This window comes from Flavobacterium fluvii (genome assembly GCF_900129545.1).
Classification (GTDB): Bacteria; Bacteroidota; Bacteroidia; order Flavobacteriales; family Flavobacteriaceae; genus Flavobacterium; species Flavobacterium fluvii.
Window position 1 is genome coordinate 1,326,440 of record NZ_FQWB01000001.1, and the last position, 54,820, is coordinate 1,381,259.

General features: G+C 35.9%; 50 protein-coding genes, 1 tRNA gene and 1 pseudogene (1 of these 52 only partly in view). 24 read left to right on the forward strand and 28 right to left on the reverse strand.

Features of this window, described 5'->3' with window-relative positions; genetic code table 11:
* The 11 genes from BUC16_RS05450 to BUC16_RS05500 form a co-directional block, all read right to left on the reverse strand.
* Positions 1 to 3,528, reverse strand: the 5' portion of a protein-coding gene (locus BUC16_RS05450) for an SdiA-regulated domain-containing protein (RefSeq protein WP_073368511.1). The gene continues 342 nt to the left of window position 1, outside the view; 3,528 of the gene's 3,870 nt are visible here — the first part of the coding sequence; the start codon lies at positions 3,526 to 3,528; its stop codon lies beyond the left edge, outside the window.
* A 244-nt stretch (positions 3,529 to 3,772) separates the two neighbouring features.
* Positions 3,773 to 4,438, reverse strand: coding sequence for a ribulose-phosphate 3-epimerase (gene rpe, locus BUC16_RS05455; protein WP_073368513.1), 666 nt, complete (start codon positions 4,436 to 4,438; stop codon positions 3,773 to 3,775).
* Between the two features lie 225 nt (positions 4,439 to 4,663).
* On the reverse strand, positions 4,664 to 5,527 hold the full coding sequence (locus BUC16_RS05460) for a sigma-70 family RNA polymerase sigma factor (protein WP_073368514.1): 864 nt from the start codon (positions 5,525 to 5,527) through the stop codon (positions 4,664 to 4,666).
* Positions 5,528 to 5,687: 160 nt separating this feature from the next.
* The gene (locus tag BUC16_RS05465; RefSeq protein ID WP_073368516.1) at positions 5,688 to 5,936 is read right to left on the reverse strand and encodes a hypothetical protein; all 249 of its coding nucleotides are present in this window, start codon (positions 5,934 to 5,936) and stop codon (positions 5,688 to 5,690) included.
* A gap of 171 nt (positions 5,937 to 6,107) precedes the next feature.
* Positions 6,108 to 6,854: a LytR/AlgR family response regulator transcription factor gene (locus tag BUC16_RS05470; protein WP_073368517.1), complete on the reverse strand. Its 747-nt coding sequence runs from the start codon at positions 6,852 to 6,854 to the stop codon at positions 6,108 to 6,110.
* Positions 6,847 to 8,388, reverse strand: coding sequence for a tetratricopeptide repeat-containing sensor histidine kinase (locus BUC16_RS05475; RefSeq protein ID WP_084546106.1), 1,542 nt, complete (start codon positions 8,386 to 8,388; stop codon positions 6,847 to 6,849). Before BUC16_RS05475 ends, BUC16_RS05470 begins: the two co-directional genes overlap by 8 nt.
* A gap of 248 nt (positions 8,389 to 8,636) precedes the next feature.
* On the reverse strand, positions 8,637 to 9,035 hold the full coding sequence (locus BUC16_RS05480) for a hypothetical protein (RefSeq protein WP_073368520.1): 399 nt from the start codon (positions 9,033 to 9,035) through the stop codon (positions 8,637 to 8,639).
* Between the two features lie 184 nt (positions 9,036 to 9,219).
* A complete protein-coding gene (locus BUC16_RS05485; RefSeq protein WP_073368522.1) occupies positions 9,220 to 11,355 on the reverse strand; it encodes a polyribonucleotide nucleotidyltransferase in 2,136 nt (711 codons plus the stop codon).
* A 223-nt stretch (positions 11,356 to 11,578) separates the two neighbouring features.
* Positions 11,579 to 11,848, reverse strand: coding sequence for a 30S ribosomal protein S15 (gene rpsO / locus BUC16_RS05490; RefSeq protein WP_073368524.1), 270 nt, complete (start codon positions 11,846 to 11,848; stop codon positions 11,579 to 11,581).
* Positions 11,849 to 11,991: 143 nt separating this feature from the next.
* Positions 11,992 to 12,957 (reverse strand): energy transducer TonB, encoded by a 966-nt coding sequence (locus tag BUC16_RS05495; protein ID WP_073368526.1) that lies wholly within the window; start codon positions 12,955 to 12,957, stop codon positions 11,992 to 11,994.
* A 36-nt stretch (positions 12,958 to 12,993) separates the two neighbouring features.
* Positions 12,994 to 13,449: an XrtF-associated fRMsr-like GAF protein gene (locus BUC16_RS05500; protein WP_073368527.1), complete on the reverse strand. Its 456-nt coding sequence runs from the start codon at positions 13,447 to 13,449 to the stop codon at positions 12,994 to 12,996.
* Between the two features lie 72 nt (positions 13,450 to 13,521).
* Between BUC16_RS05500 and xrtF the strand changes: the two genes are divergently transcribed.
* The 8 genes from xrtF to BUC16_RS05540 all read left to right on the forward strand — a co-directional run bounded on the left by xrtF (position 13,522) and on the right by BUC16_RS05540 (position 20,674).
* Positions 13,522 to 14,079 carry an exosortase family protein XrtF gene (xrtF, locus tag BUC16_RS05505; RefSeq protein WP_073368529.1) on the forward strand — a complete coding sequence of 186 codons (558 nt, stop codon included), beginning with the start codon at positions 13,522 to 13,524 and terminating at the stop codon, positions 14,077 to 14,079.
* Complete coding sequence (locus BUC16_RS05510) at positions 14,054 to 14,497, forward strand: exosortase F system-associated membrane protein (RefSeq protein WP_073368530.1); 444 nt, start codon at positions 14,054 to 14,056, stop codon at positions 14,495 to 14,497. The genes xrtF and BUC16_RS05510 overlap by 26 nt, the downstream gene beginning before the upstream one ends.
* Positions 14,498 to 14,554: 57 nt before the next feature.
* Complete coding sequence (locus BUC16_RS05515) at positions 14,555 to 15,385, forward strand: restriction endonuclease (protein ID WP_073368532.1); 831 nt, start codon at positions 14,555 to 14,557, stop codon at positions 15,383 to 15,385.
* A 103-nt stretch (positions 15,386 to 15,488) separates the two neighbouring features.
* Complete coding sequence (locus BUC16_RS05520) at positions 15,489 to 16,844, forward strand: MBL fold metallo-hydrolase (RefSeq protein WP_084546107.1); 1,356 nt, start codon at positions 15,489 to 15,491, stop codon at positions 16,842 to 16,844.
* 69 nt (positions 16,845 to 16,913) lie between these two features.
* Positions 16,914 to 17,327: an HYC_CC_PP family protein gene (locus tag BUC16_RS05525; RefSeq protein WP_073368533.1), complete on the forward strand. Its 414-nt coding sequence runs from the start codon at positions 16,914 to 16,916 to the stop codon at positions 17,325 to 17,327.
* 69 nt (positions 17,328 to 17,396) lie between these two features.
* Positions 17,397 to 19,424, forward strand: coding sequence for a TonB-dependent receptor plug domain-containing protein (locus BUC16_RS05530; protein ID WP_073368535.1), 2,028 nt, complete (start codon positions 17,397 to 17,399; stop codon positions 19,422 to 19,424).
* A gap of 57 nt (positions 19,425 to 19,481) precedes the next feature.
* Positions 19,482 to 19,835, forward strand: coding sequence for a heavy-metal-associated domain-containing protein (locus tag BUC16_RS05535; RefSeq protein WP_073368536.1), 354 nt, complete (start codon positions 19,482 to 19,484; stop codon positions 19,833 to 19,835).
* A 164-nt stretch (positions 19,836 to 19,999) separates the two neighbouring features.
* Entirely contained in the window at positions 20,000 to 20,674 is a 675-nt protein-coding gene (locus tag BUC16_RS05540) for a DedA family protein (protein ID WP_073368537.1), read from the forward strand.
* Between the two features lie 76 nt (positions 20,675 to 20,750).
* Here BUC16_RS05540 and BUC16_RS05545 read toward each other — a convergent pair whose 3' ends face one another.
* From BUC16_RS05545 to miaB, 11 genes are all read right to left on the reverse strand, one after another.
* Positions 20,751 to 23,105: a hypothetical protein gene (locus BUC16_RS05545; RefSeq protein ID WP_073368539.1), complete on the reverse strand. Its 2,355-nt coding sequence runs from the start codon at positions 23,103 to 23,105 to the stop codon at positions 20,751 to 20,753.
* Between the two features lie 109 nt (positions 23,106 to 23,214).
* Entirely contained in the window at positions 23,215 to 25,581 is a 2,367-nt protein-coding gene (locus BUC16_RS05550; protein WP_073368540.1) for a hypothetical protein, read from the reverse strand.
* Positions 25,582 to 25,762: 181 nt separating this feature from the next.
* Positions 25,763 to 27,391, reverse strand: a complete 1,629-nt coding sequence (groL, locus tag BUC16_RS05555) for a chaperonin GroEL (protein WP_073368542.1) — start codon at positions 27,389 to 27,391, stop codon at positions 25,763 to 25,765.
* Positions 27,392 to 27,430: 39 nt separating this feature from the next.
* Positions 27,431 to 27,706 (reverse strand): co-chaperone GroES, encoded by a 276-nt coding sequence (locus tag BUC16_RS05560; RefSeq protein WP_073368544.1) that lies wholly within the window; start codon positions 27,704 to 27,706, stop codon positions 27,431 to 27,433.
* Positions 27,707 to 27,845: 139 nt separating this feature from the next.
* Entirely contained in the window at positions 27,846 to 28,187 is a 342-nt protein-coding gene (gene secG / locus BUC16_RS05565) for a preprotein translocase subunit SecG (RefSeq protein WP_073368546.1), read from the reverse strand.
* Positions 28,188 to 28,190: 3 nt separating this feature from the next.
* A complete protein-coding gene (locus BUC16_RS05570; RefSeq protein ID WP_073368548.1) occupies positions 28,191 to 29,036 on the reverse strand; it encodes a tetratricopeptide repeat protein in 846 nt (281 codons plus the stop codon).
* A 64-nt stretch (positions 29,037 to 29,100) separates the two neighbouring features.
* A complete protein-coding gene (locus BUC16_RS05575; protein WP_073368768.1) occupies positions 29,101 to 29,604 on the reverse strand; it encodes an LptE family protein in 504 nt (167 codons plus the stop codon).
* Positions 29,605 to 29,718: 114 nt separating this feature from the next.
* The gene (locus BUC16_RS05580) at positions 29,719 to 30,975 is read right to left on the reverse strand and encodes a sigma 54-interacting transcriptional regulator (RefSeq protein WP_073368550.1); all 1,257 of its coding nucleotides are present in this window, start codon (positions 30,973 to 30,975) and stop codon (positions 29,719 to 29,721) included.
* A 9-nt stretch (positions 30,976 to 30,984) separates the two neighbouring features.
* The gene (locus BUC16_RS17715) at positions 30,985 to 31,131 is read right to left on the reverse strand and encodes a hypothetical protein (protein WP_170860851.1); all 147 of its coding nucleotides are present in this window, start codon (positions 31,129 to 31,131) and stop codon (positions 30,985 to 30,987) included.
* A gap of 94 nt (positions 31,132 to 31,225) precedes the next feature.
* On the reverse strand, positions 31,226 to 31,597 hold the full coding sequence (locus tag BUC16_RS05585) for a GxxExxY protein (protein WP_073368552.1): 372 nt from the start codon (positions 31,595 to 31,597) through the stop codon (positions 31,226 to 31,228).
* A 78-nt stretch (positions 31,598 to 31,675) separates the two neighbouring features.
* On the reverse strand, positions 31,676 to 33,121 hold the full coding sequence (gene miaB / locus BUC16_RS05590; RefSeq protein WP_073368554.1) for a tRNA (N6-isopentenyl adenosine(37)-C2)-methylthiotransferase MiaB: 1,446 nt from the start codon (positions 33,119 to 33,121) through the stop codon (positions 31,676 to 31,678).
* 332 nt (positions 33,122 to 33,453) lie between these two features.
* Here miaB and BUC16_RS05595 point away from each other — a divergent pair, with 332 nt between their 5' ends.
* The 8 genes from BUC16_RS05595 to BUC16_RS05630 all read left to right on the forward strand — a co-directional run bounded on the left by BUC16_RS05595 (position 33,454) and on the right by BUC16_RS05630 (position 44,085).
* On the forward strand, positions 33,454 to 34,074 hold the full coding sequence (locus BUC16_RS05595) for an outer membrane beta-barrel protein (RefSeq protein ID WP_084546099.1): 621 nt from the start codon (positions 33,454 to 33,456) through the stop codon (positions 34,072 to 34,074).
* 209 nt (positions 34,075 to 34,283) lie between these two features.
* Complete coding sequence (topA, locus tag BUC16_RS05600; RefSeq protein WP_073368557.1) at positions 34,284 to 36,803, forward strand: type I DNA topoisomerase; 2,520 nt, start codon at positions 34,284 to 34,286, stop codon at positions 36,801 to 36,803.
* 3 nt (positions 36,804 to 36,806) lie between these two features.
* Positions 36,807 to 37,958 carry a formimidoylglutamase gene (locus BUC16_RS05605; RefSeq protein WP_073368559.1) on the forward strand — a complete coding sequence of 384 codons (1,152 nt, stop codon included), beginning with the start codon at positions 36,807 to 36,809 and terminating at the stop codon, positions 37,956 to 37,958.
* A gap of 270 nt (positions 37,959 to 38,228) precedes the next feature.
* Positions 38,229 to 39,638, forward strand: a complete 1,410-nt coding sequence (porK, locus tag BUC16_RS05610) for a T9SS ring complex lipoprotein PorK/GldK (RefSeq protein WP_073368561.1) — start codon at positions 38,229 to 38,231, stop codon at positions 39,636 to 39,638.
* Positions 39,639 to 39,688: 50 nt separating this feature from the next.
* Positions 39,689 to 40,336 carry a type IX secretion system motor protein PorL/GldL gene (gene porL, locus BUC16_RS05615; RefSeq protein ID WP_073368563.1) on the forward strand — a complete coding sequence of 216 codons (648 nt, stop codon included), beginning with the start codon at positions 39,689 to 39,691 and terminating at the stop codon, positions 40,334 to 40,336.
* Positions 40,337 to 40,384: 48 nt separating this feature from the next.
* Positions 40,385 to 41,932 carry a type IX secretion system motor protein PorM/GldM gene (gene porM / locus BUC16_RS05620; protein WP_073368565.1) on the forward strand — a complete coding sequence of 516 codons (1,548 nt, stop codon included), beginning with the start codon at positions 40,385 to 40,387 and terminating at the stop codon, positions 41,930 to 41,932.
* Between the two features lie 44 nt (positions 41,933 to 41,976).
* A complete protein-coding gene (gene porN, locus BUC16_RS05625) occupies positions 41,977 to 42,939 on the forward strand; it encodes a type IX secretion system ring subunit PorN/GldN (RefSeq protein ID WP_073368567.1) in 963 nt (320 codons plus the stop codon).
* 99 nt (positions 42,940 to 43,038) lie between these two features.
* On the forward strand, positions 43,039 to 44,085 hold the full coding sequence (locus BUC16_RS05630; RefSeq protein WP_073368569.1) for an NAD(P)/FAD-dependent oxidoreductase: 1,047 nt from the start codon (positions 43,039 to 43,041) through the stop codon (positions 44,083 to 44,085).
* A gap of 1 nt (position 44,086) precedes the next feature.
* On the opposite strand, the gene BUC16_RS05635 is transcribed toward BUC16_RS05630, so the two are convergent.
* Positions 44,087 to 44,467: a DUF983 domain-containing protein gene (locus BUC16_RS05635; RefSeq protein ID WP_073368571.1), complete on the reverse strand. Its 381-nt coding sequence runs from the start codon at positions 44,465 to 44,467 to the stop codon at positions 44,087 to 44,089.
* 63 nt (positions 44,468 to 44,530) lie between these two features.
* Here BUC16_RS05635 and BUC16_RS05640 point away from each other — a divergent pair, with 63 nt between their 5' ends.
* Positions 44,531 to 46,444, forward strand: a complete 1,914-nt coding sequence (locus BUC16_RS05640) for an ABC-F family ATP-binding cassette domain-containing protein (protein WP_073368573.1) — start codon at positions 44,531 to 44,533, stop codon at positions 46,442 to 46,444.
* Here BUC16_RS05640 and BUC16_RS05645 read toward each other — a convergent pair.
* The gene (locus BUC16_RS05645; protein WP_073368575.1) at positions 46,439 to 47,407 is read right to left on the reverse strand and encodes an App1 family protein phosphatidate phosphatase; all 969 of its coding nucleotides are present in this window, start codon (positions 47,405 to 47,407) and stop codon (positions 46,439 to 46,441) included. The genes BUC16_RS05640 and BUC16_RS05645 overlap by 6 nt on opposite strands.
* A 65-nt stretch (positions 47,408 to 47,472) precedes the next feature.
* On the opposite strand from BUC16_RS05645, the gene BUC16_RS05650 reads away from it, so the two are divergent.
* The gene (locus tag BUC16_RS05650; protein ID WP_073368577.1) at positions 47,473 to 48,342 is read left to right on the forward strand and encodes a diacylglycerol/lipid kinase family protein; all 870 of its coding nucleotides are present in this window, start codon (positions 47,473 to 47,475) and stop codon (positions 48,340 to 48,342) included.
* Between the two features lie 12 nt (positions 48,343 to 48,354).
* Here the strand turns inward: BUC16_RS05650 and BUC16_RS05655 are convergent, their stop codons facing one another.
* Positions 48,355 to 49,503 (reverse strand): GNAT family N-acetyltransferase, encoded by a 1,149-nt coding sequence (locus BUC16_RS05655; RefSeq protein ID WP_073368579.1) that lies wholly within the window; start codon positions 49,501 to 49,503, stop codon positions 48,355 to 48,357.
* A gap of 57 nt (positions 49,504 to 49,560) precedes the next feature.
* Positions 49,561 to 50,049: a DUF1761 domain-containing protein gene (locus BUC16_RS05660; RefSeq protein WP_073368581.1), complete on the reverse strand. Its 489-nt coding sequence runs from the start codon at positions 50,047 to 50,049 to the stop codon at positions 49,561 to 49,563.
* A 220-nt stretch (positions 50,050 to 50,269) separates the two neighbouring features.
* Here BUC16_RS05660 and BUC16_RS05665 point away from each other — a divergent pair, with 220 nt between their 5' ends.
* Together BUC16_RS05665 and BUC16_RS05670 are read left to right on the forward strand one after the other, a co-directional pair.
* Positions 50,270 to 51,124 (forward strand): leucine-rich repeat domain-containing protein, encoded by an 855-nt coding sequence (locus tag BUC16_RS05665; RefSeq protein WP_073368770.1) that lies wholly within the window; start codon positions 50,270 to 50,272, stop codon positions 51,122 to 51,124.
* Positions 51,125 to 51,323: 199 nt separating this feature from the next.
* Positions 51,324 to 51,396 (forward strand) — tRNA-Met (locus BUC16_RS05670).
* Positions 51,397 to 51,719: 323 nt separating this feature from the next.
* Here the strand turns inward: BUC16_RS05670 and BUC16_RS05675 are convergent.
* Both BUC16_RS05675 and BUC16_RS17955 read right to left on the reverse strand, forming a co-directional pair.
* Positions 51,720 to 51,995 (reverse strand): hypothetical protein, encoded by a 276-nt coding sequence (locus BUC16_RS05675; RefSeq protein WP_073368583.1) that lies wholly within the window; start codon positions 51,993 to 51,995, stop codon positions 51,720 to 51,722.
* Positions 51,996 to 52,000: 5 nt separating this feature from the next.
* Positions 52,001 to 52,189 (reverse strand): WCX domain-containing protein, encoded by a 189-nt coding sequence (locus BUC16_RS17955; RefSeq protein ID WP_073368585.1) that lies wholly within the window; start codon positions 52,187 to 52,189, stop codon positions 52,001 to 52,003.
* 40 nt (positions 52,190 to 52,229) lie between these two features.
* Here BUC16_RS17955 and BUC16_RS17925 point away from each other — a divergent pair, with 40 nt between their 5' ends.
* The 4 genes and pseudogenes from BUC16_RS17925 (at position 52,230) to BUC16_RS05700 (ending at position 54,683) form a co-directional block, all read left to right on the forward strand.
* Positions 52,230 to 52,574 carry an SDR family oxidoreductase gene (locus BUC16_RS17925; protein WP_317614988.1) on the forward strand — a complete coding sequence of 115 codons (345 nt, stop codon included), beginning with the start codon at positions 52,230 to 52,232 and terminating at the stop codon, positions 52,572 to 52,574.
* 77 nt (positions 52,575 to 52,651) lie between these two features.
* Positions 52,652 to 52,819: pseudogene (locus tag BUC16_RS17930) on the forward strand (hypothetical protein); the annotation flags it as partial.
* 274 nt (positions 52,820 to 53,093) lie between these two features.
* Positions 53,094 to 53,969, forward strand: coding sequence for an AraC family transcriptional regulator (locus tag BUC16_RS05695; protein ID WP_073368589.1), 876 nt, complete (start codon positions 53,094 to 53,096; stop codon positions 53,967 to 53,969).
* 462 nt (positions 53,970 to 54,431) lie between these two features.
* Complete coding sequence (locus tag BUC16_RS05700) at positions 54,432 to 54,683, forward strand: L-rhamnose mutarotase (protein WP_317614989.1); 252 nt, start codon at positions 54,432 to 54,434, stop codon at positions 54,681 to 54,683.
* The last annotated feature ends 137 nt before the right edge of the window (positions 54,684 to 54,820 follow it).

Genomic DNA, 54,820 nt, shown 5'->3' on the forward strand with positions numbered 1-54,820 from the left:
AAAAGCACCGTTTACATCTGCAACGCTTAATTTTGTTTGTTGTGTTAAAATGGTTGTTATTCCTGCAGCATTATCAAAAGTTGTAAAAGTAACGCTTGGAGAAGCGCCAAACCATATTGAAGCTTGTGGTATATTGCTAGTTGCATTGTATAAATTTACTTGGTCTCCACCTGAACCCAAACCAATACCACTACCAGTATAGTTTCCAATTTTTAAAGTTGCTGGTGGAGTAGATCCAAACCAGTTACTTAAAAACAAAGCACTTTTAGTAGCCAGATCATTCGTCTCAATAAAGATTACAGATTCACCAGGATTGATGCTCGTAATTCCGTTTAAGGCCACGGCAGCGATAGGAGATTGTGAATCATCATCTACTTTCCAGCCCGTTATGTCAACGGCTACTGCTTTGGTATTGGTTACTTCAAACCAATCCGCTCCCACAGGGCTACTACCGCTAGACCAAGGTGCTACTTCGGAGATGAATAATTTTCCTACTGAACCTGGAGAGCCTATTTGATTAGCGTCTTTCGCAGCGGCAAAGGCGTCATTAACTCCAACTTGACTTAATGTTGCAATAGTAGTATTGCTCAAACCAACTGCATTATTAAAAGATAAATTTGTCGTAGATACTCCAAATACAACATTGGCCATTATATTTCCGCTTGCGTTAAATAAATTTAGTGCATCTCCACCAGTGCTTAAACCAATGCCACTACCGGTGTAAGTTCCTATTTGGAAACCAGCTGGAACATTAGTGTCAAACCAAGTCGATTTAAAATTGGCAGTAATAGTCGCAGCATCGGCAGTGGCTGCTTCTATAAAAATTGCCGATTCGCCTGGAGCAATACTAGTAATACCTGCTAAAGGTACTGCGGCTGTAAAAGTATTTGAATTATCATCCACTTTCCAACCCGTGATGTCAAGGGCAACAGTTCCATTATTCGTTACCTCAAACCAATCGGCACCCACTAGGCTGTTTCCACTAGACCAAGGTGCTACTTCTGAAATTGTTACAGTAGCTGTTGTAGTTGTTTCATTGGCAACATCAGTTACCGCTAAAACAAAGTTAACTGAAGCGTCAGGTGTAATCCCAACCGTAGTGTCATCTACATTGATGGTAACACTATAGCTGGTTTTAGTTTCGTAATCCAAAACCGTTCCTGCCTTGATATATAAACTAGAACCAATGATTTCAAAAAAGCTGGCATCTGCACCAGATAAAGTTAAGTTGTTCGTTCCTAATCCATCATCCGTTACAAGAATATCAGATACCTTAATGACTGATGAAGTGTTAGAATTTTCTAGAACAGTTGTCGTTGTATTGGCTAAAGCAATAGCTGTTGGTGCTAAATTTTGTAGGGAAGAAGGTGCATAAACCCAAAGTTGTGGATGATCAATATCGCCACCACCATTTTCGTTCACGATATACAATATGCCATCACGATCCATTGTAAGACCTTCATGCTGTTGAGATGGGGCATCTAAAGGATTTCCTGGGTCTGATACGATAGTTAATGTGTTGGCAATTGTACCATTACGGTCTGTGTTTACTACTTTGGCATTTTCTTGACTCAATACCAATAAATTGTTGTAAAATGGTTTTCCGCTCAATGCAGGTATATTAGATAATGCAAAAACATCGGCTACATCCGAAACGCCCAACAAAGCTGGGTCAAAAATATTAGTCGAGTTATCCGTTGTTGCAGAACCATTTGTAGCGGTTCCAGCATTAAAGTCTATGCCAGTTTGGAAAATTCCGATAGGTGATATTTCTTTTAAAACGATATAACTATTGGTTAATGGATCATAAGTCAGTCCTTCTGTTCCTGTGTTGTTGACGAATGTTCCTAATTTTACCGTTTTAGTATTGGCTCTTGTAAGGGTAGTTCCTGCGGCATAAGTAAATAAAACTACTTGTCTGTCACGTTCTTCAGTCATTACAAATTGACCGTTGCCAATATAAGTAATTCCTTCAGAGTCATAGAATTCAGTTCCTTGTGGACTGCTTCCTTGAGCTAATGTCATGGTGTCAATAAGTTTTCCTGTGTTTGATACCTGAAGAACAGAAGTGGTTCCGTCTCCAACAATAAAAAAAGTGTCGGTATCCCAATTGTAAGTTATTCCAGAAGCTTCCTGGCCCAACAAATTGTTGGTTGGAGCAATGGTTCTTTTTGGTTCAGGTAAATCATAACGACCTACTCTAACGTAATTAGAAAGATTAATGTCTAAAGGAGTTTCATTGTCAATAATTGTTATCGGCTGTGAAATAGTACTTCCTAATGCAATTCCAGAAGATGGATTGCTTAAAGTTAAAACTGCAGATTCTGTATTCTCTACCAATGCATCATCAGTAACGGTTAAGCTTACACTGCCCGTTGTTTGTCCGTTCAAAATAGTGATTGCATTATTGCTTAAAGTATAATCACCAGCTGTAATGTTTGTTCCGGCAATGCCCAAAGCGATAGTTTGGTTGCCATTAACTGCAAAATTTGAGGTAGCAGTTACTGTAATCACGGTTGATCGAGCTTCTTTACCAATGCTGTTGTTTATAGAAAGATTGACAGTTGGAGTAGTTGTGGTAAAAGTGGCAGATTGCGTTGCAGTGATTGCATTATTGCTTGCGTCTTCAACAGTATTTGCTAGTAAACCAACATAATACAATTGATTATTTGCCAGAGATGTTGTTGGAATGAGGGTGATTTTATTTAACGCAAAAACTGCGTCAAAAGGCACTAAAGCTCCTGAAGAATTGTTCAATCTTAATTCAACGATGGCATCAACATTCGTATTCGTGATAGCATCGTTATTTACTAAACGAACATTTTCATTGAAAGCTATGGAAGGTTGTATCGTTGAAAAAATCCCGGTGCCTGAAGTTGCTGGCGAAAAACTAGCCGTTGGAATAGTTGTGTCTACACCATTAAAAATATTTCCTTCCACAGTGAAATTGTCAAATCTATTGTTTCCAACAGCACCACCTGGACTTAATTGGAATTCCACTTTTAATTTAAAGTTTGGATTGTTGTCCGCTGCACTTATGCTGGAGAAATCTAGAGTAGCGAATGCAGGATCACCATTGTTTGGAATAACGTTGGCAAAAAAAGTATAGTTTATTCCGTCTGTAGAGAAGGACCAAACTTGAGTGCCTGCTCCAGAACCCGAACGACGCGTGGCAAATTTCACAATTACATCTTCATAACCCGATGTAGGAAGCGAAAAAACCAATGCACTCCCGATAGGATCATTGAATCGCAAGTGTGTTCCAGCTACATCTGAATTGCGAGCATTCAAATTTAATACGTCGAAATTTTGTCCAGTTCCACCAGCAAAGTCAATTGCGCTAATTCCAGAAATATTTGCCGCTAAAGAGGCTACTCCAGAAATATTGGTTATTGTTGGAGTTGTTATTGTAGCAACAGAAGCATTGTTGTTGAAATTCCAATAGTGCAACAAGGTCTGTGCATTCGAATGAGAATTAAAGAACAATAGCGCGGCTACCATCGTTTGTTTAAAGTAGAGTTTTTTCATTTGTCGTTTTTTTTGTGACTACAAATGTAAAATCGCAGTCAGAAATTAACTGCGGTTTAATAATATCAAAAGGTTAAAGATATTTGGAGGAAATCCTGTTTTTGATAACCTAAATAACATTAAATACACTTTAATTTTATTTTAAAACACGTTTTCCTAACATGGATGACGTCGTAAATAGTGTTTTAAACAAAAAAAATCCGAAGCTATAAACTTCGGATTTCAATTTAAATATATTTTAATTTTAGAAAGAAGTCAGCTTCTTCAAATCTGCAACAGTTACAGTTGGATTTTCCGCTTTGAAAACAAAACTTCCCGCCACAAGAACGTCGGCACCGGCTTCCACTAATTGTTTCGCGTTTTTATTGGTTACGCCACCGTCAATTTCTATAATTGTATTTGCTCTTTTACGATTGATTAAATCTTTCAGTTTTTCAACTTTAGAATAGGTGTTTTCAATAAACGATTGTCCTCCAAAACCGGGATTCACGCTCATAATCAAAACCATGTCGATGTCGTTGATAATGTCTTCCAGTAAATCAACATTGGTGTGTGGATTTAATGCCACTCCAGCTTTCATTCCTTCTGCCTTGATGGCTTGCAATGTTCTGTGAAGATGTGGGCAAGCTTCGTAATGTACACATAAAATATTGGCACCCAACTCGGCAAAAGTTTTAATGTATCGATCTGGATCTACAATCATTAAGTGGACATCGATTGTTTTCTTGGCGTGTTTTACTATCGCTTCCAATACCGGCATCCCGAAAGAAATATTGGGAACAAAAACTCCATCCATAATGTCAATATGAAACCAATCAGCTTCGGAATTGTTTATCATTTCGATGTCACGCTGCAAATTGGCAAAATCAGCGGCAAGAACTGAAGGTGCAATAATTGTATTTTTACTCATTGTTAGGTAGTGTTGTTTTTTTGCAAAGGTAATATAAAAAATAAAACTCCGGTACCCGAGACTGAAAGTCGAATTGAGCGTAGCTAAACCCGAGCGAAGCGAACAGACCGCGAGTTTTATTTCCTTAAAAAATAAAACTCCGGTAATCAGCCGGAGTTTCAATCATCAATCAAAAAACGAACAGTTAATCAGACCGTCGTTACTTGTCACCCTGAATTGTGAGGGTTAACCTAAGTAGGTTTTTAATATTTTACTTCTTGAAGTGTGTTTCAATCTTCGAATCGCTTTTTCTTTAATCTGACGTACACGTTCGCGAGTCAGGTCAAAAGTTTCGCCTATTTCTTCCAATGTCATTGGGTGTTGGTCACCAAGGCCAAAATACAAACGAACCACGTCGGCTTCTCTTGGAGTCAATGTTTCCAATGAACGCTCGATTTCTGTACGCAATGATTCTTGAATTAATTCTCTGTCCGGGTTTGGTGATTCGCCAGAACGCAATACATCGTAAAGGTTTGAATCTTCTCCTTCAACCAATGGTGCATCCATAGAAAGATGACGACCAGAGTTTTTCATGCTTTCTCTTACGTCGTTCACGGTCATGTCCAATTCTTTGGCAATTTCCTCTGCTGTTGGCGGTCTTTCGTTAGATTGCTCCAACAAAGCATACATTTTATTGATTTTGTTGATGGAACCAATTTTATTCAATGGCAAACGAACGATACGAGATTGTTCTGCCAAAGCTTGCAAAATAGATTGACGAATCCACCACACAGCATACGAAATGAATTTGAAACCACGAGTTTCATCAAAACGTTGTGCGGCTTTTATCAAACCTAAATTTCCTTCGTTAATCAAATCGGGAAGTGTTAAACCTTGATTTTGGTATTGCTTGGCCACAGAAACCACGAAACGTAAATTGGCTTTTGTTAATTTTTCTAAAGCTCTTTGATCACCAGCTTTTATCTTTTGCGCTAATTCTACCTCTTCATCTGCGGTGATAAGATCCACCTTCCCAATTTCCTGTAAATACTTGTCTAATGATGCAGTTTCACGATTCGTTACCTGCTTGGTGATTTTAAGTTGTCTCATGTTTTTGTCTCCTCAGTTTTTAAGTGTACAAATGATTATACGTATGGAGTTGCAAAAAAGTTACAATAGTTTCAAAAAAATAATACAAAAAAATCAGCTGTGAATCTTGTTGGTTGATTTACAGCTGATTTATGCTTTGTGGTGATTTGTTGTTTTTCTTTTATTTGAAGAGGTCTTTATCCAAATTTAGTATGTTGTCGAATATCTTGTTCAAGGATTTGATGTATATTGGAATTCCAATGGCAAGAAAAATATATTCTTTTCTGATTACGCTTATGTCTTCCAATATTATGTATAAACTGGGGATGATGAGCAATAATGACACAAACACTCCGATATAGGGATTTGTTATTGCTTTTTGGATAAGGGAGGTAGTTTTTAACATGTCTATGGGGTTGTTTGATACCATGATATTGAGTTGTTTTATTATGACTCAAAAGTAATCTGCTTTTTGCTTTTTGTGATTTTAATTGTCACGAAGGCAGTTTTTATTGACATGAAATTTAGAAGTTGGTCAGAAACAAAAAATCTTCTCGAGATGGAGAAGATTTAGTGAATTTTGGTTTGAATGTGATTTTGGTCAAGACAAAATATTCATTTTTTTTATAAAATCTTTATAAGTGTCGCTTAGGTTTATTTTGTGATTCCCTTTCAGAATGACAAGGTTGTCGGCAAGAATTATTTCTTCAATTTTGTCAGTGTTGACTATGGTATTGCGATGTGTTCTCGTGAATTTGTTTTTATCCAGTAAATCACTGATTTTTGTTAATGAAATCAGGATGACAAACTTTTCTTTTTCGGTTATTATATTGCAGTAGCGTTCTTCCACTTCTATGTAAAGAATGTCGCTTATCGCAACTTTTTTCAGGGCATTTTTCTTTTTTATAAATAAATAATCATTGCTGATGACGGTGTTTTGATCTTCGCTGAGAAAGACGTTGGTTTGTTCGTAGAATTTCTCGACGGCCATTTCCAGTGCGTAAAGAATTTCCAATTCGTTGAATGGTTTCATCAAAAAACTGAACGGTTTGGTGAGTTTTGCTCTTTCGAATATTTGACGGTCTTGTGAACTTGTCAAAAAAACGAATGGCTTTGAAGCGTTTGGAATAATATTGATGGTTTCCGCAAAGGTGATTCCATCCGGTTTTCCATCAAGAAACACGTCGATTACGATAATGTCAATAGCTTGCTCGTAAAAAAGTTTTAGGGCATCGGTATAACTTCTGGCAATGCCTACAATGTTGTATTTGTTTGCCAAAAGTACTTTGCTGAGCGCGTCACTTTGCTCCGGCGTGTCTTCTATTATCAGTACATTGATTTTATCCATTTTGTTGTGTTTTTGGAAACGTCAATATTATTTTGGTTCCTTTGTGGAGTTCGCTTTCTATTTGTATCGTGCATCCATTTTTCTTGACCATTTGTTTGCACAATTGCATTCCCAGACCTGTTCCAATGGTTTCGGACTTGCTTTTTTTGACTAATAATTCGTCTTCTTTCAATATTTCGTTTATGGTTTCTTCGTCCATTCCCAAGCCTGTGTCTTCCAAGACGAGTTGACAAAAATCAGGATTGTTTTCTTTTGTGTAAAAACTGATTTTGCCGTTTTTGTTGGAAAATTTGATGGCATTGTCCAATAAATTGCGAAGCACAATTTTAAGCGAATCAAGATCCACGAAGATAAAGCAATTTTTGGAAACCGAATTCTCAAAAGTAATGGTTTTCTCCATTAACAAGGATTTGTAGTTGTATTCTATTTGTTGCACTATCGAAAACAAATGCACCGATTCTTTATGGAAATACAATTGCTTGGTTTGCAACAATGCCCAATGCAGCAAGTTGTCCAGTAGGCTGTAGGCTCCGTTGGCAATCCCGCTGTTTTGAATAATTAGTTGGTTCAACTCGTCGTAATTCTTGGTTTCCAGTGTTGCCGATAATTTGCTGTTGCTGGTTTTTAAGGCATTTACCGAGGAACGCAAATCGTGGCTTACGATAGAAAAAAGTTGGTCTTTGGTGGCGTTGAGTTCGTCGAGTTTGTTTTTTTGAAGCAGAATGATTCTGGCATTCTTTACTTTTTGCGCATAAAAATAGACTCCGGCCGTCAATAACAATAATAAGCTGATTGCAGAGAAAAACAACCAATTTCTTTGACTGTTTTTAAGTTGATTCTCTACTTCAAGTACCTTGATTTGTTTTGTTTTTTGGGCTACGGCAAACTTTTTCTCAAAATCTGCCACGGCCCAAACTTTGTTTTGATTGTTGAGAGAATCTTTCCATCGGATAGATTCTTTTCTAAAAGCCAGTGCTTTTTTGTAATTGCCTTTGTTCTCTTCAACTACAGACATGTTTTGTGTGGCAGTTGCTTTTTTGGAAAAGTCTTTTACCTCTTTAGATAGTGCATAGGCTTTTTCGAAATAAGGAATGGCTTGTTGATCTTTGTATTGCTCATAATATAGATTTGCAATGGTGTTGTATGCGTTGAATAGATTGTCTTTGTCTCCTTCTTTTTCTTTAATTTTTAAATTTTTGATTAGGTATTCTTCCGCTTTATCATAATTTTTTAAAAAAATATACGTCGTACCCAAGCCTTCATAGATTTTGGACAAACTGTAGAGTTGTTTAGAGATTTGAGGGAACTTAAGAGCGTTTTCGTAATATAATCTAGCCTTTTCAAATTCTCTTAATTCTAAAGAAGCTCCTGCTGAAAAAATTCTCGCTTGAGGGTAAAATACAAATTGATTCGAAATTTGTGCCAATTCTTTTTTGGCTTCCTTGTAAACTTTTTTCTCGCAAAAACTTGTGCCTCTAAAAAAATGACAATAATCGGCTATTTCTTTGTTGGTGTTTGAACTCAATTGTTTCATTGAGTAAATAAGAGTGGAATCCCAATCTCGTTTTAAATAAAAAGATTGGGATTTAATGAAGTTTATTTCGGATTTATATTCAACAACCTTTTTTTGCAATGTTTGTTCAATAATATCATTGTTTGATGTTATTTGAGAAAAAAGTAAAAAAGGAATTGAAAATAGAATTGAAATGAATACTAAACTAAGTTTTGATAGCATATGATTTTACTCTAAATAATGCTTAGTAATGATTGTCGAAATTTATATTAAGGAGTTATAACTGTCACGGTTCCTCTAGAAGTTTCAGGGTCAATGTCTTTTAAGAAAGAAGTTGTGCTGGTGATTTCTCCAACAGTTGGAGAAGTGAAATCTAACTCAATGTACCAAACGTTTAAGCTAACTGGAGTTTCTTCTTTATAATTATAATCAAAATACAATTGCAGCGAATTGTCAATGACTTTTGGGTCTTGTTCTACCCAAGGCAGTTCAGTATCGGCTGAGTCAATATAAAGTGTTGCCCTGATTTTTAAAGTTTCCAAGCCACTAGCCGAAGTGAATAATTTTGCCGAAACTAAAGGGGCTATTGGGTAATTGACCTCTTTGGATTGTGATATTACAAATGGGGTCTGATTAATTTGCGTGGTTTGAATAACGTTTAAAGCCATAATGAAATTTCTTTTTTTAAGATTAATAAGGTTAAAGATATTTTTTTTCTTCGAATTATGGGTAATGTTATTGTTGTTTTTGAAATTTAATTATTCAAAAGACTTTTTGAAATCGAAAAACCCCGTTTCAAATGAATGAAACGGGGTTAATTATGAATTAAACCTTTAGTAAACTAAGATCTGATTACTCTTTTTTCTCCTCACGTGGAGGTCTTTGCAAAAGTGCTTTTCTGGACACTTTTTCTTTGCGTGTTTTTGGATCAAGACCAAGATATTTCACTTGGAAAACATCGCCCATATTTACAACATCGGCAACATTTTCTGTTCTTTCCCAAGCTAGTTCCGAAACGTGAAGCAATACTTCATTTCCAGGAGCGGCAGTATATTCTACAACTGCACCGAAGTCAAGCATTTTAATTACTTTCACTTCATAAGCTTCGCCCATTTGTGGTTTGAAAGTGATGGATTGGATTTTTGCCAATACCGCTTCAATTCCGGCAGGATCTGTTCCAAGAATTTCGATAACTCCTTCTTCGTTCACTTCGTTGATTACGATAGTGGTTCCGGTAGCTTTTTGTAATTCTTGAATTACTTTTCCACCAGGTCCGATCAGGGCACCAATGAATTGACCAGGGATTGTTCTGGTGATAATTTTTGGAGCATATGCTTTAACATCTGCTTTAGGTTCTGCCAATGTTGAAGTAAGAATGTTCAAAATATGCAAACGACCGTCTCTAGCCTGAGCCAAAGCTTGTTCCATAATCTCGTATTTCAATCCGTCAATTTTGATGTCCATTTGGCAAGCTGTAATACCTTGGGTAGTTCCAGTTACTTTAAAGTCCATATCTCCCAAGTGATCTTCGTCGCCCAAAATATCTGACAATACAGCAAAACGATCACCATCAGTAATCAATCCCATTGCAATTCCAGAAACTGGACGAATCATTTGAATACCAGCATCCATCAATGATAATGTTCCGGCACAAACGGTAGCCATAGAAGATGAACCGTTAGATTCTAATACTTCAGAAACCACACGTATAGTATAAGGACAATCAGCAGGAATCATGTTTTTCAATGCTCTTTGTGCCAAGTTTCCGTGACCAACTTCTCTTCTTGAAGTTCCTCTCAATGGACGAGCTTCTCCTGTAGAAAATGGTGGGAAATTATAGTGTAAGTAGAATTTTTCTTCTCCTTGTTCAGAAGGAGAATCAATTTGGTTTGCTTCTCTAGAAGTTCCTAGAGTGGCTGTTGCCAATGCTTGAGTTTCTCCACGAGTAAATAATGCTGAACCGTGAACAGATGGTAAATAATCGATTTCACACCAGATTGGTCTGATTTCAGTAGTTTTTCTTCCGTCCAAACGGGTTCCTAAATCCAAGGTTACATTACGAACAGCTTCTTTATTGGTTTTGTAGAAATATTTAGAAACTAAATCTCCATTTTCAGCCAATTCTTCTTCGGTAAACAAGGCTTTTACTTCTTCTTTAACCGCGTCAAATGCTGCTGAACGTTCGTGTTTAGCTGAACCTTTGCTTGCGATTGCGTAGATTTTATCATAAGCCGCTGCTTTTACTTTGGCGTAAATAGCATCGTCTGTTTTTTCAGTTTCGTAAGTACGAACTTCTTTTTTTCCAAAAGCATTTGCCAATCTTTCTTGGGCAGCAATTTGTACTTTAATGTGTTCGTGGGCAAATTTAATGGCTTCCACCATTTCTGCTTCCGAGATTTCTTTCATTTCTCCTTCTACCATTGCGATAGAATCAGTAGAAGCTCCAATCATCATGTCGATATCGGATAATTCTAATTGTGCACGAGATGGATTGATGATAAATTTACCGTCAATTCTTCCTACTCTGGCTTCTGAAATTAAAGTTTCGAACGGTATGTCGGACAATGCAAGAGCTGCCGAAGCTGCCAATCCTGCCAATGCGTCTGGCATAACTTCGTCATCATGAGACATCAACTGAATCATAACTTGAACTTCTGCGTGATAATCAGATGGGAAAAGTGGACGCAATACACGGTCAACCAATCTCATTGTTAGCACTTCGCTGTCACTTGGACGCGCTTCTCTTTTAAAGAATCCTCCAGGAAAACGTCCTGCTGCGGCAAATTTTTCACGATAATCTACCGTAAGCGGTAAAAAGTCGATACCTGGACTTGCTTTTCTTGCGGATACAACTGTTCCTAAAATAACAGTTTTTCCAATTCTTACTACTACAGATCCATCGGCTTGTTTGGCTAATCTTCCTGTCTCGATTGTGATGCTTCTGCCATCACCTAAATCGATGCTTTCTACAAATAATTGTGGAATCATAAAATTTAATTCTATAAGTTAAACAATGGGTTTTAGTTGTGTTGTAGTGTTGTAGTTGTTGTGCGTAGTTAATGCCTAAAACCCAATGAAAAACCAAACTTTTTTTAATGAAAAGGCAATATCAAAAATCAATATTGCTTGCTAATTTTTTAAAAATTTAAACTTGTAAATCTAAATTCTTAAATAAAAAAAGAGGCACTCTCGCACCTCTTTTCTATATTGATTATTTTCTAATACCCAATACTTTGATAATCTCACGATATCTGTTGATTTCTTTCTTTTTCAAGTAATCCAACAAAGATCTTCTTTTACCTACTAATAGTACCAATGAACGCTCTGTGTTGTAATCGTGACGATTTTTTTTCAAGTGCTCTGTAAGGTGGCTAATTCTGTGTGTGAATAGTGCGATTTGTCCTTCTGCAGATCCTGTGTTTTCTGCTTTTCCTCCGTGTTTAGCGAAGATTTCTTCTTTAACTTCTTTAGTTAAGTACATTTTAATATTATTTAAATGATTATTATGTATGTCATACAGCTATTGTAAGACGGCTGCAAAAGTAATTAATAATTATGAGACGAACAAAATAAACGTTTCTTTATTTTGGGAAGTGGTAAAGCAATCATGAATTGTGAGTTGTTTTAGTTTTGAATACTAATTGGTAGCGAATAGGAACATCTTACTTCCTGTCCTCTTTGTTTGGCAGGAGTCCACTTGTCACAATTGTTTAATACTCTTATTGCTTCCTCACCTGTTCCATAGCCTAAATCTCTCAATACTCTTGGTTCAACTATTTTTCCGTCTTTGTCAACTACAAATGTAATATAGACTTTTCCTTTTGTACCTTGGGGCATATTTGGTAATCTATAGTTTTTTGAAAGATATTTGTAAAAATCCATAATTCCAGATTTGAATTCTGGTTTAGTCTCAATTTCCGTGTAATTATAGGAGATGTTATTGTTGTCTACGCTTTCACCCGAAATTAATTTTCCGTTTTTATAGGTTTCTTTATAAGTGCATTTTGAATTTTTAAACGAACCTTCCCATATGCCGTCTTTAAAACCATTTTTCACTTCTCCTTTTTCATATCCATTTTCGTCTTTGTCTTCGAAAATTCCATTGCCGTCAACAATTTTCGGCACACCATTTTCGTCCCAAAATTGATTTATTTTATGTATTGCAGTCATTTTTTTTTCATCCTCAATGTATTCTCCTTCTAATTTTTTAGAACCATTTTCATACCATTCAAGATCGATTCCGTTTTCACGGCCTTTAACGTAATTGGTTAAAGATTTTTTATTGGTGTTTTTGTAATAATAAGTAAATATTCCTTCTTTTGTGTTTCCGCTATTGGTTTCTGAAGTTCCTTCCATTCGCATTTCCCCTGAACGATAATACTCCTGAACGGCATAACGTTTCTTGTTTAATTTTGAGTCTCTGATTACTCTGATATAAAGATAATTCTTTGATTTGGTTTCCTGGTTAGTTGAGTCCAGATAAACAAATTTATCGGTTTGGGAAAGAATTAATTCGTTGTTTTTAGAAACTTGTGAAATACAAAGTTTGGGAACAAAAAGAAATAAAATAGTAAGTAGAATTGGTTTCATGAAATGTAGGTTAATTAGAAAGCGAATGTAAAAATTTTAATACAACTTAGCAATTTCTTCATTCACAAATTCTAAAAAGCGCTCATCGGCTTCGGTAAACGGATCGAGGACGTGGCTGTCGATGTCTATTTGTCCAATATTTTCGCCATTCACAAAAAGAGGAACGACAATTTCTGATTTGACGGTAAAGCTGCACGCGATATAATTGTCTTGTGCCGCAACATCGGGAACCACAAAATTGGTATTGGAAACCGCCACTTGTCCACATATTCCTTTTCCGAAAGGAATTACGGTATGGTCTGTTTCTGCTCCTACATAAGGGCCAAGATGCAGGGTTTGGGTTTCGGGATGGGCAAAATAAAAACCAACCCAATTGTAGTAATCTATGGAGCTACTGAGAAGTTCGCAAATTTTTAACAGCTTTTCTTCTCTGGAAATGGTGGAATTTGAAGTAATTTCAGTTACTTTTGGTTTAAGATTTTCGAAAGTCATGTCCTGGGTTTTTTATGTAAAAGTATTTAAATGGGAGGATCTAATTTTATATAAATTTGTTAAAAATTCATTTTGAAAAAATATTTAGTTCGCTATAAACCCTTTTTGCTGTTCTTGGGAAAGTTTTTGCTGACTTACCTGCTTTTGACTTTTGTTTATGAAAGCTATCTCAACCAATTCGATGCCAAGAAATTTGAGGTTGACGGGGTTACGCAATTGGTGGCGGAACAAACCAAAAACGGAATGCTTTTTTTTAATTTTGAAGCCAAGGTTACGCCAAACGCGAAGGAACCGGCAATAAATTTGTTCTACAATCAAAGACATATGGCTCGAATTATCGAAGGCTGCAATGGTTTGAGCGTGATTATTTTATTTATATCTTTTGTAATTGCCTTTTCTGGAAAAAAAAGGGAAACAATTCTGTTTATCATCGGTGGCAGCTTGCTCATTCACGTTTTGAACGTGTTTCGAATTGCACTTTTAAGTATCTTGTTGTATTATTTTCCAACAAGGGAACATATTTTGCATGGAGTGTTTTTTCCGTTGTTTATTTATGGGGCGGTTTTTTTGTTATGGATTATTTGGGTCAATAAATTTTCAAAATATGCTACGAAAAATTTTAAATCATAAAGTAAGGATTTTGTTGGCAACGATTCTTGTTCTTTTCTTGGCTTTGATAAGAGCATATGAAGATTTTTTGTTTTATGATCCTTTTTTGAATTATTTCAAGACAGATTATCACAATTTGCCATTGCCGGAAATTGAAAATGTTTCCTTGTTTTTCGGGTTGTTGTTTCGTTATTTTTTGAATACGGTTTTGTCATTGGCCATAATTTATGTTTTGTTTAAAGATATCGAAGCCGTCAAATTTGCTTCAATATTGTATTCATTTTTTTTTGTGGTTCTTGTCATTGTCTTCTTTTTTGTGTTTTCTTATTTTGGCGAAGCCAATAAAATGGCCTTGTTTTATATTCGAAGGTTTATCATTCAACCTATTTTTTTATTGCTTTTTCTTCCAGCTTTTTATTATCAAAAGCAAAACAACTAATCTTTTTTTGTACCTTTATTAGCCGTTTTGATTTAATAACTGTTAAATCACGAACTAATGAAAATAGTAAAACATTCCGGGAATATTGTTGATTATAATCCATCAAAACTCAAACAATCACTCTTGAAATCTGGCGCAAGCCAAATGACGGTTTCTGTCATTTTGAATGCTATTGAAAAGGAGATTTACGAAGGAATTCCTTCCAAGCAAATCTACAAGATGGCCTTTAATTTACTCAAAAAGGTCTCTAATTCCCACGCCGCTCGATACAACTTGAAGGAAGCGGTTCGACTATTGGGACCAGCCGGTTTTTTCTTCGAAAAATATATTGCCCGTATTTTCACGGCCGAAAAGTATCAAACCTTGACCAATGTTGTTTTGCAGGGAAACTGTGTGTCGCATGAGATTGATGTGTTGATTAAAAAAGGCGACGAGATTGCCATGGTGGAATGTAAATTTCACATGGGAAAAGAGGCCCATTCCGATGTCAAGATTCCCATGTATATTTTGTCCCGATTCAATGATTTGAAAGACAATAGGCATACTGCTTTTACTCGGAATGATGTTATTTCTAAATGTTGGATTGTCAGCAATAACAGGTTTACTTCAGATGCCATTGCGTTTGGCAAATGTTCCAAACTGAATTTGTTGTGTTGGGATTTTCCCGAAAACAATAATTTAAAAACAAAAAATGACAGGAACCATCTTTATCCGGTGACTTGTTTAACCACTCTGTCTCTTGCCGAAAAAGATAAATTATTGATGCTGGACGTGATTTTGGTAAAAGAGATACTAAAGAATTCGGAATGTTTGGAAAAAATTGGATTGAGTTCCAATCGAATAAAAAACGTTATCAAAGAATCCTACCAATTGTGTGAATACATTTAAAATATAGAAATAATGAAATGAGCATAACCGATAATTGGTCGAAAACACCAATGATTATATGCGAATTACATATGACCGAAAAAAAAACAATAAATATAAACATATGAAAATCAAATTCATTGGCGGAGCAGGAACCGTAACGGGTTCCAAAACATTGGTTGAAAGCAATGGCATTAGAATCTTGATTGATTGCGGACAATTTCAAGGCATCAAAACTTTGCGGGAACTCAACTGGCAGCCTTTGCCAATTTTGCCTTCGACCATAGATTTTGTATTGTTGACCCACGGTCATTTGGATCATTGCGGTTGGCTGCCCATATTAGTCCATCAGGGTTTCAAAGGCAAGATTTATTGTACCAGCCCAACAAAAGAAATCACGAAACTCATTCTTTTGGACAGTGCCAAAATCCAGGAAGAAGAATCCAATAAAGCCAATGAAGGACATTATTCCAAACACGAAATTGCCCAGCCGCTTTATGACGTTAAACAAGCCGAAGCAGTTTTTCCGCTTTTCAGGGTTATTAAAACTAATGAGCCAATTCCTTTGGATGCCGAGATTTCGGCTGTTTATACCAATGCGGGACACATTATTGGCGCATGCAGCATCGAATTGAATTTGGAAAATAAAACCTTGGTTTTCTCCGGTGATATTGGCCGCGACAACGATGTGTTGATGTATCCGCCAACAAAACCGAAAAAAGCAGATTACCTGTTTCTGGAAAGTACTTACGGCAATCGCCTTCACCCTGAAACGGATGCCAAAGATGAACTCGAAATCTACATCAACAACACGGTTCAAAAAGGTGGTACCATCATCATTCCGAGTTTTGCCGTCGAGCGTGCCCAAACTATCATGTATTTGCTTTGGCAACTCAAAGAAGAAGGGAAAATCCCAAATATTCCTTATATTATTGATACACCGATGGGAATTAGCGCTTTGGAAATTTTTGCCAACAACCAAAAATGGCACAAATTACCGGAGCAACATTACATAGGAATGTGCAAAATGTTTTCGATGATTTCAGATTATCAGGAAACCATTGATGCCATTTACAACAAAAGTCCGAAAGTGGTTATTGCCGCCAGCGGAATGATTACTGGAGGCCGGGTTTTGAGTTATTTGGAACGCTATATTGGTTTGCCGGAAACCACCGTAATCATCATTGGCTATCAAGCCGAAGGAACTCGTGGCAGAAAATTATTGGAAGGAGAAAAAGAAATCAAAATACGAGGTAAATATTATCCCGTATTGGCCAATATTTTTGAAATTCAAGCCTTGTCGGCTCACGGCGACCAAAAAGATTTGCTTAATTGGCTTTCTGCATTGGAAAATAAGCCAACAAAGGTATTTTTGGTACACGGCGAAAACGAGCCCGCCGACGAACTTCGTCTAAAAATCACCGAAAAATATGGATTTGATTGCGCAGTTCCTTTAATGGGGCAAGAAGTTGAATTGTAGTAATTTTAATGTTTTTGTTTTTAACGAAAAATTAGTATTTTTAGTAGTATAAATGCATATTTTTGTACCATGAAATTTAAAAAGCACATCAGTCTTTTTCTGGCGTTTTTCCTGTTGGTTTCCAATGTGGGATTTGCTGTTGATGTGCATTATTGTGGAGGAGAAATTGCCTCGATAAAACCTGTTTATTGGAAAAACCCTGAAACTCCAAAGAAGGTTGAAAAAAGTTGTTGCGCTTCAAAAGTTGAAAAAAAAGACAGTTGTTGCAAAGATAAAGTAGTTCATTTCCAAAAAAAATCAGGAAAGGTTTCCTTAAATTCAATCTCCTTTCAACCTGATTTCAACTTCCTGTTTGAAGAATGGAATCCAGTGGTTTTTTCTGAAATTTCAAATTTTGAAAACAGCAGCATTGCTTCTTATTATTGCGATGCCAATGCGCCACCACTTTTCAAATTATACCACCAATACATTTTCTACGCCTGATTCTAATGTTCTTGTTAGATCAAACTTTTTTTGGGTTTGATACTCTTTAGAAACATTAAAATCAATACAATGAAAAAACAAATTTCAATACTTTTATTGATCTTGTTGTGTGCGTTTAGTTCTTATTCGCAGGACACATTGCAGGAAGTAAAAGTTCAATCTAAAAACAAAGGTTTGCAAAAATCCTCCAAGATTACGGCAAACACGACCCTTTTGACCAGCAAGGAACTGCTCAAAGCGGCTTGTTGCAATCTCGCCGAAAGTTTCGAAACCAATCCTTCCATCGACGTCAATTTTTCTGATGCCTTGACGGGAACCAAACAAATCAAAATGTTGGGTTTGACCAGTCCGTATTTGATGATTACCGAAGAAAATATCCCTTCTGTTCGCGGTGCTTCCCAAGCTTATGGATTGTCGTTTACACCGGGAACTTGGGTCGAAAGCATCCAAATTACAAAAGGAGCTGGAAGTGTGGTCAATGGTTATGAAAGTATTTCGGGACAAATCAACACGGAGTTGCTCAAACCGGTCAACGATATTCCTTTTTTCTTGAATGCTTATGGTTCGACCGACAGTCGTTTTGAGTTAAACACGCATTTCAATGCCAAAATTTCGGATAAATGGGCGAGTAGTTTGTTCGTTCACGGCAATACAAGGGTTGCCAAAAACGACATGAATGACGATGGTTTTCTGGATAATCCATTGGCAAAACAAATCAACGTCTTGAATCGTTGGCAATATACGGATGCCCAAAAAGGGTGGGTAAGTTTTATCAATTTTCGTTACATGAATGACGAAAAACAGACTGGAGAAATGGATTTTGATCCAGAGAAAGACAAAGGAACAACTAATTCTTGGGGATCGGAAATCAACACGGAACGTTTCAATGTTTCGGCTAAACTAGGTTATGTTTTCCCCGATATGCCCTACCAAAGTTTTGGTTTTCAAAATGCTTTTGACAGCCACGACCAAGATTCTTATTTTGGGTTGAACCGTTACAACATCAAGCAAAACAGTTATTATTCGAACTTGATTTTCAACTCGATCATCAATAATACGATGAATAAATTTGCAACGGGTTTGAACTTCACTTACGACAAATACCAAGAATTTGTCAACGTGAATGATTACAGTAGAATTGACAATTCCATAGGTGCTTTTTTTGAATATACTTATGACAATACCTCTAATTTCAGTTTTATTGCCGGTGGACGAATTGACAATCATAATCGCTTGGGGACTTTTATTACGCCAAGATTGCACATTCGATACAATCCCTGGGGCAAAGGCGTTTTGCGCGCTTCGGCAGGAAGAGGAAAAAGAAGTGCCAACATTTTTGCCGAAAACCAGCCACTTTTTGCGAGTTCAAGAGCGTTTGATATTTTGGACACCAACGGAAAAATTTATGGTTTGGATCCTGAAATTGCTTGGAATTATGGACTGAGTTTCAATCAAGGGTTTTCTATTTTTGGCAAAAAAGCGGATGTGGGTGTTGATTTCTACAGAACCGATTTCAAAAATCAGGTGGTTGTAGATTTGTATACGGCTCCAGTAATTCCGGGAACGCATCAAGTGTTGTTTTATAATTTGAACGGGAAATCGTTTGCCAATAGTTTGCAATTGGACTTTAATGTTGAATTGGCAAAACATCTTGATTTACGTACGGCCTATAAATTTTACGACATCCAAACGGATTATCTGGGTGGAAGAAGTGAAAGACCATTACAAGCCAAACATCGGTTTTTTGGAAATTTAGCTTATGAAACTCAAATAGGAGAGAAGGGGCAACAGTGGAAATTTGATTTTACCTACAATTGGATGGGAGAACAAAAATTGCCCGAAACGGCATCCAATCCAGTAGAAGACAGGCTTCCAGAATATTCACCTTCCTATTCTTTGATGAATGCACAAATTACGCGAATTTTTTCTTCTACTTTTGAAGTGTATTTGGGTGGAGAAAACATTGGAAACTATAAACAAGAAAAAGCAATTTTGGGCAGCGAAAATCCTTTTGGCCCTACATTCGACGCTTCTATTGTATATGCGCCGGTTTTTGGACAAATGTATTATGCCGGTCTTCGATTTAAAATTAAATAAGTTAATAGCAATGTCAATTGCAAAAAAAAACAAGAACAATTAAAAAAAACAAATAAAATGAAAAATCTATTTTTAGGAATGCTGTTATTAGTAGTGACACTTTCCACGCAAGCACAAGACAAAAAGAACAAAAATGCGAAATACACTATTGCCGTTAATGGTAATTGCGAACAATGCCAACGAAGAATCCAAAAAGCGGCCTTCTCGGTTGATGGAGTAAAAATGGCCAATTGGAACATTGAAACCCATAAATTGGAGGTAACCATCAATGAAGAAAAAACGTCTGTTGGCGAAGTGAAAAAGACTGTGGCCAAAGTGGGTCATGATGCAGGCGAGGTAAGAGCGACAAAAGAGAGTTATGACAATCTTCATCATTGTTGTCAATATGTAAGGGAAGAGCCAATAAAATAAATTCCTTTGAAAAGTATGCAGTGCTTTTTGGAATTGGTTTCAATGAATTCCGAAAAGTCTGCATTCTATTAAATTTTTATTAAAAAAGCGGAAATGCACCGTCCTAATGATGCTGTTTTGCTAAACTATAAGTACTTTTACCAACAAATTTTTAAAATACTTTTATGAATAATTTCGATTGGACACAATTAGTGAACCCAGAATTTTATATTCTAATGGATGTGGGTGGGGTAAAAATAGGATTGTTAGTGATTCTTTTTATAATTTTTGCCGAAACAGGTTTGTTCGCGGGATTTTTTCTACCAGGAGACAGTTTGTTGTTTTTAGCGGGTATTTATAGTGAGTTGTTGATGCGACAAGTATCAATGGGAAGTGATTTTGCAGATGTGGTTTTGTTGTCTTCGTTGGTTTCTGTAGCGGGTGTTTTGGGTAACATGGTAGGCTATTGGTTCGGGGTTAAGGGAGGCACTTATCTTTATAACAAAGAAGATACTTTTTGGTTTAAGGAGAAATACCTTTTGCAATCGAGAGATTTTTTCGACAAGTATGGTGGGAAAGCCATTATCTTTGCAAGATTCTTGCCTATTTTCAGAACTTTTGCTCCCATAGTTGCCGGAATTGCTGCAATGGATAAAAAGAAGTTTATGTTTTTTAATGTCGTAAGTTCCATTCTTTGGTCATTTAGCATGATTTTAGCCGGACATTATTTGTCGAGTTTATTCTTGGATAAATTTGGCATCGATTTAAAAAAGCACATAGAATACATAGTTATAATTATTGTGCTTATCACAACGATTCCTGTTTTGTTCAAACTTTTAAAAAAAAGAGTTCATTTGTAAACCAATGAATTCAAATAAACTAAAAAATCCGAAGCTATAAACTTCGGATTTTTTTTATGGGAAAACTTGTTTCAAATTAGGGATTTGACACCGGAATTCTTCTTGTTTCGGAGACTAACTGTCCATCATCTGAAAACCCTTCCAGCAAAACCTGGATTTCTTTTTGGTTTCCTTTTGGGAGCTTGATTTCATAATTTTGATTGTCTTTTATCGTGATGTTTGGTGACCAGTTTAAAGTGCCGAAATAATAAAACTCATTTTGGGTTTCAAATTGCGAATTTTTGAATTTTATGTTTTTTGCAAAACCTTTATTTACAATCAATGAAGTGTATTTAATGTCATAATAGTCTTTTTTGAGATTTTCCCTCAGGAAAATTTTAATGGTTCCGTTGCCAACCGATACAACATCGGAGTTGCCAGATTTGTCCATATAGATTTCGTCAATTTCATTCATATAGAGGTTGAACAAAAGGTTGTTGTCCAATACGATGTCATTGTCGATATATACAGTGGGGGATCCTGAATTGCCGCCGGTAAAGCCTCGGTTGACACTTATGAAAACATTGCCATCTTCGTCTAAACCCGTGCGATATCCATTTCTGTTCAAAAAGTCCAAAAATCTTCCATAGTCGCCCTCTTTAACCTTAAAGGATGTGGCCATGAAATTCATTTCTTTTTGATGCTTTAAAACGTCTTTTTTGGTGCTTTTAATGGTTATTTCTTTTAAATTGATGATGCTGTCTTTAGCTTTGGAAACACTAAACGTGAAACTTTTATCCAAGTTTTTTTTAGTTGGGCAAATGGTTTTGTCAAATTGTAGCGGTAATGAAAAGAAGGTTTGGCTTGGGGAAACTCTGGCTTCTATTTTGGTTGCCACGGATAGGCTTTTTTCGTTTATCATTTGTAAAACAAAAACAGTCGAGTCCTGGGCAAAAAAGTTTTCGAATTTAAAATCATTGTTTTTATCAATGACCGCTTCGTCAAATACATTGTCTTTTAATGAAACAAGCGAGATTCTGTTTTTGGAATTTGGATTTAATTTTTTTTCCACTTTTCCACTTATTGTTACTCCTTTGTCAAAGCTGTGATTGATTTTTGGCGGATTGGATTTTATGTTGTCCCAAAGGAATTTACTTTTGTTTTGGTTCAGCATTAATAGTTCCATGTCTTGTTTCCTCTCCTTGTTTTCAAGGTCGTAATAGGCATAGTTGTCTGTTTCGGGAATATCTAAATAATTATTGAGGTAAAAAGTACCTTGAATAGACCTATTTTGATTGATGCAGACGTTGTTTTCTGGAAGTACGCTAATGCTTAAACTGGCTTGATTCAGTTCTGTTTTTCCTGATAATTGTATGCTGTCATTGGCAACAACTTTAGCTTGGAGTGTCGTGATTGGACTATTGACAGGAGAGATGTAAACCAATCTTTCGGTGATTTCATTTAAGTTTTCATCAATCAGCCGAATGCTGTTGACACCATTGGATAAATACTTTTTGTCGAAAAGCAGTGTTTTTTCGGTTTCTTTGGTGTCGAAGACAATTTCTTGTTGAATGGCGTTTTTGTTTTGTTGAATGAGCAAGATGAACTTTTTATTTTGATATAATTCAACCCCTTTTTCATTTGTTTTAACCGCGATTATTAGTTTGTTTTTAGGTAGATTGTTGTTGTAAGTCACTATGATTCCCGTTTCTTGAACTTTGGGCAATGGTTGGGCAATGGTTAATTTGTCTGACTTTATTTTTAGGGTGTATTTTTCATTTAAATTAGGGATTAAATAAAAAACACCATTGCCCATTTTGTTGGTGTGAAATTGAGAAACTTCATTTGATTTGGAATCCAGAACAATTCCGTCTGTTTCTATCCCTTTTTGGTTGCAATCTTTGATGGAAATGCCAACAGCATTATTGATGTCGTTTAGGATGGAACCGCCTTCGGGGGATAGGGTTATTTTTGCCGTATCCCAGTCAGGCTCTTTGGTTTTAAAATTATATGGTTCGTTTTTATCAATGATTTCGATTGTCTGCATAAAAGAACCATCTTCGGTAAAATTGTTCATCCAATTGGTGTAAAAATGGAAATAGTATTTGCCGGTTTTGAATTTGTTGTTTAAATGCAGGCCTCCTGCAAAAGTGCCTTTGGTCGTGAAAATCAATTGTTTTTGAATGATTTCTTGTTGTTCATTATAGACAACCAATTGCACATTGGCGGTATTGGAATGCGGAGTATTATTGTTTTTACTCCATACATATCCTTTGAAAGCAAGGTCTTCACTGTTTACATAAATATTTTTGTTGAATTGGACGTGAATGCTTTCTCTGTCGTAATTAAAATAGGTGTCTATGTAATTCTTTATTTTTTCTTGATTACTTGTGGTTTGCGAGAACGATTGTAAAAAAAACAGCAAACAGCTAATTTTGACTATTAATCTCATACAGGGGGATTTAGGGAATTATGTCGTTGGTTAATTTGTCTGCTAAATATAGCCGCAAAAGCTACTCAAACTAGATATAATCAAATGAATTAAAATTTAAATAATTGTTTTATAGATTGGAAACAGGTATTTTTCTTATCTCGGAGATTAACTCTCCATCTTCTGAAAAACCTTCCAACAAGACTTGAATTTCTTTTTGATTCGCTTTCAGCGACTTTATTTCGAAACTGTTGTTTGTTGTTATTTCTGCTTTTGGAGTCCAAGACAAGGTTCCGAAATAGTTGAATTCTTTTGCCGTTTCAAAGGGTGCATTGCTGAAATCAATTTCTTTTGTGAATCCATGGGTGACCATAAATGAAGCGTTTTTTGATTGAAAGATGTCGTTTTTCATTCCGTTTTTGAGGTAGATTTTTATGGTTCCCGATCCTGTGGGATTTGTATTGGAGTACCCCATTTTGTCAATATAGATTTCATCAACTTCTTCAATGCTTAAATTGAAAAGGAAATTCAAGTCGAAAACTTCTTGGTCATCTATATAAACTGTGGGCGAAGCATCAGTATCCCGGACAATATCGCTAAGTTTATTTTTGATATAAACCGAATTGTTCGTGCCGCTAAAACCAGTTCGATAACCTCCATACATGCTGAGGTAATCGAGGAAGTTGCCAAAATCTTTATCGGTTATTTTGAAGGCTTTGGCCATGTTGTTTTTCTCTTTGTGAATCAGTTTTGTTTTTTTGGAATCCCCTTTTATGACAACATCGTTAAGGTTAATTATGCTTTTGTCTAAACCCAATTTGGCAAAACTAAAAGGTTCATTAGTGTTGTCGATTGCGGGACAATCGAGCAAATTGATTTTTGGTTGAAAAACGAAAGTGGAATCCCGGACAACAACTTTGGCGTTTATTTTGTCATTTTTTGCGATATTTTTTTCATTGGTCATTTGCAATAAAACTATCGTGGAGTCGTGTACATAAATGTTTTCAAAAGTGAATAGATTGTTTTTGTCTATCATGGATTCTTCAAAGACTTTGTTTTTCATTGATATTAATGAAATTTTATATTTTGAATTGGAATTTAATTTTTTTTCAATATTTCCTTTTATTGTAATTCCTTGAGTAGAAGGATACGTGATTTTGGGAGGGTTCGATTTTATGTTGCTCCACAAATATTTGTTTTTGTTTTGATTGAGGATTGCTAATTCGATGTCCTGCTTTCTGGTTTTGTTGTTGTTGTCAAAATAAGGATAGGTTTCGTTTTCAGGTTGATCCAGATAAGCATTCAAGCGCATTGTACCTATGATGGATTGCTTGTTTGTAATGCAAGTGTTGTTTTCGGGTAAAATGCTGATGCTTAAATTGGATTTTTTGGAGTTGTTTTTCACGGAAAGCATCAAACTGTCGTTGGCTATTGTTTTGGCTTCTAACGTAACTTCTGGTTTTGAATCGGTTTCAATATAAATTAATCGTTCGGCAACTTCATTCAGGCCTTCGTCGATAACTCGGATAGTATTGACGCCATTGGCTAAATTCGTCTTGTCAAAACGCAGTGTTTTTTCAGTTTCATTTGCGTCAAACGTGAATTCTTTTAAGATGGAATTTCCATTTTGATGAAGGAGTAAAACCAGCTTTTTATTTTGGTATAAAGTAAGGCCGGCATTATTTGTTTTTACTACCACTGCCAGAATATTGTTCGATAAATTGTTGTTGTAACTTATTGCCAAGCCTTTATTTTGGGTTGAAGGCAAATTTTCAATAAGGTTTAATTTTTCTGTTTTTATTTGGACCGTATATTTTTCATTATTGTCAGGAGTCAAATAAAAACTGCCATTTCCCATTTCATTGGTTTTAAATTGGGTTATTAGTTTGGATTTGGAATCAAAAACTTTTCCTTCTATAATTTTTATTCCTTTACGATTACAGTCGGTCAACTTAACTCCAATCTTGTTGGTTATGGAATTTATAATTTTTCCGCTTTCAGGAAAAAATTCAATTTTGGCTGATTTCCAATTGGGTTCTTTGGATTGTGCGTAATAGGGTTCGTTCCTGTTTATGATTTCAACAGTTTGAATGAATGATTCGTCTTCGGTAAAATTATTCATCCAATTGGTGTAAAAATGAAAATAATATTTTCCTGAAGAGAATTTTTCGTTTAAGTGGATTCCTCCTTCAAATACACCTAAAGCAGTGTACAGTAATTGTTTTTGAACGAGTTTTTTTTGGTCATTGTAAATAGCCAATTGTACATTGGTGGTATTTACATCCGGCAAATATTTGTTTTTGTTGATGACATAACCTTTGAAAGCAAGGTCTTCGTTATTGACATAAACCGTTTTGTTGAATTGAACGTAAATGTTTTCCCTGTCATAATGAAAATAGGTTTCAACGAGATTTTTAATGTTTTCTTGATTATTGGTCGTTTGCGAAAAGGATTGTATAAAGAGAAGTAAGCCAAAAATAGTAAAGTTGAATTTCATTTGTAAATCTATGGTTAGTTAGTGGTTGGATATTATTTTGCGCGAATCAAAATTAAATTAAAAAAAGACACGGGGTTCTTAGTTTAAGGTTTTATTTACAAATAACTTAACATAAATTATGCCAAAAAAAATCCGTCCCAATTATATCGGGACGGATTTTGAATATGATTTTGGATTGATATTACATCATTCCTGGCATTCCACCACCCATTGGGCTTCCACCGGCATGTTCTTCTTTGATTTCTACCAAAGCACATTCGGTAGTCAATATCATTCCTGCAACTGAGGCAGCATTTTCCAAGGCTACACGAGTTACTTTTTTAGGATCGATAATACCTGCTTTTAGCATATCCACGTATTCGTCAGTTTTGGCATTGTAACCAAAATCTCCTGAACCTTCGGCTACTTTTGCCACAACAACAGAACCTTCCAATCCAGCGTTTTCAACAATGGTTCTCAAAGGAGATTCTATTGCACGGGAAATAATTTTTATTCCCGTAGCTTCGTCAGCGTTGTCGGCTTTTAACGTAGCAAGTGAGTTTTTAGCTCTCAATAAAGCAACTCCTCCACCAGCAACAATTCCTTCTTCAACAGCAGCACGAGTCGCGTGAAGCGCATCGTCAACTCTGTCTTTTTTCTCTTTCATTTCCACTTCAGAAGCAGCACCAACATAAAGAACGGCAACTCCACCAGCTAATTTAGCCAAACGTTCCTGTAATTTTTCTTTGTCATAATCAGAAGTCGTAGTTTCCATTTGACCTTTGATTTGGTTTACCCTGTTTTTGATGGTATCTGCATCACCGGCACCGCTTACGATAGTAGTGTTGTCTTTGTCGATAGAAACTCTTTTTGCAGTTCCCAACATTTCGATAGTTGTATTTTCTAAAGTGTATCCTCTTTCTTCAGAAATTACAGTTCCTCCAGTTAAGATAGCGATGTCTTCCAACATTGCTTTTCTTCTGTCACCAAAACCTGGAGCTTTCACGGCTGCTATTTTCAATGCACCACGCAATTTGTTTACCACCAATGTTGACAAAGCTTCTCCGTCAACGTCTTCTGCTATAATCAATAATGGTTTTCCTGATTGAGCCACTGGCTCTAAAACTGGCAATAATTCTTTTAGAGAAGAAACTTTTTTGTCATACAAAAGGATGTATGGACTCTCCAATTCTGCTTCCATTTTCTCTGGATTGGTAACAAAATATGGAGAAAGATATCCTCTGTCAAATTGCATTCCTTCCACTACGTCAACATAAGTATCGGTTCCTTTGGCTTCTTCAACAGTGATAACACCTTCTTTACCCACTTTTGCGAAAGCATTGGCAATCAACTCACCAATCACTTCATCATTGTTTGCAGAAATAGATGCAATTTGTTTTATTTTTTCAGAATCGCTTCCTACCACTTTAGCTTGTTTTGCCAAGTCGGCAACAATAGCTTCAACAGCTTTGTCGATTCCACGTTTCAAGTCCATTGGGTTTGCTCCGGCAGCAACGTTTTTCAATCCTTCTTTTACGATGGCTTGTGCCAAAACTGTTGCGGTTGTAGTTCCGTCACCTGCCAAATCATTGGTTTTGGAAGCTACTTCTTTTACCATTTGAGCACCCATGTTTTCCAATGGATCTTTCAATTCGATTTCTTTTGCAACGGTAACACCATCTTTGGTAACATTTGGTCCTCCAAAAGATTTTCCAATAATTACGTTGCGACCTTTTGGTCCAAGAGTTACTTTTACTGCGTTTGCCAATGCATCTACACCACGTTTTAATCCGTCACGTGCTTCAATATCAAATTTTATATCTTTTGCCATTTCTTTTTGTTTTGACTTTTAATTGTTTTTAATACTTAATTAGATGATTGCCAAGATATCGTCTTCGCGCATAATCAAATAATCTTTTCCTTCTAATTTCAATTCTGTTCCGGCATATTTTCCGTAAAGAACGGTATCGCCCACTTTTACGGTTAATGGTTCGTCTTTTTTACCATTGCCCGCAGCAACAACAGTTCCTTTTTGTGGTTTTTCTTTTGCAGTATCTGGGATAAAAATTCCTGAAGCAGTTTTAGTTTCGGCTGCTGCAGGTTCAATAAGTACGCGGTCTGAAAGCGGTTTAATATTTAAAGCCATAATAATATGATATTTTGTTGTTATTAATTTGATGCGAATCGGATTTCAGAAATTATGCCAAGGGCTAAAAACTGACATTTTTTCTTAAAAGAAATGCCAGCTTTGACAGGCTGGCATTTGTTGTATTTTTGAAATAAAATTATTTTTTTACTGGTTCAGCAGCTGGTGTGCTTTGAACTGGTGCCGCATTTTGGGCAGGTGCAGTGGTAGTTTCTGATTTTTCAATAATTTTAGAATCGGTGTCGCTTAATGATCCATCAAAACTTAAACTAGAAAGTAATATAAGTGCAATTAATACTGTTGCCAATGTCCAAGTGCTTTTGTCTAAAAAGTCGGTTGTTTTTTGTACTCCACCCAACATTTGAGAACCACCTATTGAAGAAGATAATCCACCACCTTTAGGGTTTTGAACCATAATTACTACTACCAATAGAAAGCAAACTATTGTAATTAAAACTAAAAAAATTGAAAATGTGCTCATTGTTTATTTATTATGTTGTTGTAAAATCTCAATATCCGAAATACGGTCTGCAAAGAAACTACTTTTTTCTGGATATTTCAAAATTAATATTTCATAAGCTTGAATTGCTTTTTGATATTTTTTTTGTTCCAAATAGACCCTGGCCAAAGTCTCGGTCATCAAGTAGGAAGTGTCCGTTTTGTTTGATTCCGCAAAGGTTGTTGAATGCGTGCCATGTTTTGCGGGAGAAATTTTTGGGTTGGATTCGATGAATTTATCAATCAATTCCGCTTTTTTCTTTTTTTCCTCGTCTAATGGTTCGGTTTCAGGGTTGGTTGTGTTTCCTTTTTCTCTTAGTATAGGCTCGATTCGGGCAAGTTGCAGCCATTCTTGAAAGGAATGTTTTTCGTTGACCGAAAAATCCAAAGGTTTTCCAATGTCCAGTTTTTCAACAGCCGTTTTTGTGTTTTCTTCTGCTTCTTCTGCTTCTTTTATGGAGGTAAGAATGGATTGCTCTACCGTGTTTGCTTTTGCTTCCAACTTTATTTCGGGCTTGAGAACCTCGAAATCGACCACGCTAATGTCCAAAAGTTGCGATAATTTTTTGTCGTATAATCCTTTTTGAATGGCAACAAAAGTGTCTGAAGTGATGAAATCAAATAAAACCGTTCTATCGGTAGTGTGTGCTGCTGTAACTTTTAAAGCATAATTATACTTGAAACTATTTTGATTGTAAAGCCCTCTCAAACGCAATGCCCTGGCACTTTGAAAATATGGAAATTCATCCAGCACTTTTGCCAAGTCATCCGTTTGCTTTTCGTTGATGGCATCGGGTTTGTTAATTAAATAAGTATAATCGGTTACGTTCATTTTTATAATTTACGATTTTTTAAATCTAATATCGGAAATCTCATATCTAATATCTAATATTAGTTTACCATTTAGCCAACGATTCGTTGAATATGTCTTGTGTTATTCTTTCGAAAATTTCTTTTATGGCTTTGTTTAAAGTTTCTCCATGGAGTTGTTGGGCTGCGGGATAATCATAATAAAAATCGAATGTTTTTTCGAAATTGTCGGTTTCTTTCTTTCTATTGGAAAATCGAACATTTACCCTGATGGTCAATCTGTTTTGTGCGGCTTGCTGATCGGCAGTTGCGGTCATCGGGCTTATTCTGTAATCTATGATTTCTCCTTCATAAGCTAAATCGCCACCTGTTTTAACCAAATTCAAATTGGTTTGATTTTGGATAAGGTCTTGCAATTCCAAGTAAAATGTCCTGTCGATTCCAGGTTCAATTAACTCTGAATTGTTCGGAAAAAAACTTACTTGAAAAGTTTTGGCGTCGATTTTTCCAGTTCCAGTGAAGTTGTAAACATTGCAACTGTTTGTGGTGAACAATAAAATTAGAAATAAAAAAGGATATATTTTTTTCATGCTATGTTGTAAAGGCAGATTCCAATCTTTGAAATCCCAAATTCTAATTTTTTTCAAATATATGAATTTTCAAATTTGGAATTTGGAATTTATTTTTTGGAATTCCACTTGTTTCTATAAATCAAATTGTTTTATTTTTCGGTAGAGCGTTCTTTCGGAAATTCCCAATTCATCGGCTGCCATTTTTCGTTTTCCTTTATTTTTTTCCAACGATTTTTTTATCATTTCGATTTCTTTTTGTTCCAATCGCAAGACTTCTTCTTCCTCGATGCTTTCGGCAAATTGGTAATTGTCTTGAACTTGATAACTATTCTCGTTGTTGTTTGGCGTCGTGATGACGGCGGTTCTTGGTTCTTCTTCAAAATCTATTTCGCTGTCGTCTTCTTTTGCGCCATAGATTTTTTTGATGAGATGCGAATTGGCTTCCTGCACTTTCGCCCCTCCATTTTGCATCAATTCCAAGGTCAGTTTTTTTAAATCGTGCAAATCGCTTTTCATGTCAAAAAGCACTTTGTACAAGATTTCTCTTTCGGTATTGAAGTCGCTGTCGTTTTTTCGATCTTTTATCACCGAAGGCAAATTGCTTCCTTCTATGGGTAAATACGATTGCAGGGTGTTTGCCGTAATGTCGCGATTGGTTTCCAGAACCGAAATTTGTTCGGCCACGTTTCGCAACTGTCGAATGTTTCCGCTCCAGCGAAATTTTTGCAACATCTGAACGGCATAATCATCCAACTTAATAGGAGGCATTTTGTATTTATGGGCAAAATCAGCCGCAAATTTTCTAAACAACAAATGAATATCGTCTTTTCTGTCGCGCAAAGGAGGTAAAGCAATATCGACTGTACTCAATCGATAATACAAATCTTCACGGAATTTCCCTTTTTCGATGGCGTCAAACAAATTCACGTTGGTGGCAGCCACAATTCGAACATCCGTTTTTTGCACTTGCGATGATCCTACTTTCAGGAACTCTCCATTTTCAAGGATTCTCAGCAATCGAACTTGGGTTGTCAAAGGCAATTCGCCCACTTCATCCAAGAAAATTGTTCCACCGCTGGCCACTTCAAAATAGCCTTCACGGGTAGAAGTTGCACCAGTAAAAGAGCCTTTTTCGTGACCGAAAAGTTCGCTGTCAATGGTTCCTTCCGGAATGGCTCCGCAGTTTACGGCTATGTATTTTCCGTGTTTTCTGTGAGAAAGCGTATGGATGATTTTCGGAATACTCTCTTTTCCAACGCCGCTTTCACCCACAACCAATACCGAAATATCGGTTGGTGCCACCTGAATCGCTTTTTCTATCGCGCGATTGAGTTTCGGGTCATTCCCGATAATCTCGAATCGTTGTTTTATTGATTGAACTGTTTCCATAATATTGTTCTACTTGTCGGTTTTGGTCAACGTATCTTTTAGAGGTACTGTTTTTTCAACTTTGTGTTTTGGAAAATAGGTTCTAATGATATAGAATGTAGAGCCAAATCCAATAATGAAAGTAAGTATGGCGATGATTATGTTTTTTTTGGTCATATAGATTCTTTTAATTTTTTGAACTCGATCAGAGTGTAAAAATGTTTTTTAGCCACGAATTACACGAATTTACACGAATTGTTTTTACTTAATTTTAAATTACAACTCTTTTATGCAGTAATGATTTATGTGAGAAATTAGCAAGAATTCCCAATCCGCTTTTTGTTATGGTCATATAATTTAAAGTTTGGGCTATATATTCATCAGCAATTAATTTTGCTGCTTTTATTTCTAATATAATTTCGTCATATACCACAAAATCTGCATAGAATTTCTTTTTTAATTGATGCCCTTTATAATCAATTGTGAATTCTTTTTCTCTTTCGTAAGGGATATTATGAAGATTGAATTCAATTTCAAGAGCTTCTTTATATACAGCTTCCAAAAGTCCGCCACCAAGTACTCTATGAACTTCCATACACAAACCAATTATTTTATAGTATTCGTCTTGTTTGTACAATTCCATAATTTTGTTGATTTTTTAATTCGTGAAAATTCGTGGCTAAAACCATAAATTTAAGATTGAAATTTGTGGCAAATTTTCTTAGTTCATTTCAGAGTAACCAACCGCTTCTCCTTTTAGAGTTCCGCTGGTGCAACTCGTGATTTTCACGTTTACAAAATCTCCAATTTTATAATTCTCTTTTGGAAACACCACCACAATGCTTTGTGAATTTCTTCCAGACCAATCGTTTTCTGATTTTTTGGAAACTTTTTCGATTAATACTTCCGTGGTTTGTCCGATGAATTCCTCGGAGCGGAACTTGGAATTTTTTTGTTGCAAATCGACTATTTCTTGTAATCTTCGCAATTTGGTTGCTTCGGGAACATCATCGTCCATTTTGCGTTCAGCCAAAGTTCCCGGGCGTTCCGAGTAGGAATACATGTAACCAAAATTATATTTTACGTAATCCATTAAAGTCAAAGTGTCTTGGTGATCTTCTTCGGTTTCCGTTGGGAAGCCCGAAATCATGTCTTGCGTGATTGAGCAATTTGGTATGATAGTCCTGATTTTGTCCACCAAAGTCATGTACTCTTCTCTTGTGTGCAAGCGATTCATGGCTTTCAGGATTCTGTCGCTACCCGATTGAACTGGCAAATGAATGTGTTTGCAAATATTGTCGTGTTTAGCAATCACGTGCAACACGCTTTCGTGCATGTCTTGCGGATTGGAAGTTGAAAAGCGAATGCGCATTTTTGGGAAACCAACGGCAACCATTTCCAATAATTGGTCAAAATCAACAGCAGTAGCTTTTTGCATTTCGGTGGCGTTGACGAAATCTTTTTTCAGTCCGCCGCCGTACCATAAATAACTGTCCACGTTTTGTCCCAAAAGGGTGATTTCCTTAAAGCCTTTGTTCCATAAATCCTGAATTTCCTTCATGATGCTTTGCGGTTCACGGCTGCGTTCTCTTCCACGAGTGAAAGGAACCACGCAAAACGTGCACATATTGTCGCAACCACGGGTAATGGAAACCAAAGCAGTAATTCCGTTGCTCATCAATCGAACGGGAGAAATATCGCCATACGTTTCGTCTTTCGACAAAATCACGTTGATTGCGTCGCGACCGTCTTCGACTTCTGCCAATAAATTGGGTAAATCTTTGTAGGCATCTGGTCCCACAACAAGGTCAACGATTTTTTCTTCTTCAAGGAACTGACTTTTCAAACGTTCTGCCATGCAGCCCAAAACCCCCACTTTCATTTTTGGATTGACGCGTTTCACGGCATTGTATTTTTCCAAACGTTTTCGAACGGTTTGTTCCGCCTTGTCACGAATGGAACAGGTGTTGACCAAAACCAAATCGGCTTCTTCCAAAGTCTGCGTAGTGTTGTATCCATTGGATGAAAGGATGGAAGCCACGATTTCACTGTCGGAAAAATTCATTGCACAGCCGTAGCTTTCTATAAAGAGTTTCTTGGTATTCTCGGGTTTGTATTCCAGGACAAGACTTTCGCCTTGTTTGTTTTCGTCAATAATCTTTTCCATAGTCACTTCAAAAGTGTTTTTAATAAGGGCGTAAAGTTACAATTATTTGGCTAAATATGACAAGATGTCAGATGAAGATTTAACAATGTTTTAAGGCATTTCAATGTTTGGAGCTATTTCCCACTTTTCGTTGCAATCTTTTTATTTTTAAAGAAAAAAGAAAAAGGATTTTCACTGCAATCGGGGCTAGTGCATTTGTTTACAGAATCGTGTTTTTTGCTTTTAATAAGACGATAGTGGTTAATTTTAAGTATATTTGTCTGATATTCAGATAAGTAAAAAAGAAACACCAAGGGTTAGTAACAATCTAACTTTAACTAAATATTTATTTTATGTTGTATCTATATTTTAAAAAGTATGTTTTTGTTCTTTTCGCTTATAGCGTGTTCCTATTGATGACTACTTTTTTATACGCCCAAAAGAGTGTTGCCGAAAATAATTTGAATACCTTTAAAAAGGGATTTTATGTAGGGGTTGAAACGGGAGTTGGTTGGCCTCAGTTTAAGAATGGTAGTCAGGACGAAAGTAGAGAAGGAAGATTTATCTTTGGTTTATATGGAGGATACAGACCTTTATACACACTTAGGGCAGGTTTTAAAATAGACGAATATTTTATTGAAGACGATGACTATTCGCCCGGTAAAGGAATTAGTATTTCTAATGCATCTTTTCAAGTGCAGGTGTTTCCCTTTAAAAATATTACTCTTTTTACAAACCTCCAATACGGTTGGAGCAAATACAATAATAATCACATTCTCCAGGGTTATGAAGCGAATGGGACATCACAGAAAATCGGTTTGGGTTATGAGTACAATTTAAATAAGCATTTTGCTCTTTCATTAAATGCTAATTATGGCTTCGGTAAATTTAATGATGTAAATGATGTGTCAGTAACTATCCATGATCAAAATTATGATTCTTGGGATATTACACTGTGCGTTACTTACCGTTAACTCTATGACTTAAATTATAATTGTGTAAATAGAGTTTGTTGCCGTAAAAAGTAAGAAATAAACGAAGGTTATTGCTTTTTATTTCATCAAACTCAAGAGAATCCATCTCGTTCAAAACCTACTATTCATCGATTATATTCACTTTTAAATTTTAAAAAACCCAAAATTTAAAAAAATCATATACTTTTGTCGGCACAAACATTAGGGATATGGCAAAGAATTTAGTTATAGTGGAGTCACCAGCAAAGGCGAAAACAATCGAAAAATTTCTGGGAAGCGACTACCAAGTCGAGTCAAGTTATGGTCATATTGCCGACTTGCCTTCCAAGGAAATAGGAGTAGATGTAGAAAATGGTTTTAAACCAAAATACGAAGTTTCTGCCGATAAAAAAGCATTGGTCACTAAACTAAAAGGTCTTGCCAAGAAAGCCGAAATGGTTTGGTTGGCTTCGGATGAGGATCGCGAGGGAGAAGCCATTTCTTGGCATCTTGCCGAAGAATTGAATTTAGTGAAAGACAAAACCAAACGAATTGTTTTTCATGAAATTACCAAATCGGCCATTTTGAAAGCAATCGACAACCCACGTGAAATTGATTATAATTTGGTCAATGCCCAACAAGCTCGAAGAGTTTTGGACAGATTGGTGGGTTATGAATTATCGCCAGTGCTTTGGAGAAAAATAAAAGGTGGACTTTCGGCAGGTCGTGTACAATCGGTTTCGGTTCGTTTGATTGTCGAAAGAGAAAGAGAAATCCAGAATTTCAATGCCGTTGCAACGTATTCTGTTGTGGCAGAATTTACCAATGAAGCCGGAAAAACATTCAAAGCCAAACTTCCCAAGAATTTCAATACCAAAAAAGAAGCCGAAGATTTCTTGAACAAGAATGTCGGTTCTACTTATAAAGTTTCGGATTTAGAAACAAAACCTACCAAAAAATCGCCAACAGCACCTTTCACCACTTCGACTTTGCAACAAGAAGCCGCGAGAAAATTGTATTTACCTGTTGGAATCACGATGCAATTGGCGCAACGTTTGTACGAAGCGGGACTTATTACTTATATGAGAACCGATAGCGTGAACTTGTCCAAAGAAGCGATGGAAGCTGCCGAAGCCGAAATAATCAAATCCTATGGAAAGGAATTTTCGAAACCCAGAAATTTTGTCAACAAAAGCAAAGGAGCACAAGAAGCCCACGAAGCAATTCGTCCAACGGATATGTCGCGTCACACCGTGAACATTGACAGAGACCAAGCGCGTTTGTATGATTTGATTTGGAAAAGAACGTTGGCTTCGCAAATGAGTGATGCGCAATTGGAACGTACCAACGTGAAGATTGAAGCGAATAATCACGGTGAAATTTTTTCTGCTTCTGGAGAAGTGTTGCTTTTTGAAGGTTTCTTGAAAGTTTATCTAGAAGGTCATGATGACGATGAAGAAGAACAAGAAGGAATGTTGCCAGCCTTGAAAGTGAACGAAAAATTGCAAAACAATTACATCACGGCCACCGAAAGATATTCAAGACCAGCTGCTAGATACACCGAAGCTTCTTTGGTTAAAAAGTTGGAAGAATTAGGAATTGGTCGTCCGTCAACATACGCACCAACCATTTCTACCATCATCAACAGGAATTATGTCGAGAAAGGGAATTTGGATGGTCAAGAACGTAATTATACGCAATTGACTTTGCAATCGGGAAAAGTAGGCGAGAAGTTGCTTAAAGAAAACACGGGTTCCGATAAAGGAAAATTAGTTCCTACGGATATTGGAACCATTGTTACAGATTTCTTGGTAAAAAATTTCGGAAACATCCTGGATTATAATTTCACGGCCAAAGTGGAACAGGATTTCGATGAAATTGCCGAAGGAAATATCGAATGGGCAACGATGATGCAGGAGTTCTACGATAAATTTCACCCAACGGTGAAAGATGTGGAAGCAAATGCCGATAGAGAAAGTGGAGAAAGAATTCTTGGTACAGATCCTAAAACAGGAAAGCCGGTTTCGGTTCGTTTGGGTAAATTTGGACCAATGGCACAAATTGGTGCAGCTGATGACGAAGAGAAAAAGTTTGCCAGTTTGATGAATGACCAAAATATTGGCAACATCACTTTGGAAGAAGTTTTGAATTTATTTTTATTGCCTAAAAATTTGGGTACCTATAAAGGAGAAGAAGTTGAGGTAAGCAACGGTCGTTTTGGGCCTTATGTGCGTCACGGAAGTGTTTTTGTTTCTTTGCCAAAAGGAGAAAATCCATTGGATGTTACCATCGTTAGAGCACAGGAATTGATCGACGAGAAAGCACAAGCCGATGCGCCAATTGCTAATTACAAGGGAGAGCCTGTTCAAAAAGGAGTGGGGCGTTTTGGTCCATTTATCAAATGGGACGGTATTTTTATCAATGTAAGCAAAAAATACAATTTCGATAATTTATCCCAATCGGATATCGAAGAATTGATTGAAGACAAGTTGCAGAAAAATATTGACAAGGTTTTGCACAACTGGAAGGATGAAGGAATTTTGGTTGAAAAAGCCCGTTGGGGAAGATCGGTAATTACCAAAGGGAAAATCAAAATTGAATTGAGCAAAGATATTGATGCCACAAAATTGACATTGGAGGAAGTTCTGGAAATGATTGCCAAGAAAACGCCAGCGAAAAAAGTTGCAGCCAAAAAAACTACAGCTGCCAAGAAACCTGCTGCCAAGAAACCAGTAGCGAAAAAGAAATAATATATGGAATTTGATTTTCTAAAACCTTTAGACAATGAAATCCTTAGGGTTATCAAGGAGTTTTCTTCCCAGCAATTGGGAAGCAAAGTAGCATTTCACACCGCAGAAGATTTTCCTGATTTGAATAAAATTAAAATTGCCATTATTGGCGTTTTGGAAAACAGGGGTGATTCTAATCAAACCGAGGAGGTGGATTTGTCACACATTCGAAAAGAATTGTATGGCTTGTTTCCAGGAAATTGGGATGCTTCAATAGCTGATTTGGGAAATATTCTCGCTGGGAATTCCATATCGGATACTTATTTTGCTTTGAGAAAAGTAGTTTCGAAGTTAATCAAAAATAAAATTATTCCAATCGTGATCGGTGGTTCACAGGATTTGACTTATGCTCTTTATAGAGGATATGATGATTTGGAACAAATGGTCAACTTGGTTTCCATTGACAATAAATTTGATTTTGGTCAAGAAAGTGCTACCGTTTCGGCTTCGTCTTATTTGACCAAGATAATAATCGACGAGCCGAACAATCTTTTTAATTTCAGCAATGTTGGGTTTCAAACCTATTATAACTCGCAGGAAGAAATTGATTTGGTTGATAAATTGTTTTTTGATGCCTACCGCTTGGGAGAGGTTTCAAATAATATTGCCATTGCCGAGCCTGTTTTTAGGGATGCCGATGTGGTAAGCATCGATTTGACTTCCGTAAAGTCATCTGACTCAGGAAACAATAATCCGTTTACGCCCAATGGTTTCAATGGAAAAGAGGTTTGTGCCTTGTCTCGATATGCCGGTATTAGTGATAAGGTATCCCTTTTAGGGATTTTTAACCACAATAATTCTAGGCAAGAATCGGTTTTGATGGCCCAAATTATTTGGTATTTTATCGAAGGTTTTCATTATCGTTCGAATGAGTATCCTTTTGGTAGCAGGGAAAATTACATCAAGTACATTGTTCCTTTGGAAGAAGAAGAGTTGATATTCTATAAAAGCAACAAAACCGATAGGTGGTGGATAGAAATTCCTTTTATTTCAAGCAGTAATAATAAGTTGAAAAAAAATACGTTATTACCTTGCTCACACGAAGAGTATTTAGCGGCTTGCAACCATGAAATCCCCGAAAGATGGTGGAAAGCCCAGCGTAAAAATATACTGTAAAAATCCGTTGACCTACCTTCGGAAGAATAAATTAACAGTTTAAATTTAAGAATGTCTAACATTTATTTTGTAGGTTAAGAATTATAATTATATATAATTTGTGTATTTTGTCGATTTTATCTACGTTTTATCGATAAAATATTTTTTTCTTTCCTTATTTAATTTTAGTTTTGGTTAATCAAATAAATAGTACAACAAAAAATTGTTTTTTAAAATAATAATAAATAGGTTTACGCACTTAATAATAATAAATATATAACCCTGATTTATATGAAGAAGTTCATTGCATTTACAGCAATTTTAACCTTACTAATTGGTTGTGGTAAAACAAGCGACAAAGGAGAATTGGTTGGTGTTAAAGGAGCAAAATGGCATCCTGAGAAACCTTATGGAATGGCTTTAGTTCCGGGAGGTTCATTTATTATGGGAAAATCTGATGAAGATGTTGCCAATGTAGGAGACGCAACCACTAAAACGGTTACCGTTCGTTCTTTTTATATGGACGAAACAGAAATTACCAATAGAGAATACCGTGAATTTGTTGAATGGGTTAAAGATTCAACAATGAGGGTTAGATTGGCAATTCTTGCTGACGAATCCGGTATAAAACCTGGTGATGGAGCTGCAAAAGGAAAAGGTAAAAATGCTGGTAGCATTGGAGATTTTGCTTTTAATGATCAAGATCCTGATAAAATGACTGCTTATGACAAATACATGTACGACAACTATTATAGTGTTGGTACAGATGATGATCCTTATGCAGGTAGAAAATTGAATCGCAAAGTGAAATTGATTAAAGATACTAAATTGTATCCTGACGAATATTATACTGAGGTGATGGATTCCATGTATTTGCCTTTAGAAGCTTCATACAATGGATTAAGGACTATTGATGTTGACAAATTGAAATTCAGGTATTCTTGGATGGATATTCAAGCTGCGGCAAGAGCCAAAGTGGGCAAGAGAAAAGATTTTATCAGAACAGAACAAGTAAAAGTATATCCTGATACCACTACTTGGATCAAAGATTTCTCCTATTCTTATAACGAGCCAATGCACAACGATTATTTCTGGCACCAAGCTTATGGTGATTATCCAGTAGTGGGTGTTAACTGGCAACAGGCAAAAGCATTTTGTGCATGGAGAACCTTGAAAAAAAATACTTGGATTAAATCTAAAGCTAAAGGTCGTGACCAGGTAAATAATTTCAGATTGCCTTCTGAAGCAGAGTGGGAATATTCGGCAAGAGGTGGTCTAGAATCTGCTACTTATCCTTGGGGTGGACCTTACACTAAAAATGACAGAGGTTGCTTTTTGGCTAATTTCAAACCTATGAGAGGGGATTATGCAGCGGATCAAGCTTTGTATACCGTTGAAGCAAAATCGTATGAGCCAAATGGATACAACCTTTATAATATGGCCGGGAATGTGGCGGAATGGACTGATTCTGCTTATGATCCTAATGCATACGAATATGTTTCTACCATGAACCCGAACAATATGGACACTTCCAACAAGCGTAAAGTAGTTCGTGGTGGTTCTTGGAAAGATGTTGCCTATTTCCTTCAAGTAAGTACAAGAACATTTGAATATGCTGATTCAGCAAGAAGTTTCATCGGGTTTAGAACTGTTCAAGATTATATGGGAACACAATCAACCGAAAAAATCAAGAAAAGATAAACGAACCAAATTTTAATCAATTATAAATAACCTAAAAACAAACAAACATTATGGCATTATTAAGTAAAAAAGTGATGAATATGGCCTATGGTCTAGGAGCGGCAGTAGTAATTATTGGAGCTTTATTCAAAATAACGCATCTTGAATTTGGTGTAATAACAGGAAATTTAATGTTAACGATAGGACTTGTGGTAGAGGCGGCAATTTTTGCCCTTTCAGCATTCGAACCCGTTGATGACGAATTGGATTGGACATTAGTTTATCCAGAATTGGCAAATGGTGAAGCTCGTAAAAAAACTACTAAAGTGGAAACACCTTCAGATGCTCAAGGATTATTGTCTCAAAAATTAGACGTGATGCTTAAAGAAGCCAAAATTGACGGAGAATTAATGTCAAGTTTAGGAAACAGCATCAAAAATTTCGAAGGAGCTGCCAAAGCAATTTCGCCAACGGTTGATTCAATAGCATCTACCAAAAAATATAGTGAAGAATTGACATTGGCTGCAGCACAAATGGAATCTTTGAATAGCTTGTACAAAGTTCAATTGCAAAGCGCTTCTAGAAATGCACAAATCAATGAAGAAGTAGCTGAAAACAACTTAAAATTAAAAGAACAAATGCAGTCGTTGACTTCGAATTTGTCTTCATTGAACAATGTTTATGGAGGAATGCTTTCTGCAATGAGTAATAAAGGATAATTAGTTCAGACTTTATATAAAAAAACAATAAACTAATTATTAGAAAATATGGCAGGAGGAAAACTAACCCCTAGACAGAAGATGATAAACCTAATGTACTTGGTTTTTATCGCGATGTTAGCATTAAATATGTCCAAAGAAGTATTGTCGGCATTTGGAATTTTGAACAATAAAATAGAAGAGTCCAATTCATTAACCGATAATCGAAATGCAAGTTCATTTCTGCAATTGGCACAAAAAGCATCTGATCAACCAGGTCAGTATGGTGAGAAAAAGTTGAAAGTTGAAAAGATAAGAGCTATTTCTAAAGAATTTTCGGATTACATTGAAAGTATTAAAGTTGAGGTTACCCAAAAATTTCCAAAAGACAAAGAAGGAAATTATCCATGTGAACAAATGGATAAAGGTGATTTGTTTGACAGAATGTTTTTTAATCAAGAAAAATTGTCTAAAAGAGGACAAGAGTTTTTAGACAAGATTAATAATTACCCTGTTCAAATAAGGCAAATTGGAGGTAGTTCCATTGCTGAAGTAGAAATGAATAAAATCGAAAAGCGATTTGCCACTAAACCTATTTTTTCTGAAAAGGCGGGTAAAAGTTTGCCATGGATGGAATATAATTACCATGGTTTTCCTTTAATTGCAACGGTGACTAAATTAACGCAAATACAAGCTGACATAAAAACAACAGAGAGCGATATTATGGCCGGGATGTTTCAATCTGACTTGGTTGCAGCAGCTTCACTTACAGCTTATCAACCAATTGTTGTTCTTGAAAAATCAGTTTTCTTTCAAGGAGAAGCCGTAAAAGGAAAAATTATTCTTGGAAAATTTGATCCTTCATTAAAAGCGAAATCAGTAGTGGTTAATGGGTCAAGTGTTCAAGCGCAAGCAGGTCAGGCTAATTTTTCTTTCGGATCGGGAAGCATAGGTGAACATCCTATTAAAGGGTCTTTCAACTTTGATGAAAACGGAAAAGTAATTAGTTTGCCAATAAATGATAAATACGTTGTTGTGGCCAGACCAAAATCAGCTACCATATCTGCCGACAAAATGAACGTCGTGTATCGAGGTGTTGTTAATCCAATGACGATTTCATTTGCAGGAATTTCTCCTGATAAAGTTTCGGCATCTGCTCCAGGATTGACTTCTGTGGGTGGTGGAAAATATAACATGAGTCCTACTACAGGTAATGAAGTGATGATAAATGTTGTGGGAACACTTCCTGACGGTTCTAAAGTTGTAGATAAAAAAACATATAGAATAAAAGGAATTCCTGGACCAAATGGAACAATTAGGGGAGAAATGGGTATTGTGAAAGGGCCTAAATCAAGCTTGGAAATTTCGACAATTGGAGCAAAATTGGTTGATTTTGATTTTGAAGTTGGATTGGACGTTGTTGGATTCAATTTAAAAGTAACAGGTTTTCCTACGGTTCCTGTTGTAGGGAATAAATTAAATGCGGCAGCCAAAGCTGCTATTGCCAAAGCAGGAAGAGGTGATCAAGTTACCATTTCTGAAATCAGGACTAAACTTGTTGGAGCGGGTAGTTACATATTGCCAAGAACTTCACCTGTAATTTATGAAATACAATAAATTGGGAAGTATGATTAAACGTTTACTTCAATAACTATATTATGATGAATATGAGAAATTTTTTAATAGCTATGATTTCCATTCTTGGGAGTGTAGTTTCTTATGCACAGCCAAATTTGCTTAACGCAAAGATACCGGAAGAGATAGGAATCAAGTCTGCCGCCCAGCTCATTTCAGACAATGACAAACCATTGGAATATGGTTATGTTGATGATAGGGATGTTTTGATGGGAAAAACAGTTTGGGAAATTATTGATTTAAGCGAAAGAATTAATTTTCCTTTGTATTTTCCAATAGACACGGCAAACATTGGTCCTGACAGACGTTCTTTGTATGATGTGTTGACAAAAGCGATTCGTAGCGGAGAAATTTCAGAAGTGTATTCAGATAGTTATTTTAACACTAAAAAAACATTCAAGGATATTAAATCTTCATTGATGCTTATTAGCCTGTCCAATGAAGGAAGAGAACAATTGAATGTATTGGGTCTTAATGAAGAATTTAAAGATCTTAATCCGGGTCAAATCAGTAAAGAGGACGCAGACAAATTGGTTAGCAAGGGAATATTGCCTGAATACATTGTAAAAAGCGATCTTACTGCCCAAGATGTTACCCAGTATAAAATTAAAGGATATTGGTATTTTGATAAACGTCAAAGCGAATTGAAATACAGATTGCTTGGTATTTGTCCAATTACGCCTGATGTTTACACGATGAATAGTGACGAGAAGGATTATATTGAATTGTTCTGGGTATTTTTCCCGGCTGCAAGAGATGTGTTGCACGCAGCAAAATCTTTCAATGACAAGAACTCTGCAATGCCAATTTCTTTTGACCAGATATTAAATTCGAGACGATTTAATGCCGTGATTTATCAAGAAGAAAATGTTTATGGCGACAGGGGAATTACAAGTTACATAAAAGATAATGCGCAAAATCAATTGCTCGAAGCGGAAAGGGTAAAAGATAAAATCCGTGATTTCGAAGAAGATATGTGGAATTACTAAATTTCATTTAGAATACAATTATTAAGAACTCTTGCCATTGGCAAGAGTTCTTTTGATTTTGGTTTAATTCAATTTCTAAACATTAAGTTCAATTTTAAAATGATAGATTATTTAATAATAGGTTCTGGGCTGGCTGGCATTTCATTTTCTGAAAAGGCCTTGCAAAACAATAAATCTATTTTGGTACTCGACAATAATTCGCAGAATTCTTCAAAAATAGCAGGAGGTTTGTACAATCCCGTTATTCTGAAACGTTTCTCCGAAGTGGGACAAGCCGAGGAGCATTTACTTATCATGCATGAATTTTTGGCTGTATTGGAAAAGAAATTGAACGACAAAGTAGATTTTAAAACACCCATTTTAAGAAAGTTTTTTTCTGTCGAAGAGCAGAATAATTGGTTCGCCGCTTCCGATAAAGTGAATTTGGCTCCTTTTTTATCCACACAATTGGTTTCAAAAAAATATGAATCGATTGATTCACCTTTTGGATATGGTGAAGTCTTGCAAACGGGTTATGTGGATACTGCATTGCTGTTGGTCAAATACAAGGAGTATCTCATAAAGAACAATTTGTTTATGGAGGAATCTTTTGATTATTCACTTTTAGAGGAAGAAAACAATGGGATTCGATACAAAGACATTCAGGCCAAACACATCATTTTTGCAGAAGGTTTTGGAATGCACTCCAACCCTTATTTCAAGCATTTGCCATTGGATGGTACAAAAGGAGAATTACTCGTTATAAAAGCGCCAAAACTTGGTTTGGATGTCATCGTGAATGCAAGCGTGTTTATTTTGCCGCTTGGCAATGATTTGTTCAAAATAGGCGCAACCTACAATTGGGAAAGCAAAACTGATATTCCTACCGAAGAAGGGAAAAAGGAATTGGTCGAAAAAATTAAAGAGGTAATCAGTTGTGATTTTGAAATTGTTTCCCATTTTGCCGGCGTTCGTCCTACGGTCAAAGACAGAAGGCCTCTGGTAGGAACCTATTCCAATCACGATTCCATACACATTCTGAATGGTTTGGGAACGCGTGGTGTTATGTTGGGGCCAGCGATGGCGAAGGCTTTATTTGAAAATATTGAATATCAAAAACCTTTGGACAAGGAAATTGACATAAAAAGATTTGACAAGAAGCGGTAAGCTATTTTTTATATTTCTTGTCGTAAGACACGAACAAATTGATGTAAATATTTCTCGACCACCTCAATACAAAAGGGAACAAAAGAATGTTGGCAACAAGAATAGCGATGAAAGAGTTTTTTATGCTGGTTTCCAAAATAAGATAAGTTACTAAGAAAGTGGCAATACTGAGTCCCACATTCAGTCCGTAGCTGACATACATGGCGCCATAAAAGAACGAAGGCTCAATTTCATATTTCAAACCACAATGGCTGCATTTTTCATTCATTTTGATCAATTTCGAAAAATGTAACGGATTTTTATCCAAATACATACTCTCATTCTGACATCTAGGACAAGTTCCTGTTAAAATGCTATTTAATTTGGATCCTTTTTTTAACATTTGCAAAAAAATTAATTTTCTCCTTTTTTGGAGCCACAAATTTACAAATACAAAACACAATAAATGCTTAATATACATAATTTATCCGTTTCTTTTGGAGGGACTTATTTATTCGAAGAAGTAACCTTTCGATTGGGTGCTGGAGACCGTGTGGGTCTTGTTGGCAAAAACGGAGCCGGGAAATCCACGATGCTTAAAATCTTGGCCAAAGATTTTGCTCCAGACTCGGGCGTTATTTCCCAGGAAAAGGAAGTTCGAATGGGTTTCTTGCGCCAAGATATCGATTTTGAACAAGGAAGAACGGTGCTGGAAGAAGCGTATGAAGCTTTTGTTGATATTAAAATTGTGGAGAAAAAACTGGAAGAAATCAATCACCAGTTGGTTACTAGAACCGATTACGAAAGCGAGGAATACAGCCAGATCATTGAAGATTTATCTGATTATACCCATCGTTTTGACTTGTTGGGCGGATATAATTATGTTGGCGATACCGAGAAAATTCTTTTGGGATTGGGTTTCAAAAGAGAAGTTTTCAATAACCAAACCGAAACTTTTTCCGGAGGTTGGAGGATGCGTATCGAATTGGCCAAATTGTTGTTGCAGTCCAATGATGTTTTGTTGCTGGATGAGCCAACGAATCACTTGGATATCGAGAGTATCATTTGGTTGGAAAGTTTCTTGCGCAATTATCCTGGTGTTGTCGTGATTGTTTCACACGATAAAATGTTTTTGGACAACGTGACCAATAGAACCATCGAAATATCTTTGGGTAAAGCGTATGATTTCAACAAGCCGTATTCCGAATATTTGGAATTGCGTCACGAAATCCGCGAAAAGCAATTGGCCACACAGAAAAACCAAGCCAAAAAAATAGAAGAAACCGAAAAATTAATTGAGAAATTCCGTGCCAAAGCTTCGAAAGCTTCTATGGCGCAATCGCTTATCAAGAAATTGGATAAAGTGGAGCGCATCGAAGTGGATGAAGACGACAATTCGGTAATGAATATTTCGTTTCCTCTTTCAAAAGAACCAGGAAAAGTGGTGATTGAAGCGGAAGAAGTGACCAAAAGTTACGGAGATAAAACTATTTTGAAAGATATTTCACTTTTGGTAGAACGTGGAAGCAAGATTGCTTTTGTTGGACAAAACGGACAAGGAAAATCGACTTTCATCAAAGCGATTGTCAACGAATTTGAATTTGAAGGAAACATCAAATTGGGACATAACGTGCAATTGGGGTATTTTGCCCAAAATCAAGCCGAATATCTCGATGGCGAAATTACTTTGTTGAGAACAATGGAAGATGCCGCAACGGATAGCAATCGTTCGAAAGTACGTGATATGTTGGGTTCTTTCTTGTTTCGTGGTGATGATGTCGAAAAGAAAGTAAAGGTGCTTTCTGGAGGCGAAAGAAACCGTTTGGCACTTTGTAAATTGCTTTTGCAGCCCATCAATGTTCTGGTAATGGATGAGCCAACGAATCACTTGGACATCAAATCCAAAAATGTGTTGAAAGCGGCCTTGCAAAAATATGAGGGAACCTTGCTTTTGGTTTCTCACGACAGGGATTTTCTTCAAGGAATGTCGAATATAGTTTACGAATTCAAAGACCAAAAAATAAAAGAATACTTGGGCGACGTCAACTATTTTTTGGAACAACGCAATTTGGAAAACATGCGTGAAGTCGAGAAAAAAGATGCTATGAAGGCGGCGGCTCCAAAAGAAAGCAACAAAGCTTCCTATGAAGACCAGAAAAAAGGAAAAGCTTTGCAAAACAAATTGAGCAAAGTCGAAAGCCAAATCAAACAATTGGAAAGAGATATCCAGAATGACGATAAAATGCTGGCTTCCAATTATGACAAGCACATCGAAGACGCTTCCTTTTTTATGGCTTACAACAAGAAAAAAGCCGAATTGGACAAATTGCTCTTGGATTGGGAAATCGTCCAGGAAGAAATAGACAATGCTGGTTTATAAAATCAGTCCAATTGATTTGGAATGTGCAATAGCTTCACTGCTATTGGTAAAATAGCAAGTTGAAACGTTCAAGGTTTCGAGGTTTTTTAAAGCTTCTGAAACCTTTTTCTTTTCTTGTGTTCCAGTTTTTCGAATATAAACTGCTTTGACGTTGACGGGGAAAATTTTGCAAATCGCTTCGTATAAATACGGATCGTGTTGCGAATCGTCACCCATCAAGACGTATTTCAAATTGGGATAAAATTCCAGGATATGTTTTATTTTTTCGAATTTGTGGTTGTGGCTGCCTCTTCCGGACCAGATGAAATCGGTAAGACTGGATTTGATGTCTTTTAGGAGCAAGACGGCTTTGGGTAATTGATGGATTTCTGTAAACTTCACCAAAAAACGATACAAATTCCATTCGCTGCTGGAAACATAAAAAAAAGCGTTTTGCTCTTCGTTATTTGTTCTTCCTGATTGGCTCAATGCCTGATAATGGGGAACTACATCTTCAAATATTTTACGGGAATTCACGTTTCGAAACAATAAATGGTATAATTTCTTCAAAGGATTCTTGGTGTAGGAAACCAAAAAAGTATCGTCAATATCTGAAATAATCCCCAGATTTTCCTTTTTGGGGCGAATGAAAGTTTCTTTGACCGCAATTTTTTTATCTCCATAAGGAATGCTCACCTCATAATCAATCCAGCCGTGTCCTATATTGGGATCTACGGGAATGCAAAACTTGAAATAACCGTCAACGAGTGTTTTGGTATGAATTGTCGAGTTGTTGTGTTCCAAATAGACATCGGCATTGCCGTGTGTTTTTAATCGGAACAAGCGAATTATTGAAGTGGCGTTTTTAAATTTTTTCTTCTCAAAAGCATAATCTTTGGCCTTGGTTGGTTTAAAAACGTGTCCCATCACGATTAACTCTTCGTCATTTGCATAGCCTCGGTACAGTTTTAAAATAGGCTTCATCGTTTTTTGTGATTTTGAGGTGTCATTAAAATTAACTAAATTTAGTCAATAAATGAATTTAAACTTTGAAAAAGAATGTCTTGCTGATTGTTAATCCAGTTTCTGGAGCCATTGATAAAAGGGAATTTATCGATGCAACAGCATATTTTGCGGCCAAAGAAAACTTGAATCTCATCCTCTACACGACTTCTGGGAAAGAGGATGTTTCAAACATAAGAACACTCTATGACCTGCATAAACCGGAACGTGTTATTGTTGCCGGTGGCGATGGAACCATAAAAATGGTGGTCGATGCTACGGAAGGGCAAGACGTGATTCTCGGTATTTTGCCACTGGGTTCTTCCAATGGATTGGCCGTGGATTTAGATTTGATGAAGTCACTTGACGAGAATCTGGAAATTGCGTTTCGAAATGATTACATAGAACTCGATTCGATTATTATAAACGACCAAAAATGTCTGCATTTAAGCGATTTGGGATTGAATGCAAAGCTTATTAAAAACTACGAAGAAGGTGATCTTCATGGTAAATGGGGGTATTTGTTGCAGGCTTTTGTTACTTTAATAGATTTGGAAGAGCCATTTGAGGCAACCATAACGGCCAATAATCAAACTATGGAATGTGTGGCAAGAATGATTGTCATTGCTAATTCAAAAAAATATGGAACGGGAGTTGTCATTAATCCAGAGGGGTCCATGGATGATGGCAAGTTCGAATTGGTAATTCTAAAAAATTTGGATTTGATTGTTTTTGGCAAGATTATCACGGGCAACATTCCTTTGAATTATGATGATGTCGAAATCGTGTCAACGGACAAAGCTTCCATTAAAACCAATTTTCCGGTGAGTTTCCAGGTGGATGGCGAGTATTGTGGGGATGTAAAAGAGCTGATTGTCAGTATTTCGTCCAGCAAGATAAAGGTGGCGATTCCTTGATTTTTGCCATAATTATTTGAAAGGATTTCGTTCTTTCCAAGCGACTTTTGGTTCCAGATAACTAAAAACTTTTTCGAAGGCAAGATCTGCAATGGGGTTGCTGTGTTGGGCGTATCCATACATTTTCATTGGTTTTGCTCCTATGGAACTCTTGATTTCCAGCGCAGTCCGGGCAAAAATTATTTCCTTGAATCCTTTGTTGATGGAGTAGGCAATCATGTCGTAGAGCATGTTCAGGTAGAGCATTTTTTCGCGTTGCACACTGTCGTCATACCCCAAAAAGTAAGTGTCCATTACGGCTCCATTTTTGATTAGCGTATTGAATCCAATCAATTTGTCATCCAGGAAATAGCCATAAAAAAGGAACTTGTCTTGAAGCACTTCCTTAAAAGTCCTGAAGTGGTTTTTGGAAAGAAAGAAGGTGTTGAAATGGGCATTTTTTGCTACGTGATGATACAAATCATAAATAGTCTCTTCGTGTTTGACAATGTCTTCCAAGTGCATTTTCCTTTTTTCTACGCCGTCGGCTTTTTTCCGGGCGCGTTTGTATTGGTCACGGTATTTTTTGGATAAAGCCTCAATGTAATCTTGCTCCGATCTCCATTGGTTTGGAATGTCGAACAGCATATTGGGTTGGGTGGAATATTGAAAATGATTTCGAAATCCAGCTTGTTGAAAAGCCGCTGTTTCTTCCATTTCAAAGTCTTTAAAAGTGGTGATGTGAACCTTTAGTCCTTTGTTTTTAAAGATGATTTCCAGTTTTTTCGAAGCGGTTTTCAATACTTGCAATCCCTGAATTTTGTCTATTTTGCCAGAAAAAGAAAAAGCATTTTGCCCAGTAAGCATATTGTTTCCAATAATCAGGATATGGGAGCAGAAGTTTTTGAAAAGGAGGTTTCGGGCAGTGGTTTTGAGGCATCTGTCACGTTCTCCAAAAGAATCCATTTTGTTTAAATCCAAAAATTGGGACAGAGCCGTTCCCACTAATTCATGGTCTTGGAATAATCCAATAAAATGGCAAATCATGTTTATTGGAGCGGATTTTTCCAAAATTTCCAAATATTCCTTGCTTAGGAAAATATTGTCCAAAGCCAAGTCGTTCCAGTTTTCTGGAAGATCAGCAGCCGAAGAATAAATTTTTATGGATAAGGGTGGTTTCAAATGAAAAAAAATCGCTCCACAAATGTAGAGCGATTCTATTATAATTAAATGTTAAATTTATTTCCAGCCACAAAGGATGGCACCCATTATTGTCATGATAACAGTCCAATATCCAGCTTGAATGGCCATGTATTTCCATGATTTGTGTTCAAACAAACCATTTATTGAAATGATGGGCAATGCCAAAAATATTCCTGAAATAAAGCCGTGAAGAGCTCCGTGTTTATAAGATCGGAAGGCATCTCCATAATCTGCCATAAAAGCCGAAAAGGAAGGTTTTGCACTTTCGGCAAGTACGGGTCCGCCTACCATGCCCAATGCACCTGATTGGTGGATAACCAGATTTTGCAGCATGAACGCCAACATAAATGCGTATATAAAGGTAAGCCCGAAAATTTTCAACATATTTCCTTTCTGAAGTTGTTCTTGGGTCAAGCCGGCTTCTTTCATCCAAATGGTTCCAAAAACTTTTGGATTATACCATATAAATCCTACTACAAATGAAGATAATGCCGCAACTAAAACGGCTAATAAATTGAATTCCATAATGCTGTGTTTTTAAGTTAGAGAATCAAATATAGGAATTTTATAATTGTGTTGGGAAAAATTTGTAGTTCTTAACTTGGGTTATTTACGGTAAGCGACAATATAATTTGTAAGAATAAAACACCGTTATGTTTTTAATTGTGTATTTCGTCGATTATTTTTGACGGTAATCCGTATTTTGTCTACTTTGGTCGATGAATTAATTCATAAAGACAACATTATGAGAAAGATATACACAGTACTGTTTTTAATTATGTTTTCATTTGTAATGAAAGCAGATGTATCCGTTTCTGAAAAAAATGCACTTATAAAAATATATAATGCCACAAATGGTGCGAACTGGACTTCAAAATGGGATTTGAAAGCTCCTGTTTCTTCTTGGTATGGCGTTGGGGTACAAGAAGATAAAATAGTGTCTTTGCAATTGGCCAATAATAATTTAGTTGGAACATTGCCTTCAGAGATTTCAAATTTGGTTAATTTGAAAAATTTGAACTTGTATAAAAATGCTATTTCAGGGACTGTTCCTTCTTCAATTGGAGAGATGAAAGCATTGGAATCACTTAATTTGTCGTTCAATAAATTGTCGGGAGCAATTCCTGCATCAATATGTGGTTTGTCTTCATTGAAAAACTTGGAGTTGTTCATGAATGATTTTTCTGGAAACATTCCTTCTGAAATTGGAAAATTGAGCAATTTGGAAAAGCTGTCTTTGTATAACAATGCAATAGAAGGCCAAATTCCAGAATCGGTTTATGAATTGAAAAACTTGAAAATATTGCTTTTGAACAGCAATAAAATTTCTGGAACCTTGAGTAATTCGGTAGCCAATTTGACCAATATCCAACAATTAAGTTTGTTTGACAATAAAATGAACGGTCAAGTTCCTTTCGATTTGGAAAAATTGAACAACCTTAAAGAATTGAATATTTCTTACAATCAATTCAGTGGATTGGTTTCAAAAGATTTGTCGAAACTGGATGTGTTGAATATGACAATGGTAAACGACAGAGGCGTAGCCCAAGTTTTAAAAGTGTCAACTGGCAAAAACACAGCCATTGTTTCTGAAGAATAATCTCTGATTTTTATAGTTTATAGAAAACCTGCTTAGCTTGCTTCGCAGGTTTTTTTATTTAAGGAAAATAAACAACGTCGCTTCCGGTCGTTTTTTCTTTGTAAAAGATAGCCGGTCAGTGGAATACATAAAACTCAAATATTTTTTTAAAAATAGCTTGTATTTATTAAAATTCGTCGTATATTTGCACCCGAAACAACGCGGGATAGAGCAGTAGGCAGCTCGTCGGGCTCATAACCCGAAGGTCACAGGTTCGAGTCCTGTTCCCGCTACTATATTTGACCCATCCCATTTTTGAGGATGGGTTTTTTTTTTTCATTTATATAAATTAAATTAAAAAATCATAAAATTTACGATTGTTTCCAATAATTTTTTGCAATGAAAACATTCATATAATTTCCGATTGTTTCTAATGATTTTTGCGATTAAAGCATCGTAAAATTTACGATTGTTATTTATACTATTTCAATTCCCTCAAGCATTTTTAAGTCAACGCCATAATAGTAAAATCATTCGGGCTTCCATTTATTTTTTCTATGATATTAATGATGCTATTTTCTTGGGGGATAGGAGGGAAATACAATGAGAAATACCTTCAATCTTTTTTGGATTGAAAATTATGTTTTGTTGGCGCCAGAGGAATACCTTCCGCTTTTGTAAGAACGTATTTTTCTTTTGAAACATTGTTTTCGATAAAAGTTGTTGGAGCCATTTTAATCCATCCTCCATTGATGTATATTGGATCGGTAATATATCCAAAATCAATTTTGGTGAATTCAGGAGATAATTGAATTCGTAATAATTTAGGAGTTGTCCTGCCGTGCCCAATAGTGTTGTAATGAAAAACCAATGATTTATTTTTCTGTTTCATCTTTGCTATTTATTTTTAATTTTGTATTGAATCCAAACAGGAGATACTACTTTTATGTCGTTTCCGTAGGAACGAAATAATCGAATTAGTTCAACAGTGGGTACCAGGTCAACTGTAAACAAACAAGGCCCATCTTCGTTTTTCTTTTCTGTTTGCGAAGCGTGAATTTTGTAGGTTTCCAAATAATGAATCAATAAAAATATTGGGAGAAGGACATAGTTTTTTTTTGGAGATATTTCTATTCCATCCGATGTGGAAAAAGCAATTCAGTTTACTTTAAATGAATACGGAAAGATTGATGTGATTCACAATAATGCGGGTATTGCCAATCCCTCAAAGCCATTGGAAATAACAGATGAATACGAATGGGATAAATTTTTTGATGTCAATCTTAAAAGTATTTTGTTTACGACACGATATGGTTTAGATGCTTTAAAGCAAACACAAGGATGTATTTTGAATACCAGTAGTCTTGTTGGAGAGATTGGTCAGGAAAACCACGCCGCTTATTCGGCAACAAAAGGAGCTTTAAATGCACTTACCAAATCGATGGCTCTTGATTATGCCAAATATAAATAAGGGTCAATGCTGTGGCAGCAGCCGGAGTATGGACTCCTATGTTGCGAAAATGGTGAAAAGAACAAAAAGACCCAGCCAAAATAGAAAAGTATCTAGATAATATTCATGTTTTGGGTTATTGTCCAGAAGGAGATGTCATCGCTGATACTTGTGTATTTATTGTTTCGGACAAAGCCAGATTTATTACAGGGAATATCATGCCGGTAAGTGGTGGCGCAGAGTTGGGTTATAGAAGATTTGATTAAAATAGTCATGAATTTAATAGGATTAAATTCTTTTTAAATTTTAATGTGGAAAAAGGAAAACGAAAAGAGTATTTGAACTAAGAATAAAAACAGAAATTCAAAAAATATTTTGGATTGTTTATTAAGGATAGCGCTTATTATATCGATTTCGTTTTGCGATGTGGTTTTTTTTCTATTTTTGCTTTTTTCGAAATATAAAATTATATCTATTTTTTTTTTTTTTAGTGATTAATTCAATTTTATCTTTAATTATTAAATTACCATTAGCTTCAAGATGAAAATTGTTAAAACAAATATTGCTTCCTATACAAATACTTCACTTTCTGTGTTTTCTCGGGAAGAATATTTTTTTCAGTCGCCATTTCATTCTCATCCAGAGTTTGAGCTGGTTTATATCTTGGAAAGTCACGGAAAACGTATTATTGGAAACTCCGTAGAATCATTCGAATCTGGTGATATGGTTTTCCTGGGAGACGATATTCCGCACGTATGGCTTAATGATGAGGTTTTTTATAAAGAAACTAACAGCTTAAAAGCCAAGGCTGTTGTGGTTTATTTTAGCAGAGACCTTTTTGGGAATTCTTTTTATGAGTTACCGGAAGCTCAAGAAGTAAAAAAGTTTCTTTCTCAGGCCATAAAAGGAGTAGCCATTACTGGACAGACAAATGTGCTGATTGCTAAAAAAATGAAAACATTACTGAAAAAGAAAGGATTTGAAGTTATTATGGGATTAATTGAAATATTGTTTCTTTTATCAAAAAGTAAAGATTTAAGATATATCAATGATAACTCTTATGTTTCTGTTAGCGATGATAATAAAAATGACCGATTGGCAGAGGTTTTTCAATATGTGAAATCAAATTATAAAGAAGAAATATCCCTTGATGAAATTGCTAAAATCGCCAATCTGACACCTACTTCGTTTTGCAGAATGTTTAAGGCAAAAACAAAAAAACCATTTGTGGAATATCTGAACGAAATCAGGGTATCAAATGCTTGCAAATATTTGATTGAAACCGATTTGGGAATTTCTGAAATCGCCTACCAATGCGGATATAAAACAGCTTCAAACTTCAATAAGCTGTTCAAAAAGTTAATGGGAACAACTCCTAAGGAATATCGAAAAAAAGCTATAGTCCAAGATTTTTAAACCCGTTTTTTTTATTTGTTTAATGTTTATGTCTGAAAAATAATTCTAATAAGATTTTATTTTTCAGTGGTTAATGCTATTATTCAATTAGCATTTGCCTAATTATGCTTAAAAATGTAGTAATTGCTTGTTTTTTTTTAAAGAATTAATTTTTAAGATAATAAAAGCTTAAATAATGATAATTTTGAGGCAATATTAAACATAATAATGCAATAATTTTATTTTTTGAAATAGTATCAAAACGTGATATTCTAAAATAAAAAAAGTTATAGTAAATAAACTTGTTTTTAAAATTGGATACAGAAAAAGGATCAATTCTAAATCAATAATTTTCGGTTTTGAACCTTAAATTTTAAATAAAATAATATGAAAACTCAAAAATATTGTCTCGCATTAGATTTAAATGAAGATCCGGCATTAATAGCCGAATACAAAAAATATCATGAAAAGATTTAGCCTGAAATAACAGAAAGTATTGTTAGTTCAGGAATTGAAAATCTTGATATTTATTGCGTTGGCAACAGGATGTTTATGATTATCGAGGCCAATGATACTTTTACTTTTGAAAGAAAAGGAGAAATGGACGCCAATAATCCAGTGGTTCAGAAGTGGGAAGAACTAATGTTGAAATATCAAAAAGCATTGCCAGGTGCCAAAAAAGGTGAAAAATGGATGATGATGGAAAAAATATTTGATTTGCATCAAAATGGGTAAACCCTTTGGTTGGACATATAAGTGAATTTTTAAAAGAAATAATCATGATTAAAGAGCAATCACAAACCCGGATGAAAATGGAATGATGCGTAACTTTGTGTATAAATCTTAATGTTATGGAAGCTCAAATCTCATTT

Bases quoted from the DNA above. Each gene is read 5' to 3' on its own strand.
- rpe (WP_073368513.1), bottom strand. From the start codon at position 4,438: ATGAGTAAAAATACAATTATTGCACCTTCAGTTCTTGCCGCTGATTTT.
- BUC16_RS05460 (WP_073368514.1), bottom strand. From the start codon at position 5,527: ATGAGACAACTTAAAATCACCAAGCAGGTAACGAATCGTGAAACTGCA.
- BUC16_RS05465 (WP_073368516.1), bottom strand. From the start codon at position 5,936: ATGGTATCAAACAACCCCATAGACATGTTAAAAACTACCTCCCTTATC.
- BUC16_RS05470 (WP_073368517.1), bottom strand. From the start codon at position 6,854: ATGGATAAAATCAATGTACTGATAATAGAAGACACGCCGGAGCAAAGT.
- BUC16_RS05475 (WP_084546106.1), bottom strand. From the start codon at position 8,388: ATGAAACAATTGAGTTCAAACACCAACAAAGAAATAGCCGATTATTGT.
- BUC16_RS05480 (WP_073368520.1), bottom strand. From the start codon at position 9,035: ATGGCTTTAAACGTTATTCAAACCACGCAAATTAATCAGACCCCATTT.
- BUC16_RS05485 (WP_073368522.1), bottom strand. From the start codon at position 11,355: ATGATTCCACAATTATTTGTAGAAAGCATCGATTTAGGTGATGGCAGA.
- rpsO (WP_073368524.1), bottom strand. From the start codon at position 11,848: ATGTACTTAACTAAAGAAGTTAAAGAAGAAATCTTCGCTAAACACGGA.
- BUC16_RS05495 (WP_073368526.1), bottom strand. From the start codon at position 12,957: ATGAAACCAATTCTACTTACTATTTTATTTCTTTTTGTTCCCAAACTT.
- BUC16_RS05500 (WP_073368527.1), bottom strand. From the start codon at position 13,449: ATGACTTTCGAAAATCTTAAACCAAAAGTAACTGAAATTACTTCAAAT.
- BUC16_RS05510 (WP_073368530.1), top strand. From the start codon at position 14,054: ATGCTACGAAAAATTTTAAATCATAAAGTAAGGATTTTGTTGGCAACG.
- BUC16_RS05515 (WP_073368532.1), top strand. From the start codon at position 14,555: ATGAAAATAGTAAAACATTCCGGGAATATTGTTGATTATAATCCATCA.
- BUC16_RS05520 (WP_084546107.1), top strand. From the start codon at position 15,489: ATGAAAATCAAATTCATTGGCGGAGCAGGAACCGTAACGGGTTCCAAA.
- BUC16_RS05525 (WP_073368533.1), top strand. From the start codon at position 16,914: ATGAAATTTAAAAAGCACATCAGTCTTTTTCTGGCGTTTTTCCTGTTG.
- BUC16_RS05530 (WP_073368535.1), top strand. From the start codon at position 17,397: ATGAAAAAACAAATTTCAATACTTTTATTGATCTTGTTGTGTGCGTTT.
- BUC16_RS05535 (WP_073368536.1), top strand. From the start codon at position 19,482: ATGAAAAATCTATTTTTAGGAATGCTGTTATTAGTAGTGACACTTTCC.
- BUC16_RS05540 (WP_073368537.1), top strand. From the start codon at position 20,000: ATGAATAATTTCGATTGGACACAATTAGTGAACCCAGAATTTTATATT.
- BUC16_RS05545 (WP_073368539.1), bottom strand. From the start codon at position 23,105: ATGAGATTAATAGTCAAAATTAGCTGTTTGCTGTTTTTTTTACAATCG.
- BUC16_RS05550 (WP_073368540.1), bottom strand. From the start codon at position 25,581: ATGAAATTCAACTTTACTATTTTTGGCTTACTTCTCTTTATACAATCC.
- groL (WP_073368542.1), bottom strand. From the start codon at position 27,391: ATGGCAAAAGATATAAAATTTGATATTGAAGCACGTGACGGATTAAAA.
- BUC16_RS05560 (WP_073368544.1), bottom strand. From the start codon at position 27,706: ATGGCTTTAAATATTAAACCGCTTTCAGACCGCGTACTTATTGAACCT.
- secG (WP_073368546.1), bottom strand. From the start codon at position 28,187: ATGAGCACATTTTCAATTTTTTTAGTTTTAATTACAATAGTTTGCTTT.
- BUC16_RS05570 (WP_073368548.1), bottom strand. From the start codon at position 29,036: ATGAACGTAACCGATTATACTTATTTAATTAACAAACCCGATGCCATC.
- BUC16_RS05575 (WP_073368768.1), bottom strand. From the start codon at position 29,604: ATGAAAAAAATATATCCTTTTTTATTTCTAATTTTATTGTTCACCACA.
- BUC16_RS05580 (WP_073368550.1), bottom strand. From the start codon at position 30,975: ATGGAAACAGTTCAATCAATAAAACAACGATTCGAGATTATCGGGAAT.
- BUC16_RS17715 (WP_170860851.1), bottom strand. From the start codon at position 31,131: ATGACCAAAAAAAACATAATCATCGCCATACTTACTTTCATTATTGGA.
- BUC16_RS05585 (WP_073368552.1), bottom strand. From the start codon at position 31,597: ATGGAATTGTACAAACAAGACGAATACTATAAAATAATTGGTTTGTGT.
- miaB (WP_073368554.1), bottom strand. From the start codon at position 33,121: ATGGAAAAGATTATTGACGAAAACAAACAAGGCGAAAGTCTTGTCCTG.
- BUC16_RS05595 (WP_084546099.1), top strand. From the start codon at position 33,454: ATGTTGTATCTATATTTTAAAAAGTATGTTTTTGTTCTTTTCGCTTAT.
- topA (WP_073368557.1), top strand. From the start codon at position 34,284: ATGGCAAAGAATTTAGTTATAGTGGAGTCACCAGCAAAGGCGAAAACA.
- BUC16_RS05605 (WP_073368559.1), top strand. From the start codon at position 36,807: ATGGAATTTGATTTTCTAAAACCTTTAGACAATGAAATCCTTAGGGTT.
- porK (WP_073368561.1), top strand. From the start codon at position 38,229: ATGAAGAAGTTCATTGCATTTACAGCAATTTTAACCTTACTAATTGGT.
- porL (WP_073368563.1), top strand. From the start codon at position 39,689: ATGGCATTATTAAGTAAAAAAGTGATGAATATGGCCTATGGTCTAGGA.
- porM (WP_073368565.1), top strand. From the start codon at position 40,385: ATGGCAGGAGGAAAACTAACCCCTAGACAGAAGATGATAAACCTAATG.
- porN (WP_073368567.1), top strand. From the start codon at position 41,977: ATGAATATGAGAAATTTTTTAATAGCTATGATTTCCATTCTTGGGAGT.
- BUC16_RS05630 (WP_073368569.1), top strand. From the start codon at position 43,039: ATGATAGATTATTTAATAATAGGTTCTGGGCTGGCTGGCATTTCATTT.
- BUC16_RS05635 (WP_073368571.1), bottom strand. From the start codon at position 44,467: ATGTTAAAAAAAGGATCCAAATTAAATAGCATTTTAACAGGAACTTGT.
- BUC16_RS05640 (WP_073368573.1), top strand. From the start codon at position 44,531: ATGCTTAATATACATAATTTATCCGTTTCTTTTGGAGGGACTTATTTA.
- BUC16_RS05645 (WP_073368575.1), bottom strand. From the start codon at position 47,407: ATGAAGCCTATTTTAAAACTGTACCGAGGCTATGCAAATGACGAAGAG.
- BUC16_RS05660 (WP_073368581.1), bottom strand. From the start codon at position 50,049: ATGGAATTCAATTTATTAGCCGTTTTAGTTGCGGCATTATCTTCATTT.
- BUC16_RS05665 (WP_073368770.1), top strand. From the start codon at position 50,270: ATGAGAAAGATATACACAGTACTGTTTTTAATTATGTTTTCATTTGTA.
- BUC16_RS05675 (WP_073368583.1), bottom strand. From the start codon at position 51,995: ATGAAACAGAAAAATAAATCATTGGTTTTTCATTACAACACTATTGGG.
- BUC16_RS05695 (WP_073368589.1), top strand. From the start codon at position 53,094: ATGAAAATTGTTAAAACAAATATTGCTTCCTATACAAATACTTCACTT.